This window comes from uncultured Amphritea sp. (assembly GCF_937127095.1).
Taxonomy (GTDB): Bacteria; Pseudomonadota; Gammaproteobacteria; order Pseudomonadales; family Balneatricaceae; genus Amphritea.
The window spans coordinates 1-40,390 of sequence record NZ_CAKZLP010000081.1 but is presented as its reverse complement, the minus strand read 5'-3'; the positions used below and the strand labels follow the sequence as shown (position 1 = coordinate 40,390).

The 40,390-nt window shown below is 50.8% G+C and carries 36 protein-coding genes and 1 tRNA gene; 19 read left to right on the top strand and 18 right to left on the bottom strand.

Going from position 1 to position 40,390, the window contains the following annotated elements:
• Together Q0499_RS21445 and Q0499_RS21440 are read left to right on the top strand one after the other, a co-directional pair.
• Positions 1-495, top strand: a 495-nt coding sequence (locus Q0499_RS21445; RefSeq protein ID WP_299204267.1) for a GTP cyclohydrolase, FolE2/MptA family, incomplete at its 5' end; no start/stop codon positions are given.
• Between the two features lie 3 nt (positions 496-498).
• Positions 499-1,059 (top strand): carbonate dehydratase, encoded by a 561-nt coding sequence (locus Q0499_RS21440; protein ID WP_299204264.1) that lies wholly within the window; start codon positions 499-501, stop codon positions 1,057-1,059.
• Between the two features lie 307 nt (positions 1,060-1,366).
• Here Q0499_RS21440 and Q0499_RS21435 read toward each other — a convergent pair.
• The 6 genes from Q0499_RS21435 to Q0499_RS21410 form a co-directional block, all read right to left on the bottom strand.
• A tRNA-Ser gene (locus Q0499_RS21435) sits at positions 1,367-1,454 on the bottom strand.
• A gap of 226 nt (positions 1,455-1,680) precedes the next feature.
• A complete protein-coding gene (gene ftsZ / locus Q0499_RS21430; RefSeq protein WP_299204261.1) occupies positions 1,681-2,886 on the bottom strand; it encodes a cell division protein FtsZ in 1,206 nt (401 codons plus the stop codon).
• 59 nt (positions 2,887-2,945) lie between these two features.
• Positions 2,946-4,184 carry a cell division protein FtsA gene (gene ftsA / locus Q0499_RS21425; protein WP_299204259.1) on the bottom strand — a complete coding sequence of 413 codons (1,239 nt, stop codon included), beginning with the start codon at positions 4,182-4,184 and terminating at the stop codon, positions 2,946-2,948.
• A gap of 767 nt (positions 4,185-4,951) precedes the next feature.
• Positions 4,952-5,635: a gamma-glutamylcyclotransferase gene (locus tag Q0499_RS21420; protein ID WP_299204256.1), complete on the bottom strand. Its 684-nt coding sequence runs from the start codon at positions 5,633-5,635 to the stop codon at positions 4,952-4,954.
• Entirely contained in the window at positions 5,635-7,158 is a 1,524-nt protein-coding gene (rmuC, locus tag Q0499_RS21415; protein WP_299204253.1) for a DNA recombination protein RmuC, read from the bottom strand. The genes Q0499_RS21420 and rmuC overlap by 1 nt, the downstream gene beginning before the upstream one ends.
• 30 nt (positions 7,159-7,188) lie before the next feature.
• Positions 7,189-7,563, bottom strand: coding sequence for a hypothetical protein (locus Q0499_RS21410; RefSeq protein ID WP_299204250.1), 375 nt, complete (start codon positions 7,561-7,563; stop codon positions 7,189-7,191).
• A 217-nt stretch (positions 7,564-7,780) separates the two neighbouring features.
• Between Q0499_RS21410 and Q0499_RS21405 the strand changes: the two genes are divergently transcribed.
• From Q0499_RS21405 to Q0499_RS21370, 8 genes are all read left to right on the top strand, one after another.
• Positions 7,781-8,422 (top strand): class I SAM-dependent methyltransferase, encoded by a 642-nt coding sequence (locus Q0499_RS21405; protein WP_299204247.1) that lies wholly within the window; start codon positions 7,781-7,783, stop codon positions 8,420-8,422.
• Positions 8,423-8,446: 24 nt separating this feature from the next.
• Positions 8,447-8,857: a hypothetical protein gene (locus Q0499_RS21400; protein WP_299204244.1), complete on the top strand. Its 411-nt coding sequence runs from the start codon at positions 8,447-8,449 to the stop codon at positions 8,855-8,857.
• Between the two features lie 33 nt (positions 8,858-8,890).
• Positions 8,891-11,254: a YdbH domain-containing protein gene (locus tag Q0499_RS21395; RefSeq protein WP_299204241.1), complete on the top strand. Its 2,364-nt coding sequence runs from the start codon at positions 8,891-8,893 to the stop codon at positions 11,252-11,254.
• Between the two features lie 70 nt (positions 11,255-11,324).
• Positions 11,325-11,525, top strand: a complete 201-nt coding sequence (locus Q0499_RS21390) for a YnbE family lipoprotein (protein ID WP_363317847.1) — start codon at positions 11,325-11,327, stop codon at positions 11,523-11,525.
• Positions 11,526-11,536: 11 nt separating this feature from the next.
• The gene (locus Q0499_RS21385; protein ID WP_299204238.1) at positions 11,537-11,872 is read left to right on the top strand and encodes a YdbL family protein; all 336 of its coding nucleotides are present in this window, start codon (positions 11,537-11,539) and stop codon (positions 11,870-11,872) included.
• Positions 11,873-11,895: 23 nt separating this feature from the next.
• Positions 11,896-12,417, top strand: coding sequence for a disulfide bond formation protein B (locus tag Q0499_RS21380; RefSeq protein WP_299204235.1), 522 nt, complete (start codon positions 11,896-11,898; stop codon positions 12,415-12,417).
• A complete protein-coding gene (locus Q0499_RS21375) occupies positions 12,417-13,550 on the top strand; it encodes a lipid A deacylase LpxR family protein (protein WP_299204232.1) in 1,134 nt (377 codons plus the stop codon). Before Q0499_RS21380 ends, Q0499_RS21375 begins: the two co-directional genes overlap by 1 nt.
• Positions 13,551-13,747: 197 nt before the next feature.
• Complete coding sequence (locus Q0499_RS21370) at positions 13,748-15,628, top strand: autotransporter domain-containing protein (RefSeq protein WP_299204229.1); 1,881 nt, start codon at positions 13,748-13,750, stop codon at positions 15,626-15,628.
• A gap of 105 nt (positions 15,629-15,733) precedes the next feature.
• On the opposite strand, the gene Q0499_RS21365 is transcribed toward Q0499_RS21370, so the two are convergent.
• Positions 15,734-15,862 carry a hypothetical protein gene (locus Q0499_RS21365; RefSeq protein ID WP_299204226.1) on the bottom strand — a complete coding sequence of 43 codons (129 nt, stop codon included), beginning with the start codon at positions 15,860-15,862 and terminating at the stop codon, positions 15,734-15,736.
• 78 nt (positions 15,863-15,940) lie between these two features.
• Between Q0499_RS21365 and Q0499_RS21360 the strand changes: the two genes are divergently transcribed.
• A complete protein-coding gene (locus tag Q0499_RS21360) occupies positions 15,941-16,546 on the top strand; it encodes an alpha/beta fold hydrolase (protein WP_299204223.1) in 606 nt (201 codons plus the stop codon).
• 242 nt (positions 16,547-16,788) lie between these two features.
• On the opposite strand, the gene Q0499_RS21355 is transcribed toward Q0499_RS21360, so the two are convergent.
• Positions 16,789-18,822 (bottom strand): TonB-dependent copper receptor, encoded by a 2,034-nt coding sequence (locus Q0499_RS21355; RefSeq protein WP_299204220.1) that lies wholly within the window; start codon positions 18,820-18,822, stop codon positions 16,789-16,791.
• 388 nt (positions 18,823-19,210) lie between these two features.
• Here Q0499_RS21355 and gcvP point away from each other — a divergent pair, with 388 nt between their 5' ends.
• Positions 19,211-22,117, top strand: coding sequence for an aminomethyl-transferring glycine dehydrogenase (gcvP, locus tag Q0499_RS21350; protein ID WP_299204217.1), 2,907 nt, complete (start codon positions 19,211-19,213; stop codon positions 22,115-22,117).
• A gap of 80 nt (positions 22,118-22,197) precedes the next feature.
• Here gcvP and Q0499_RS21345 read toward each other — a convergent pair whose 3' ends face one another.
• Positions 22,198-23,109, bottom strand: coding sequence for an EamA family transporter (locus Q0499_RS21345; RefSeq protein WP_299204214.1), 912 nt, complete (start codon positions 23,107-23,109; stop codon positions 22,198-22,200).
• Positions 23,109-23,264 (bottom strand): hypothetical protein, encoded by a 156-nt coding sequence (locus Q0499_RS21340; RefSeq protein WP_299204211.1) that lies wholly within the window; start codon positions 23,262-23,264, stop codon positions 23,109-23,111. The genes Q0499_RS21345 and Q0499_RS21340 overlap by 1 nt, the downstream gene beginning before the upstream one ends.
• A 122-nt stretch (positions 23,265-23,386) precedes the next feature.
• Between Q0499_RS21340 and Q0499_RS21335 the strand changes: the two genes are divergently transcribed.
• Positions 23,387-24,325 carry a LysR family transcriptional regulator gene (locus Q0499_RS21335; protein WP_299204208.1) on the top strand — a complete coding sequence of 313 codons (939 nt, stop codon included), beginning with the start codon at positions 23,387-23,389 and terminating at the stop codon, positions 24,323-24,325.
• A 180-nt stretch (positions 24,326-24,505) separates the two neighbouring features.
• Here Q0499_RS21335 and Q0499_RS21330 read toward each other — a convergent pair whose 3' ends face one another.
• From Q0499_RS21330 to Q0499_RS21320, 3 genes are all read right to left on the bottom strand, one after another.
• Positions 24,506-25,852, bottom strand: a complete 1,347-nt coding sequence (locus Q0499_RS21330) for a DUF945 family protein (RefSeq protein ID WP_299204205.1) — start codon at positions 25,850-25,852, stop codon at positions 24,506-24,508.
• A 663-nt stretch (positions 25,853-26,515) separates the two neighbouring features.
• Positions 26,516-27,832: a type II toxin-antitoxin system HipA family toxin gene (locus Q0499_RS21325; protein ID WP_299204202.1), complete on the bottom strand. Its 1,317-nt coding sequence runs from the start codon at positions 27,830-27,832 to the stop codon at positions 26,516-26,518.
• Positions 27,826-28,152: a helix-turn-helix domain-containing protein gene (locus tag Q0499_RS21320; protein WP_299204199.1), complete on the bottom strand. Its 327-nt coding sequence runs from the start codon at positions 28,150-28,152 to the stop codon at positions 27,826-27,828. The genes Q0499_RS21325 and Q0499_RS21320 overlap by 7 nt, the downstream gene beginning before the upstream one ends.
• Before the next feature lie 392 nt (positions 28,153-28,544).
• Between Q0499_RS21320 and Q0499_RS23715 the strand changes: the two genes are divergently transcribed.
• A complete protein-coding gene (locus Q0499_RS23715; protein ID WP_363317846.1) occupies positions 28,545-28,895 on the top strand; it encodes a DUF6500 family protein in 351 nt (116 codons plus the stop codon).
• A 95-nt stretch (positions 28,896-28,990) separates the two neighbouring features.
• Entirely contained in the window at positions 28,991-29,194 is a 204-nt protein-coding gene (locus Q0499_RS21310; RefSeq protein ID WP_299204196.1) for a hypothetical protein, read from the top strand.
• A gap of 71 nt (positions 29,195-29,265) precedes the next feature.
• Here Q0499_RS21310 and Q0499_RS21305 read toward each other — a convergent pair whose 3' ends face one another.
• From Q0499_RS21305 to sbcD, 3 genes are all read right to left on the bottom strand, one after another.
• Entirely contained in the window at positions 29,266-29,412 is a 147-nt protein-coding gene (locus tag Q0499_RS21305) for a hypothetical protein (protein ID WP_299204193.1), read from the bottom strand.
• 171 nt (positions 29,413-29,583) lie between these two features.
• Positions 29,584-33,258 carry an AAA family ATPase gene (locus Q0499_RS21300; protein WP_299204190.1) on the bottom strand — a complete coding sequence of 1,225 codons (3,675 nt, stop codon included), beginning with the start codon at positions 33,256-33,258 and terminating at the stop codon, positions 29,584-29,586.
• On the bottom strand, positions 33,255-34,520 hold the full coding sequence (sbcD, locus tag Q0499_RS21295; protein ID WP_299204187.1) for an exonuclease subunit SbcD: 1,266 nt from the start codon (positions 34,518-34,520) through the stop codon (positions 33,255-33,257). Before sbcD ends, Q0499_RS21300 begins: the two co-directional genes overlap by 4 nt.
• A 149-nt stretch (positions 34,521-34,669) precedes the next feature.
• Here sbcD and Q0499_RS21290 point away from each other — a divergent pair, with 149 nt between their 5' ends.
• The gene (locus tag Q0499_RS21290; RefSeq protein ID WP_299204184.1) at positions 34,670-35,296 is read left to right on the top strand and encodes a trimeric intracellular cation channel family protein; all 627 of its coding nucleotides are present in this window, start codon (positions 34,670-34,672) and stop codon (positions 35,294-35,296) included.
• A 72-nt stretch (positions 35,297-35,368) separates the two neighbouring features.
• Here Q0499_RS21290 and Q0499_RS21285 read toward each other — a convergent pair whose 3' ends face one another.
• Positions 35,369-36,190: a 2OG-Fe dioxygenase family protein gene (locus Q0499_RS21285; RefSeq protein ID WP_299204181.1), complete on the bottom strand. Its 822-nt coding sequence runs from the start codon at positions 36,188-36,190 to the stop codon at positions 35,369-35,371.
• Positions 36,191-36,337: 147 nt separating this feature from the next.
• Here Q0499_RS21285 and Q0499_RS21280 point away from each other — a divergent pair, with 147 nt between their 5' ends.
• From Q0499_RS21280 to hpaD, 3 genes are all read left to right on the top strand, one after another.
• Positions 36,338-36,844, top strand: coding sequence for a GNAT family N-acetyltransferase (locus tag Q0499_RS21280; protein ID WP_299204179.1), 507 nt, complete (start codon positions 36,338-36,340; stop codon positions 36,842-36,844).
• A 112-nt stretch (positions 36,845-36,956) separates the two neighbouring features.
• On the top strand, positions 36,957-38,018 hold the full coding sequence (locus tag Q0499_RS21275) for an AraC family transcriptional regulator (protein WP_299204176.1): 1,062 nt from the start codon (positions 36,957-36,959) through the stop codon (positions 38,016-38,018).
• Between the two features lie 297 nt (positions 38,019-38,315).
• A complete protein-coding gene (gene hpaD, locus Q0499_RS21270; protein ID WP_299204173.1) occupies positions 38,316-39,164 on the top strand; it encodes a 3,4-dihydroxyphenylacetate 2,3-dioxygenase in 849 nt (282 codons plus the stop codon).
• Between the two features lie 47 nt (positions 39,165-39,211).
• On the opposite strand, the gene pqqE is transcribed toward hpaD, so the two are convergent.
• Positions 39,212-40,390, bottom strand: a 1,179-nt coding sequence (gene pqqE / locus Q0499_RS21265; protein ID WP_299204169.1) for a pyrroloquinoline quinone biosynthesis protein PqqE, incomplete at its 5' end; no start/stop codon positions are given.

Below are 40,390 nucleotides of genomic sequence, written 5' to 3'. Positions count from 1 at the left end.
CGCCTTAGCATCCAGTTGGAGATGACTATCCCCTACTCCAGCACCTGTCCGTGCTCTGCTTCATTATCAAGACAGTTATACAGCGAAGCGATCGATCGGAAGTTTGGCGGTACGGCCATCGAGAAGCTGGCTCTGCTGCAGTGGCTCCAGTCTGATGCCGGTTCCATCGCCACGCCTCATAGTCAACGCTCCTATGCCTATCTGAAAGTACAACTGGATGACCGTTCCTTTCCTCAGTTATTCGAGCTTATCGATCGCTTCGAAGCCGCCCTGGGCACCCCGGTGCAAACGGCGGTGAAACGCAGAGATGAGCAGGAGTTCGCCCGCCTGAATGCTAAAAACCTGATGTTCTGTGAAGATGCTGCACGGCGGATAAAACGATCACTGGAAGCGATGGATGAGATAACCGATTACTGGTTTAAAATCGAGCACCAGGAGAGTCTGCATGCCCATAATGCTGTAGTCATCGACCAGAAAACAACTACGGGTAACTGAGCTATGCTACGAAAAAACCCTTCAGGTCTCAGCCCCCAGGTGTCTGCCAAAGCCTTTATCGACCCTACGGCCATTATCTGTGGCCATGTCATTATTGAAGACAATGTTTTTGTCGGCCCTTACGCGGTAATCCGTGCCGATGAGGTGGACGCCGACGGTAATATGGAGCCGATTATTATTCACCGTGACTCCAATATTCAGGATGGCGTGGTGATCCACTCCAAATCCGGAGCTGCGGTCACTATCGGTCAGCGTACCTCAATCGCCCACCGCTCAATTATCCATGGTCCCTGTGAAGTGGGTGATGATGTCTTCATCGGCTTTAACAGCGTGGTATTCCGATCCCATATTAATGCTGGCTGCGTTATTCGCCATAACTGTGTAATTGACGGCCTGGACCTGCCAGCCCAGATGCATGTTCCGCCGATGACCAATATCGGTCCGGGCTTTGATCTAAAGCAGATCAGGCAGGTAGCCCCGGACTACTCCTCTTTTTCTGAATCAGTGGTGGCTGCCAACCACTGGCTGGTAGAAGGGTATAAGAGGATTTCTAACGAACTATAAAGCAAAGAGCTCAACGGATCACAAAGAAGAAAGAGAACAGGCTTCTTCGTTTTGAATCAGAGGGCGGTGAGGGAGGATTACTCGTCGTTTCACTCCTCGCCCTTCGGGTCGTCGTCGCAAGCTCCAACGTTATCTCGCTATGCTCGGTGCCCTCGTCGTTTCACTCCTCGCCCTTCGGGCTATCGTCGCAGGCTCCGATGTGGTCTCGCTTCGCTCGGCTCGAACCCACGAGGGAACTCACCCTCCCCTCATATTTCAGACACAAAAAAACCCGGTGGTTAGACCAGGCTCTTTTGTTTTAAATAAATGGCGGTGAGGGAGGGATTCGAACCCTCGATACCTTGCGGTATACACACTTTCCAGGCGTGCTCCTTCGGCCACTCGGACACCTCACCAAATCTCCAAGACTGATCTCAGAGGCCGCGTACTTTAATAGAATTCAGGCTTTAAATCAAACATCTGTGAGGCTTTTTAACGACTTTTTTCGGATTCGTTAAAAACGCTAACTGAGCGGGGATTTTGGAGGCTAAAGAAGAGAACCCCGCCCGGGATCGCTCCGCAGACGGGGTAAGTTTGGCTTTAAAAAGGTAAGGGATGGGACATATCCCTACGGGCAACCTTTTAGTCAGCCTGACGACGCAGGAATGCTGGAATATCCAGAAACTCCATGTCATCGGTACCGGTTTTACGCGATTCGGTAGCCGGTTCAGGTTCAACAACAGGGTTATCCTGTGCACGTACTGAATCGTTACGGTTACGCATCACGGTTGGCAGTTCCAGCTGGCTGTAATCGCTCACAGCACTGGCGGCACGGCGGGAGCCTGTTGCTGAAGATGCGCCATTGCTGACGACACGGATATCCTGCTTTTCAGCGCCACCCAGTCCGGTTGCTACAACGGTAACTTTAATCTCGTCTTTCATCTCCGGGTCGATAACGGTACCCACGACGACGGTAGCCGTGTCAGAGGCGAACTCTTCGATCACCTGACCGACATCGCTGAACTCACCCAGTCCCAGATCCAGACCGGCAGTGATATTCACCAGAATACCGCGGGCACCCATCAGATCGACATCTTCCAGCAGTGGGCTGCGGACAGCGGCTTCGGCAGCTTCAATCGCACGATTGTCGCCACGGGCTGAACCGGTTCCCATCATCGATGTGCCCATCTCGGACATCACCGTACGTACGTCAGCAAAGTCGACGTTGATCATGCCGGGACGGATAATCAGGTCAGAGATACCCTGTACCGCACCTTTGAGGACATCATTAGCTTCATCGAACGCTTTCATCAGGGTGCAGTTTTTACCCAGCACCTGCAGCAGCTTTTCGTTGGGCACGATAATCAGCGAGTCGACATGTTCAGACAGCTCTTTGATACCCTGTTCGGCGATCAGCATGCGCTTCTTACCTTCAAACGGGAACGGCTTGGTGACGACCGCGACGGTCAGAATACCCAGCTCTTTCGCCACTTGAGCAACAATCGGCGCAGCGCCGGTGCCGGTACCGCCGCCCATTCCGGCAGTGATAAACACCATATCTGCACCGCTGAGCATCTCAATGATGTGCTCGCGATCTTCCAGTGCAGCCTGACGGCCGATATCCGGATTCGCGCCAGCCCCCAGCCCCTTGGTGATCTCGCCACCCAGTTGCAGGACGTTGCGAGACCCCATATTGTTGAGCGCCTGCGCATCGGTATTGGCACAGATAAATTCAACCCCATCGACATCCGATGAGACCATGTGCTGTACGGCGTTACCACCGCCACCACCGACGCCAATCACCTTAATGACCGCGTTCTGCGCTATGTTATTAACTAATTCAAACATGTCCCTTATCCTCCAGGTTCAGTGCCCAACCCGCACCTGTTGTATTGCTTATTTTACGTTCAAAAATTTCCCTGAAACCAGGCTTTCATCCGGTCCAGTACATTTGGTCGTTCTGCCACGTCTTCACTCACCGGGACTGCGTCACCCTGATGATGGCTATCCAGCTTAGCGTATTGCAACAGGCCGATACCGGTGGCATAGATAGGGCTGTTGAGAATATCCCCCATGCCCCGCACACCTTTTGGCAACGCCAGGCGCACCGGCATATGGAAGATCTCTTCCGCCAGCTCAACCGCCCCTTCCATCTTTGCAGTGCCACCGGTCAGTACGATGCCGGCCGCGACTAAATCTTCAAACCCACTACGACGTAACTCCGCCTGTATCAACGTAAACAACTCGTCATAGCGGGGTTCAACCACCTCAGCCAGTGCCTGCCGGGACAGGTCGCGTGCCGGACGATCACCGACACTGGGCACTTTGATGGTATCGTCAGCACTGGCCAGTTGCGCCAGTGCACACGCATATTTAATTTTGATCTCTTCCGCATGGGGCGTTGGTGTCCGCAGCGCCATAGCGATATCGTTGGTGACCTGATCACCGGCAATCGGAATCACCGCCGTATGACGGATGGCACCGCCGGTGAATATAGCGATATCGGTGGTCCCGCCACCCATATCCACCATGCACACACCAAGCTCTTTCTCGTCCTCGGTTAACACCGCATAACTAGACGCCAGCTGTTCAAGCACGGCGTTATCCACCGCTAAACCACAACGCTTGACGCATTTTTCGATATTCTGTACGGCGTTCACTGCGCCTGTTACCAGATGTACTTTGGCTTCCAGACGGACGCCGGACATGCCCAGAGGTTCGCGAATACCTTCCTGGTTGTCGATCACGTACTCCTGCGGCAGTATATGCAGGATTTTCTGGTCAGCGGGAATCGCCACCGCCCGGGCCGCATCAATCACCCGTTCCAGATCGTGTTCCATCACCTCACCGTCACGCACCGCAACGATGCCGTGGGAGTTCATACTATTGATGTGACTACCGGCAACACCCACCGTTACTGAATGAATTTTACAGCCCGCCATCAGTTCAGCTTCTTCCACTGCCCGCTGAATGGAGTGCACGGTGGATTCGATATTCACCACCACGCCCCGCTTCAGGCCACGCGACTCATGGGAGCCAATGCCAACGATATCGATTGTGCCGTCAAGGCCAATCTCGCCCACCAGACACACCACTTTCGAGGTGCCAATATCCAGTGCCACGATCATATTGCTTGTCATTGCCATATCAAGTCACATTTTATCTATCCGTCTCTCCAGAGAGAAAACGGTAATTTACAAGCTGATTTTATTTCAGCCCTGAGTGTTATCGGGCCAATTCCGGATGTTTTTCACCCGGTAAAACCAATATTTTCACCCTGAGCCGTATTATTTACAACTACAGCAAAAAATAAACCAAATAATTGCTAAAAATGAGTATTTCTTAAAACACAACATACTTAGCCATTAAATAATTAGAAACGTTTTGAGCTTTTTATCTATATCGGCAATTTTTTGCCATCTTTAGCGGCAAATACCCTATCACCGCTGCTTTTGCGGCAAATATAGCACTTCTTTGATTACCCCTCTATTTTTATCACATATTGATGATTTTTTGTACAAAAAATATACAAAAATCAAAATTAAGTATTGATTATAAATATACAAATCAATATTTAATTTTGATGATTTTAAGAATTTTCAATATTTAATATTGATGATTTATAGAAATTTCAAAAGTTATTTTTGATTATTCGCAAAAAATCAAAACGTTATTTTGATAAAATATATCGATAAAAAGGATGACAAAAATATCCACTGATATTTTTACTAATCACGAAGATAATCATGACATTGAGATTAAGCTGAGGGGTTAATCTGAATAGTTAATCTAAGAAGGCTAAGCAGTCGAAGTAAGACTCCGGCAACTCAGCACCCCCACTATCGCGGGACAGCTGAAGAGTTCAGAAGAATAAGCCAGCAGATCGGTGAATCAGAAACGCTAATCAGACGGGCTAGTCAGCCCGGTAACGATAACCCGTATCAAACGTACGCCAGTTACGCAGCTCCGGGGTTTGCGCCAGGTAGGTTCTGATGGTTGTCTTACCGTCCGCCAGAAAACTACTATCGAGGAAGTTATCCAGCACAACACTCCCCTGCGAGGCCACAGCCTGCAGGCAGAAAGCCAGATAACGGGGAAAAGGCAGAATATCATCACGCCAGATAGGGCCAGAATAGTAACGCCCCACCCTCAGTTCGTATTCCTGCGGTGTTACGCATTTATTAAGACGATACTCTATATCATCGTAACCAGTACACATTCGTCCCAGGGAGGGAGTGTCAGGCGACGTGTCAGAGGGCTTGTTAGAGTTAGAGAGCTGGGCCCCGTCCAGAGGAGTCGTCTCCACTTCGATCCAGCGAAACCGGTGCTCGCGCTCATAGAGTTCGACAAACTCCTCCGGGGAGCACTCAAACTGGCTGCAGATAATCTCACACCCGGCCATAGCCTGGGTCGAGCAGGAAGCCAGCTGCAGACTGTCAGGGTCCGCACCGTGACGGCTAAGAAAGACGATGCCGACTTTATTAAAGATGCGCCGATAACCGGGTACCCGCACCAGACGAAAGTTTTCTAAGCCCGGCACGGTTTGCCGTGCCGAGCTTTCTGAAAGCAATGAGCCATACCCCACAACAGAGATCATCAGTCGAGAATCTCCAGCTGTTCAGCATCCGGATCGGACTCTGACGCACTATCCGCCAGTTTCTTATCCAGCTCTTTCTTGTTCTTCACTCCCAGCTTATGCAGTGAAGCCGCCTGATTCACCAGATTCCCTTTACCGCTGCTGAGCCGCTTGTGCGCGGTATCAAAGGCGACCTGGGTACGACCCAGATGACGCCCCACATCATCCAGTGACTCAACAAAGCCAACAAACTTATCGTGCAGCTCACCGCCGCGGCGGGCGATCTCCTGGGCGAAGCGGTTCTGCCGCTCATAGCGCCAGATATTATTGATGGTCCGCAGGGTCACCAGCAGCGTTGAGGGGCTTACCAGAATAATGTTGCGTTCATAGGCAAAGCTGAACAGCTCTTTATCCTGCTGCAGCGCTAACAGAAAGGCACCCTCCACCGGAATAAACATCAGCACGAAATCCAGGGAACGCACCCCTTCCAGGCTCTGATAGGCTTTATCACTCAAGCCCCGGATATGGTTGCGTATCGATTGCAGATGTTCGGCTAAGGCCCGCTCCTGCTGTGACGGTTCATCAACAGAGCAGTATTTTTCATAGGCGGTCAGCGAGACTTTCGCGTCAACGATAACATCCTTATCGTCCGGCAGACGGATGATCACATCCGGCATATAACGCTGCCCCGCTTCGTTCAGAGAAACCTGGGTTTCGTATTCATAGCCCTTACGCAGACCCGATTGTTCCAGCACCCGCTCTAGAATCACCTCGCCCCAGTTGCCCTGAGTCTTGCTCTCGCCTTTAAGCGCGTTGGTGAGGTTAACGGCATCAACACTCATCTGCTGATTCAGCTCTTTCAGCTGGGTGATCTGCTCATACAGGGAACGGCGGTCTTTTGCCTCTTTATCGTAGACATCTTCAACCCGGCGTTTAAACTCGCCCAACTGATCGCGCAGCGGTGTCAGCAGTGATCCCAGCGACTCTTTATTCGTGCTGGTGAATTTAGCGGACTTCTCTTCAAATATTTTGTTCGCCAGATTCTGAAACTCGCCTTTCAACTGATCCCGCGCTTCGGTAAGCAGTTGCAGTTTTTCAGACTGAGACTCACGTTCGCTTTCCAGTCGGCTTTCCAGTTCAGCAATCCGCGCCTGACGCTGACTCAGCAAGCGTTGCAGATTGTCCATTTGCTCCTGCTGCTCTGCCAGCTGTTCATCCAGCGCATGTTTTTGCACCTCGATCTGCTGCAATCGCACCTGATCCAGCTCTAACTCGCGGATCCGGGCGCTGTTCTGTTGTAGCACCTGCTCCAGATATTCGGTTTTATCGCGGGCAATTGTCTGATCGACCTGAAAACGATCAAGCTGCTCCTGCTGTTTCTGCTGTTCAATCTCAGATTGCTGCAGCTGACTATTATGACGGGCATTGAGCTTCTGCTTCACCAACAGCATCAGCATCAGCCCAAACAATACGCCCAGCACGACACCAACCATGGCGGTTACCAGAGGGTTATTGAACAGTTCAGTCAGCGACGCAGTGAGCATTAGTGTTCCTTACCAGTGAGTGTCGTTTACTTACCAGAAATGATACAGCAGACCGATAGACACCAGCGTCAGCGGCAGCATGATAAACAGGTTAATTTTGTCACCGAACAGTCGCTGAGTGATACCCAGGGAGATCACCGGAAAGGAGATGAATATGCTGCTCAGGGGGATCCACCAATCCAGCAAGCGGAAACCATACGCCAACGCGCCGATCAGTGTCAGCGCACCCAGATTGCCCGCCATAATCACCATCACCAAACCATTACGACTCTGCATAAACGCAGGCTTATCGGCATCAGCCAGTTTATTCAGCTGCCCGGCGCTGAGTGCCGCAGACATCGATACTAAACCGGTAAAGAGAAACAGAATCAGGGGTTCCAAGGTGTACTCCACTATATCAGTCATTTATGAAACGTCATTGTAAGGGATTTTTCCGCCTCAACCTATGCCGCAAAGGGGATGTGCACTAAAAAATAACCCTGCCGACGTTATTCTGTAAGCAACACACGATTATCCTATCGCGCCCCGAAAGTGATATTATCCTCAACCCATTTCGCCCGCAGCCCGATGGTGCTGACGCTTTAAGGGGGCGGGCCATTAAAGTGATGTTGAGAGAGACAGAATGACCCAGTATCTGGTTGATGAATCCATTGAAGATTATGCTTTTATCCATACCGGTGCAGAGCCGCCTCTGCTGCAAGAGCTGATCGACAAAACCAACGAGAATATGGGCTGGCCACAGAAACTGTCCGGACGTTTAGTCGGTCGCACACTGAAACTGCTGAGCGCCATCCACCAGCCCAAAGTTGCGCTGGAGATCGGCATGTTTACGGGTTATTCCGCCCTCTCTATCGCTGAAGGTATGCCCGATGATGGACGCCTGATCTGCTGTGAAACCAACCCCCGGGCGATTGAGTTTGCCCAGACCTTCTATGACCGCAGTGAACATGGCCATAAAATCGAAGTTATCTTTGGCCGGGCACTGGAAACAATCGAACAGTTGGATCTTGCACTGGACTTCACCTTTATTGACGCCGACAAGCGCAACTACCTCAACTACTACAAGCGGGTAAAAGAGATGACCCGCCCCGGCGGCCTGATCGTTCTGGACAATGTGCTCTGGTCGGGCAAGGTGGTGCAGCCGGAATCTGAGATCGATGATATTCTGGTGGAAACCAACCGCCTTATCGCGCAGGACCCGGATGTAGAAAATGTATTTCTCACCGTGCGCGACGGCCTTAACATCGTCAGAAAGCTCAGATAACAAGAACTGATAGGGCCTGTTGCTATGCGTTTTATCATTCGCGCCAACGACGCTGAGTTCAGCATTGACAACGGTGACCGCGAGACACCCCCACAGGTCGGTGCTGAAAACTATCTCATAGCGGATGCCGATACCCTGCTGAGACTCTATGTGGCAACCGATCGGGATGACCCGCTGTTTGCCATGTTGCAACAGCTACGGGCCCATTTTCTCAATGACCTGGATAATATTGAAACCCAGGCGGAGATCTATGGTCTGATACACTGGTTACTGGATGATAATGCGATTCGTGCAGATGGCGCCTCGCTGGAGGAAACAGCAGACCGGCTCAGTGAGATTGATATTGCAGCCGATAGTGACCAGTATACAAAGATCATCTTTCATCTTAGGGATGCGATCGACCGGCTTTACGAAATGGAGCTGGACGATTTCTAAATCAGGTCGTCATTAACCAACAGGGAGGACTGCATGCGCAAGCTACTGATAGCAACGGTTCTCCTCACCCTTCTGATTGTCAGCCTCTATATTGCCCTGCCAGCCATTGCTGAATACAGTGTGCGACAAGCGCTGGCAGAGCAGCAGATCAGCGCCAGCTTCAACCTGAAACGGCCTGGCCTGAATCGCATTGAGGTCAGCCAGCTTAAACTGGAAAAAACCACATCTGAAGAATCGTTTAGCATTACCGCTGACGCCATCAGCCTGCGCTTTAACCCCTGGCAGTTATTTAACACCCATCGGGTTGAAAGCCTGGATATTGAAGCACTGCGGCTGGATCTGCAGATCACCGCGACCAATCAGAACGCCACAGCGACAGCACCTCTGCCATTACCGCCACTACCCTCCTATCTGCTTAGTCAGATACCGGCCGACAGGGTAAGCCTGTCAGATTACACCATAGCCATTACCCGCGACGCTGATTTGCCCCCTTTAGTATTCTCGGGCAGCATGACCGTCAACAACGAACAACTGAGTATCAGTGTCGATCAGATTGAGAATGCAGCGGATATCAGGTTAAAGCTGATTATTAACAGTCAGGACAAAGGCGAACTGACACTGTTGACTAAAGAGGTCGCCGCCGTTGAAACTCACTTTTCGCTGGCCTACCTCGATAATCAGTTCAACCTGCAAAACGAAACTACCCTCCACCCGGAACAGCTGCACATTTTGCTGCAACAACCCCTGCTAGCAATGCTGAGTGGTCTGTCCGAACTGGCCACAGTGCCGCCAATATCGGGCACAGTCACGTTTACCGGCAACAGTGAGATTCCGCTGGAGAACGGTTTCAACGCAGCGGTTCATCATTATCAGCTAAGCAGTCAGGTATCACTCCAGCCGCCACTGCCCGAATCGACTCAATTGAGCCTTGCGCAACTAAATCTTCAGCAGAACTCAGAGCTGACACTGGATAAAGACCAGCTGACGCTGACGATTAACCGTTTATCCGCCAACGGCAAACAGCTGGAAATAAACGCCAATCAGAGCGACGCCGTTAACATCAGCACGGCAGCGGTTCGGGTTGACCTGTTAAAACCACTGCAACTGAAAAGCTCACTGCAACAACTACGTCAGGCAGGCATTAATGCTTTCAAGCTCCCCACCGCTGAACTCGGTATTAAATTCGACCCGGTCTCAATCAAAATAGCCGGACAACCGGACATGTTGATAACACCTGCCCTGTCTAATCTGACCCTGTCAGAGATCAACCTCAATAAGCAGTCGCTGACAGCTGATCTGGCCACTGACAATATCGTCACCTTGTACGGCGAACAAAGTTTACCGCAGCTGCAACTGCACAGTCGCATCAGTATCACCCCGGACAATCTAACCAACCGTTTCACCCTCGGGTTAAAAGATCGACTGCTAGCCCATGATGTCGAGGTTAGCGGATCAAGCGCCACCGACCTTAAAGCCAACCGCACCACCGGCAGCTGGAAAACCGCAGTGCCGCTCAAAGGGATCGAAAAACTGCTGCGCCGCTTTAGTACCGTAATCCCCCCGGAGCTGGTCTTCACCGCAGGCACCCTGCAACAGCAGGGCTGGCTGGACCTGAATACCAACGGCATCGCGCTACGGATGTTAAACCAGACAGAGAAAGCCAGTTTTAGCTACGATCAGACCCATCTGTACGAAATAAACTGGAATTCAGAAACGGTTAAGAACCATCGGGGTAAAGTAGACGATACCGGCCGATTAAAGATCGCGTTTATCGACGTGGGCGTACCACTGCAAAACTTTTCTGGCAGCTACCACTTTGAACAAAGCACGACGGGCAAACAAACCGTGAAATTGAACAGTAGCACTGTCGACCTTCTCGGTGGTACGGTGACCACCCTGCCTGTCACAATCGCGCTGGATAATCCGGATTTTGCTACCGCCATAGCGGTAACCGGAATCGACCTGGAAAAGCTGATTGCACTGGAGCAACAAGAGGGTCTCAGCGGCAGCGGTACACTCAACGGCCAGATGCCGGTGCAGTTCTCCCGGGGCGAATTGACCATCATCGGGGGGCAGATTATTAGCACCCCGGAAGGCGGTTGGATAAGGTTTGAAGCGCCCGCTGAACTTATGGCACTGACAGAAACGAATCAGGCACTGGGAATCGCCTTTGATGCGCTGCGTAATATGCGCTACGAGCAGCTGGGGATTGAACTGGACTACCAGCCGGATGGTGAAGCCCTGTTAAAAACTCACCTGAAAGGGCACAACCCGACCTGGAACAAAGGACAGCCGGTAGACTTTACAATCAACATTGAGGAAAACATTCCAAAATTGTTACAAGCCCTTCAATTTACAGACAAATTGACGAAAACCCTGGAAAAGCGCTACCGTTGACAGATTGCAACCTGGCAGGCCTGCCACAACGGCATCACAAACGTGCTTTACTATTGACGGAGAACAGCATATGTCTATGCCAAAAACACTACAATCGCTGACACTGTGCAGCTTGATGCTTATGTTGGCCGCCTGTACGCCAACCGTGCAGGTCGCTGTTCCGAATGAGCCGATCACCATCAATCTCAATGTGAAAATTAAACATGAGATACTGATTAAGGTCGATAAAGAGATTGATAACCTGTTAGAAGAAAACAGCCAGCTTTTCTAAGGAGCAGCACAATGAAACAGATAAAAAACATCCTGACATTCACGACACTGCTACTCAGTCTGGTTATAACCCCTGCTGCCTGGGCCATCAGCCTGGATGATGCCAAGAGTCAGGGGCTGGTGGGTGAGCAGATGAACGGTTATCTCGGTGAAGTTGTCATCTCCCCCGAGGTCAAAGCGCTGGTCAAATCAATCAACAGTAAGCGCCGGGAAGCCTATGCAGAAACCGCTCGTAACGCCGGCGTTGATATTAACATTATTGAGCTGCGAATCGGTGAGCGTCTGATTCAACGGGCACCTGCGGGACAGTATATTCAGGCACCTAATGGACAATGGTCTAAAAAATAACTTAAAACGATCAGGACAATAATGTGAGCACCTTTGGAGTATCAGGTAAGCCCTCATATCGTTCAAATAACATACTCGGCTTTTTAATCTGTGTCACCAGCCTTACGGTAACAGAGATCTATATCGAGCCATTAATCGCACAGAGTAACTGCGCCCTGTGTTCGGTCGTGCGTATCATATTGTTACTGATGACCGGGCTTTTTTTGCTGGGCTTTCTGCTGAACCGGAGTGTCTATTTACAGCGATTCCTGGCGACCCTGCACCTGCTGCTGATTACCGGGGGACTAGTCACCGTGGTCCGCAGCTTGTTTGCCGATACCAGCAACATGGCGGACAGTTGTGAGCTGAGCACATCCGTGCTGCTAGAAAAAGGAACAGCTAATGCCCTGCTGATCACGCTGGACAATGCTGGTAGTTGTCCTTTTCCCGACTGGCAGTTTTATCAACTCAATGTCGTCCACCTGTCACTCATTATCCTGCTGATTCTGCTGGTAGTCGTGTGGAAGATTATGATTAAGAAACCCCAGAGAAACCTGTTCTTCTAATGAAAACAACTGCCGTAACACTGCTTACCTGGCTGACGCTGTCAGCCCCTATACTGGCTGCAACCACAGCCACCGAACCGCTGCTGAGTCAGCCTCTGTTAGCTGAGAAAAAAGCCCTGCTCGGCAGTGAGAACAATCCAGGCACGATAACTTTCTATCTGGAAAATGACCTGTTCGCCGATACCGACCAGCAGTACACCAACGGCGTCCGTTTTTCCTGGACCTCACCCGACCTGACCAGCTATCTGGACGATGAAAACCTGCCAGTCTGGGCGCGGCAATATAACCGTTACATTACCGCCCCCCTGGGCGTGTTTGACGACACTCCACCGAAACAGGATGAGATCGTCCGTAACCTGGTCATCACCCTGGGGCAACAGATGTTTACCCCGAAAGACAGTAAGCGCACCACCATTGATCCCGATGACAGGCCCTATGCTGGCTGGCTCTACCTCGGCATGGGCTATCACCTGAAACATAAGCAGCGGATGGACTCCGCGATTATGAATATCGGTCTTATTGGCCCGGCATCACTGGCAAAAGAAGCACAGGACCTTATTCATGATGTGCGCGGCATTGACAAGTTTGACGGCTGGGATAACCAGCTGAATAATGAACTGGGGCTGCAACTGGTCTATGAGCGTAAATACCGCACCCCGGTGCAACGCATCAAAGGCGCCTTCGAATACGATGTCATCTGGCATGGTGGCGCCAGCCTCGGTAACGTTGCCACCTACCTTAATGCTGGCGCAGAAATGCGCTTCGGCTGGTTCCTGCCGGATGATTTTGGCACCTCATCCCTGCGACCCGGTGGTGATAACAGTGCACCGGGCAAAAACGATCCGCGCACCCAGAAGACGACCGGATATAGCCGCGATCAGAACTTCGGCCTGCACGGCTTTATGGCCCTCGATGGCCGCTGGGTGCTGCGGGATATCTTCCTCGACGGTAACACCTTCAGCAACAGCCACTCGGTGGATAAAAAGAACCTGGTGGGCGACTTCAGCATCGGCGCCAGTATGCTGATAGATGACTGGAAACTCTCCTACGCCCGGGTATTCCGTAGCAAGGAGTTTGATACCCAGAAAGAAACCCACAGCTTTGGATCGTTCTCGGCGTCTTATAGTTTTTAGTTTTTAAAACGCTTTTGAAGATAACAGCAACCACGCGCGACGCACCCTCCCTTGATAACCTGTCTTATATCAAGGCTTTTTCTGGTGTGTATGTATTTTGCACCAGAACTCAATTATCATACTCAACGCAGCATCGTCTATAGGATAGTGCCCAGTTTAGGTACTATAAAAAGAAAGATAGGAAAAGGAGAATTCTCATGAGATTTAATCGAGTGTTGACCACTGCTATATCAACCTCTTTACTCTCTATCGCCATAGCCACAGCTAACCAGGCTCAAGCGGCTGCAGACGTCAACCTGGTTTTTGTGGTCGATGAGTCCGGCTCAATGTCGGGCGAACATGCCTGGCTGCCCGGCTTCACTTCACAGTTGGAAACCGATCTGCAGAACATCGTCGGACTCAGTTCCAGTTATGGACTGATTGGCTATGGCAACAGCGCAATCGTACCGCGCCCATTCACCGTAGGTAGTGGACAGTTTGGCGACGCCAGCGAATTTGCTACCGCAGCATCGGGTCTGGTGGTAAACGGGGGTACTGAAGATGGTTATGCGGGTATTCAATATGCTCTGGATAATCTGACGTTTGATCCCGGTGCCCGGGTTGCCATTGTCTTGGTGACCGATGAAGATCGGGATATTTATAACAAAAGTCTGGACTACAGCTCAATTCTGACCGCTCTGCAGAATAAAGGCGCGACTCTCACCGGTATTCTCAACCAGCCAATGAGTTCCGGCAACAAGGACACGGCCATAGGGACTGACGGCACTAACACCTATATCGCCGACGGCAGTGGCGGCTTTACCACAGCAACAGGAGTAACCTTCCCGCCGGCATCTATATATGACACCACTGAAGCGGATTACACCAACCTCTCGATCGCTGCCCAGGGCTGCGTCGCGGATCTCAATCTGCTTCGCAATGGCGGTACGGATGCTCAGTCATTCTCTGGCGCATTCCTTAACTGTCTGTCCAATGTCATTCAGGCACAACCGGGCAACGGCGGTACGCAGCAGCTACTACTCTCTTCCCGTACACTGCCACGGATTATCAGCTATAACCGCCAGACCGGTATCTTCCAGCTGCAAAACATCAATCAGCGTTTGAATTCACGCCGTTCAGGTACCGTTGTGCAGGTTGACCTGGATAAGCTGAAAATTGAGCATAATGGTCAAATGGTCTCTTACCGCGAGATTCTCGAAGAACAGGGCATCACTAATATTAGCGGTGCAGCCGCAGGTGAAGGACAGGCATCCGCGCTGGCCCGTGGTCTGTTTATCGAAGGCCGGATGGACAAGGGTTCTTTCGATGCCAGTACCAGTTCAGTCGGTAGTGATTTTGATACCAACGGTTTAACCGTCGGTTTTGACTATCGTTTTAAACCTGAACTGCTTGCCGGTGTTGCCTTAGGTTACACAAACAACAACACCGAACAGGATGGTAATCAGGGTGAAACAGACACCGAGGCCACTTCGCTGTTTGCCTACGGCACCTTCTATCCAACAGACAACATCTTTATTGATGGGCTGGTCGGTTATAGCTGGACAAGCCATGATATCAGCCGCAACTTTGGCGGTAATACCATGAAAGCTAAAACCGACTCAACCACACAACACCTGATGGTTAAAGGCGGTTATAACTTTATCGCCTCAGATAGTCTGATGCTAACGCCTTCACTGGCAGCTAACTACGAAAAAGTTAATGTTGATGGTTATACTGAAACAGGCGTAGCGCCGCTGACCGTTGGTGATGATCAGGCGGAATCTGTACGTTTAACCCTGGGTGGTGAGCTGGTTAAATATCTTCAGGTCAAACAAAAAGATGTTGAGCTGAATGCCAGCCTGGCGTTTGTACATGAGTTTGCCGACGACTCCCGCAGTGTTGCGGTCAACTTTGTCGGCGGCACATCTGTACTGAATATGGATATCAGCGAACTGGATCAGGAATATATGACCCTGGGGCTGGGGACTTCCGTTATGCTGTCAGAGTCATCTAAACTATCCCTGCGATACAGCACCTATCTGGATAACAGCGATGTTGAAAGTCACAGTCTGGCAGCCCAGTTCAGATACGAGTTTTGATCAAAGCTCTTAAAAAAGCTCTTAAATAAGCTCTTAAATAAGCAGAGAGATATTCTGAAACGATTTGCTCTACTAAAAGCAAAGTGCAACCACAGGGAGATACTGTTAAAAGGTATCTCCCTGTTTGCGTTTATACTCTGCGGCTGCCAGCAACAACCGGTAAAACCAGATCCAGCCCTTAACCCACCTCAGGGCTTTCACTTTCAACAGGTCAGCTCCACCCACTTCGAACACTGGCTTGCGGTACCGGAGAACAGCACCTCAAACCGGCGCTGTTTAACAGTCTATCTGGAGGGTGACGGCATTCCGTTTGTGGACCAAGGCTCGCGTATTGCTGCCAACCCCACCGGTATTAAAAACCCCCTGTTACAACTGGCCCGACAGGACAAAAATAATGCTGTGTGGCTGGGACGACCCTGCTACTTTGGCCTGCAAAACGGCCGCAACTGCTCGCCCCATCAATGGACCTTTGGACGCTACTCTGACACCGTCGCTGACAGTCTTAAAGAGATCATAGATTCATTAGCCGGTGACAAACAGGTGATTCTGGTTGGCCATAGCGGCGGCGGTGTGTTGGCAACAATCATCGCCCAGCGTTCATCACTGGTCACCGGACTGATCACGCTGGCGGCACCACTGGATACCGATAGCTGGACATCCGCTCATGGTTACTCTCCCCTGTACGACTCGGTCAACCCAGCACACTTACCCAACAGCCAGCACAGTCTGAAGCAACTACATATCACAGGCGATAGAGATAGCGAGGTGACAATACAGCATCAGACCGACTACCTCAGACAGTACCCAGCAGCTCGTCAAGTATCGCTTACCGGTGTAAATCATCAGTTGAAAGGGCTCTCCACACAAGACTGGCTTACACTGATTACCCGCGAAAGGCAGGCCCTTGGCTGCTATTGAACGGTTTCTCATTCATTCACACGTCTAACACCTTCACACACTCACCATCGAGAACACAGAGTAAAAACCACTCTGACAAAAACTTTACTCAGCGCTCTCTGTGTCCTTAGTATGCCCTTTGTGCACTGTGGTAAACACGCTTGCTCTTAATCTCAGGTGAAACAGCTCCTAATCTCATATCCAGGATATAAAAAAGCCGGGTCAAAAGACCCGGCAATACTTAAGGGAAAAATTCAAAGCGATCAGAACGACTGCGTTACCCGGATCCAGGCGCTGCGGCCTGGCTCAGTCACCTGATAGCTGGTGCCGGTGGTCACATCTCCCCGGCTTTCATGCACGGTATAGGCTTTATCCATCAGATTATCCACACCGGCGATCAGGCTTAAACCACTCTCAAACTCATACTGAGCATGCATATTAACAATGCCATAGCCCGGGGTTTTGCGCACATCCTGACCACCGCAGTTGGCAGCACCACTGAGACAGATATCTTTCTGGCTGGAGACCAGTTGCCACTCTACCCCCATTTGCAGACGCTCTTTCTGATAGTCCAGCGAGCTGTTCAGCTCAAGTGGCGCGATACGAGACAGTGGCGTGTCATCATCCAGATTATTACCCACCGTCCAGGCAAGTGAGCTGCCCAGTTGCCAGTTGGCATTCAGCGGGTATGCGGCTTCCAGTTCAGCACCGTAAAGTTCCGCTTCAACATTGCGATAGATGTCACGATTTTTCATTCCCGCAGTCACTGTCTGACGCAGAATGTAATCGTTTACCCGGTTATACCAGCCGGTTGCTGACCAGTTTACAGACTCCAGATTGCCCTGCAGACTCACCTCCAGCTGATGATGTTTCTCGGGGGCCAGTTCCGGATTACCGATCCAGTCACCGGTCATGGTAAAGCGCGCCATATAACGCTCAGTGGCATCCGCCGTACGCACGCTGCGTGACAGCGTACTTTCGACACTGTACTGATCATTCAGACGGTGGGTCCAACTGGCAAAACCACCCACATTGTGCTCGGTACGCTCCTCCCCTGCGCCCGCCGGTGCTCCCGCCATTTGCCAGATATCATCCGAGCTATAGACTGGCATGCCCGCCGTTTCATCTCTGCGGGTGGCTTGTGCTTTGATCAAATCATAACGCAGGCCACCTTTGACAATATCATCGGCCCCCAGCACTTTTTCACCCTCAGCAAACACGCCGGTCTGCTTAATCTCCGCACCTGGCCACATAATCCGCTGCACAACACCCGCCGCATTCTGCAACTCGGCATTACGCTCGTTATTTTGCATATCCGCGCCGAAGGTCCAGTCGATATCAGCGGCTCGGGCATCAAATATCAGTCGTAGCCCCTCGGTGTCAGAGGTGGATGGTGCCTGCATCTTCATCATTCCTGACGGACGCAGGCTGTAGTTATCCATGTTGTGCTTAACATCTGACTTATACAGTTCCAGCTGCATCTGTTGCAATGCACCCTGCTCAAACTCATGGGTCAGTTTCAACCGGGTGGTGTCGGCATCCGCATAGGGAGAGTCCATCCCCGCCCCGGCAAACAGGACATCATCCTCTTCCTGCTTTTCATAGCTGGCTTCAAGAGTGGTCGTGTCAGTTAGCCGATAACCCACCAAGAGTGATTTAGACAGGCTTTCAAAAGATGAGCGCACCTCATTACCGTCACCGTCTTCATAGTTATCGGCTTCAGTTTTGTGGCCAATTACGCGGATATAGCCCTTATCAGACCCTGCAGCGACATCGGCCCCCAGTTCATAGCGGTCACTGTTGCCCTGATAGCTGGCACTCAGTTCGCCGCTATAACCTTTCTCATCAAACTGCGGCCAGTCCCGTTCAAACAACACCGTACCACCGGAACCGCCCCCACCATAAACAACGGTGCGATTGCCCTTGATCACAGTGACACTGTCATAGCTATCGACATTACTGTACGAGGTTGGCGGGTCCATCCGGTTGGGACAGCCACCATGAACGTACGCCCCATCCAACAGAATATTGAGCTGGGTCTGGCTCTGACCACGGATTACCGGATCGATCGACCGCCCCCCCATACGGATACCCGAAACACCACTGAGGCTCTGCAACAACTCACCACCATCGGTGGTCGGAGAAGCCTGTACTGCAGAAGTTTCACTCTTCAGGGTATTCTCTACCTGCGGCAGACCTGAAGTGATCTCAATCACCAGTGTTTTATCATCATGACCGGCATACACCGGAGCAGAAATAATCGTGGCAATTGCCAGCGACAGAGTTGTTTTAATCATACGGCGTTCCTTAGCAGAGACAGATATAAGCAGGTCATGTAAACAGGGCATAAAAATTAAGCTCCATTGTAAATTCACCGACCATCTCTGGGGTGTGACAGGATGTCGCATCAGGGCGCGGCATATTGCCGCACTTATGTTGCCGTTCTGACGTAGTAACAGACCCGACACTATAAGCACATCTGTTTCCAATAATGGAATATCGACTATTTTTTAATACATCAACGCACTAAAAAGCAGTATGATACGCGACCCAATCAGAGGGGCGGTTAAGCCAAATAAAAAGCTCAGTTAGCTAAATAAAAGCTCTGCCAGAAGCCTCCATGCACGTTTTGAACTTTTTACTTACATACCCACTTTCAATTTTGATCTTCGCAGGACACACACCATGAGCGCAGATAACATCCAATCCCTGGCACAGCTGGAACAGACTGATGCATTTATCGGTCGTCATATCGGCCCAAACCCCACAGAACAACTGTCGATGCTGGCGGAACTGGGACTGGAATCCCTCGATCAGCTGATAGAACAGACCGTACCCGGCAGCATTCAACTGCCGCAGCCGATCAACCTGGACACCTGCCGTACCGAAGAAGATGTTCTGGCGGAGCTAAAACAGATCGCCTCGAAGAACTTGATCAACCGCTCCATGATCGGTATGGGCTACACCGACACCATCGTGCCCAATGTTATCCTGCGCAATGTTCTGGAAAACCCCGGCTGGTATACCGCCTACACCCCATATCAACCTGAAGTGGCTCAGGGCCGCCTGGAATCCCTGCTGAACTACCAGCAGATGGTGCTTGATCTCACTGGTCTGGATCTGGCCAACGCCTCCCTGCTGGATGAAGCTACTGCGGCGGCAGAAGCGATGACCCTGTGTAAGCGGATGTCCAAGGCGCGTAAAGCCAACATCTTTCTGGTCGATGAAAACCTGCATCCGCAAAATATCAGCGTTATCCAAACCCGTGCGGAGCCGTTGGGCTATGAAGTGATCGTTGGGGATCTGGATAGCCTGATCGATCAGCATGAACCGTTCGGTGTGATCGCGCAGTACCCGGGCACCTACGGCCATGTGAAAGACCCGTCTGAACTAATAGAAAAGGCTCACGCAAAGAATGCGCTGTTCTGTGCCGCGGCCGATATTATGAGTCTGGTGATGCTCAAGTCACCGGGGGAACTGGGGGCTGATGTTGTATTCGGTTCCGCCCAGCGTTTTGGTGTGCCGATGGGCTTTGGTGGCCCACACGCGGCCTACTTTGCCACCCGTGATGAATATAAACGCTCGGTCCCTGGGCGCATTATCGGTGTCTCTATCGACAGCCGTGGCAATCAGGCGCTACGGATGGCGATGCAAACCCGCGAGCAACATATCCGCCGCGAGAAAGCCACCTCTAACATCTGTACTGCTCAGGTACTTCTAGCCAATATGGCGGGCTTCTATGCCACCTATCACGGCCCGGAAGGTCTGAAAACCATCGCGAGTCGCATCCACCGGATGGCCGATATTCTGGCCACCGGCCTGCAGGCTAAAGGCATTCAGCTGGTGAACAGTCACTGGTTCGATACCATCACCCTGAATCTGGGTGATCAGCGTGACACTGCCTATGAAGCGGCGCTGACACTGGGTATTAACCTGCGTAAAGTCGGTAACGATCAGCTGGGTATCACCTGTGACGAAAAAACTGACCGTAAAGATATTCTCGACCTGTGGCTGGCGGTTCTCGGTGCTGAACACGGTCTGGAGATAGAAGCCATTGATGCACAACTGGTGGCAAACGGTTCAGCATCGATCCCGGCGGAACTGGTGCGCACCTCTGCAATTCTGACCCATCCGGTCTTCAACACTCACCACAGTGAGACCGAGATGCTGCGCTACCTGAAGCGTCTGGAAAACAAAGATATCTCCCTCACCCATGCGATGATCGCGCTGGGCTCCTGCACCATGAAGCTGAACGCCACGGCCGAGATGATTCCGGTCAGCTGGCCTGAGTTTGCTAACCTGCACCCGTTCGCACCGATTGATCAGGCCGCTGGTTACAGCGAGATGATCAACTCCCTGGAAAAGATGCTGATAGCGATCACCGGTTTCGACGCGATCTGCATGCAGCCCAACTCCGGCGCTCAGGGTGAATATGCGGGTCTGCTGGCGATCCGCAACTTCCATATCGCCAACGGCGATGATCATCGCAATATCTGCCTGATCCCAAGCTCGGCGCACGGGACTAACCCGGCCTCTGCGGCACTGGCCGATATGAAAGTGGTGATCGTCAGCTGTGATGATAAAGGCAACGTTGATATGAGCGATATGCGGGCCAAAGCAGCACTGCATGCCGACAACCTCGCCTGCCTGATGATCACCTACCCATCGACCCACGGCGTCTATGAAGAGAGCATCCGCGAGATCTGCGAAATCATCCACCAGCATGGCGGTCAGGTGTATATGGATGGTGCCAACATGAACGCACAGGTGGCAATCAGCCAGCCGGGCGAAATAGGCGCGGACGTGTCCCACCTTAACCTGCATAAAACCTTCTGCATCCCTCACGGTGGCGGCGGCCCGGGTATGGGTCCTATCGGTGTTAAAGCGCACCTGGCACCGTTTGTGGCCAACCACCCGGTACAGAAAATTGATGGCCCGAACGCAGACAACGGTGCCGTATCTGCTGCTCCCTGGGGTAGCGCCAGCATCCTGCCGATCACCTGGGTCTATATCGCCCTGATGGGTCAGCCGGGTCTGCGTAAAGCCACGGAAGTCGCGATTCTGAACGCCAACTACATGGCGAAGAAACTGGGTGAACACTACCCGGTGCTCTACACCGGTCGTAACGATAAAGTGGCCCACGAATGCATCATCGACCTGCGCCCGCTAAAAGAGCGCACCGGTATCTCGGAAGAGGATGTTGCCAAGCGTCTGATGGATTATGGTTTCCACGCACCGACCATGTCCTTCCCGGTGGCAGGCACCCTGATGATCGAGCCAACCGAGTCCGAGCCGCTGGCCGAACTCGACCGTTTCATCGAAGCGATGGCCACCATCCGCCAGGAGATCGCCGATGTTGAAGCCGGTATTCTCGATGCAGAAAAGAACCCGCTGAAAGGCGCGCCACACACTCTGGAAGACCTGATCGATCCCAACTGGGATCGCCCCTACTCTCCGGTACTGGGTGCCTTCCCACTGGCATCTGTTAAAGCCAACAAGTTCTGGCCAACCGTCAACCGTATCGACAACGTCTACGGCGACCGGAACCTGTTCTGCGCCTGCCCATCGATTGAGAGCTATTCGCAAGAGTAGTTTGATATTAGGCTAAGCTAAAAACGTAAAAGGCCGCTCAGTAATGAGCGGCCTTTTTGCTGTACTCAATTTAAAAGCGGTCAAGCTGACCTTATAGAGGCAAGGTAGACACTACACAATATCGCTATAGCTCCAGTGAATTGTATGAGATTCATCGCTTCATCGAGCCACAGATATGCGAACAATGCTCCAAATACCGGCTCACTCCCCATCAACAATGACACTTTTGTTGGGGAAATTTTACGAACAGCATAGTTTTGTACAAAGAAAGCAAACAGTGTACAGAATGCCACCAGATATATAGTCATCCACCAAAAAGAGATGTCTGTAGGAATATCAGACACTTTAAAGTCAGTCTGTGTGATAAGTAATAATATTGCTCCCAAGCCGACTACCATTGACTGGAGAGAAGTCAGACTCAGTGTTGTAATCTGTTTACTTAGTGTAAGTTGTTTTGTCATTGTAACCATCAGCGCTCGAAGTAGTGCCGCCGCCAGAATTAGCCAGTCCCCCTGATTCAGTGCCAGGGTTAGCTGACCACTATATGTGAGCAGATAAACACCCATTACACTGAAAACAGAGAGCAGCAGATAGTACCTGTCCAGTCGTTTTCTATTAACCACGACCTCCATGAATGCTGTGAGAATCACCGACAAGCTAATTAAGAAAGCTGCATTTGTCGCCGTCGTTTTAGATATACCTACGATCTCACAACAAAATATCGCAAACAGAATAACCCCAGAAGGAATGGCAACTTTCCAATCTGCGTTTCGGTTAGCACGAAAATCCCTCACCATAGGAAAAATCAAAAGAGCAAAGGTCAGCAAAAACCGGATTGCCATAAACATAAAGACACTGGAAAACACCAGCGCACTTTTAGTGATGCCGTAGCTGGAGCCCCAGAAGATGGCTACCAACAACAGCAGCATCTCGGTGAGCGGGAAACTCAGTTTTCCTCTGAACCAAGTAAGTGATCGAGTGCTTGAAGTCATCACTCAGCATCCATTTCAGTGAAAGCGATGACCAATAATACATCTCGGATATCACCTCTTCCTGAGTCCATTTGATCTATTGCACTTACGTCATGCAAAGTAAGCACATAGGCGGTGATAATCGAAACATCTTCAATACTGCGAATTTTCTTCATGTTTTCTTCCTTAAAAACCTGATCCTTAAAAATATATAAGGTGAGCGCTATGTTGACACCAAGCATAATAGCTACTTATATTTCTGGTACAATACATCGTAGAAGCAAAGGATAATTGCACTTTGAACAACAATGAACTAATTCCTCTGCTAACGGAAATGGCTATTTTTGTTGCAGTGGCAGAGGAACAAAACTTTACCAAAGCAGCGAAAAAACTGGCAATGGCAACTTCTTCAGTCAGCCGTTCAATACACAGACTGGAACAAAGTCTGAACATAAAACTACTCGAGCGAACGACCAGACAAGTTCGCCTGAGCATGGCAGGACAAGACGTCTATCAACAATGTAAACACATGCTGGAATCTGCCAAAGCAGCCATACAGGCCGCAGAAAGCACACAGGATGTCACCACTGGCATACTATCGATTGCTGCACCGAAGGCCTTCGCAAAGCAGATTTTGTCACCGCTAATATTCGATTTTTGCGAGTTATATCCCGGAATTAAGATAAAACTAAACGTCACAGACCGTTTTATTCACCCAATCAGTGAAGACGTCGATGTGATTTTTCGACTGACTCAACAGCCATTAGAAGGGCTAATATCGAAAACGTTAACCCATTCAGCATTAGTCATGTGCGCCAGCCCTGCCTACCTGGAAAATGCAGGAACACCCACCCACCCGCATGATTTAGTTCATCATCAGTGCATTACATTAGGTGAAGAAGCCTGTGATGATGACTGGACTTTCACCAAAGCTCACCAGAAAGTCACCATCAAAACCAATCAGAGGTTCGCTGCAAATCACAGCGAAATTCGAAAAGCCGCTGCACTTCGCAGTATGGGCATCACTATTTTTCCAGACTTTGCCGCGCAACAAGAGATGCAATCGGGGGCATTGATTCAGGTTTTACCCGACTGGCATGTCTCAGGAAACTATCAGGGACAGGTCATTCTGCAATATGCACAATCCCGATTCATCCCGAACCAGATTCGGGCTTTTGTCGATTATATGGTGACCGAGTTTAGCCACCATAATCACCCTGAGAAGCGAAGCAAATAGCTATTCTGAATAGACAAGCTTGCTGCCGAGCCAAGATAAAAAAACTACAACCGAAAAGGCCGCTCAGTGATGAGCGGCCTTTTTGTTATACCTTTCAGACATTGATTCACCCATCGATCTCAGACACTACAACCGTCTTAGTACCTGCAACGCCTGTGGCGTGATCAGTGGTGAATCACCTTAGTTACGCATCAGGGCTTCAATCGAAGTGGGTTCACCATTGAGGGTGATGGCACCCTCTTTAAGCATCAGCGCTGCCGTTAATCCTGAGGCATCCGCCACAAACTTGTTGCTCATCGCGGCCATCATGGCCACTTCCGGAGAGAGCTCGGTGACGCTATTAGGAATGGCGACTAAGATATCCAGATCAACCTGCTGCAATAGTTTTAGTGCAGCTAACGCGCCACCGGTTTCCAGTTCAGAGATGAATTCCTCAGTGATATCTTTGGTTAACACAGTGTTCACGTGAGATTTCAGTGCCCCATCATTCACTTCTGAATTCACCCAGAGGTTGATCGCCAGGTCTTTCTTCAATAGCGCTAACACTTGTTCTCTGAGAAACTGTTCATCCATCCCAACCATACCCGGATCAACCGCCCCTGATTCTGACATCTGCTCTGCCAGCTTCTGAGTGTAATCCGTCAACTTCGCTATCGGTGCAAATGGGGTATCAGCAAAGCTGGTGCCTATGGTCACATTCTTGACCAGAACATCTTTGTTTGTTCTGTTATTGAGTGACGCAGGCAGCGTAAATTCAGCGACATTCAAGCTGCCTTTACCGTTGTACAGACCATCGTTAACATCGCTATTAGACACCATGGAGACGCCTTTAACCGAAAGAGGCGCTTCCAGCATTGGGGCAACAACTGTTATGTCATCAACGTTAAACACGCTGTCACCCATAAAAAATTTCTTTTCATACATCGAGCCATCCAGTGTAAAAGTGGACTCGCTGATGCGAACCTCCACCCCGGAAGCCGCCAGCACGGTGATAGGTGAGAACGTGCCAACACCGCTAATCTCTGACAATGAAGCATTGGCAGTGGAATTCATGCGGCCACCGTCTGATGTAATTCTGGCACCTTGCTCAGTGATTATTTCGAGAGGATTAATGGTCACCTGAGAGGTTTCGTCACCTGTCAGGCCAATAGTACCTTCAATCGTGATGGGGGCTTTCCCTTTAAAGGCTGCCCGGATCTGCTCTTCCTGAAGCCCCATATTTTTCAGAATGCATGAATAGTCGTAACTGAGCATGTTGTGCACACCGTCACAGCTAATCACTATCTCACCGATGGGGAGCTCTTGTTCCAGCTCGGGATTGGTGACCCATTTATATTCAGCATAAGTCGCATTATAGCCACGCTCATATTTTACAATTTCAATCTGTCCGTAGCGTGACTGTGATTGTAAGTTCAGGTCAGCAATCGACTGCTTAGCTTGTGACTCTGCAACATACCCTGTGACATAAGGCAGCCCACCGGCTACCGCGGCAACGGCTACCAGACCAACAATAATACGTTTCTTCATTTTTCATCCAGATTAAAATTTTAAGGAATAAGCTTTAGTAAATATCCATATAAACAAGCAGCATGGAGACAGGCATTGTTGTATGAAATCGGTAAAAACTATCGTGTTTGGAGCAACATCAATGTTATCCATCGTTTACTCCGAAACAGGTCTTGCGTGCGTACGGCTATGCACAGAAAACAGATCTGAGTAAAAAAGTCTAACTATCTGAGTTAAAAGCACTTTTGAAAAAATCCCTTTCATGAGGCTCCGTGTATAGCGACTGTCCACAGCATTCCTGAGCCACAATATCAATGACCACTGAGAGCCACAAGTAACATATTGATTTTCAGACAGTAGTTGGAAAACTATCCAATCATAATGCGCCAGCGCAGGGCTATTTTACGGGTAAACCGTGGCAAATAGAAACCGGATTTACAATAAATTTTGCTGGTATGTAAATGGGGTGATGCCTGGGTGTAGGAGTCGTTTTTATCTCTGTGCTCTTAGCATGCCCTTTGGGTACCTCGCGGCGATTGATTATGCCTTTTGCCTGCTGATAGCTTCATCGCGACGAGGGCGTCGCTCCCACAAAGAACCTGGCTAACAGCGTTCGGACAAATGAAATGATCGGGCTTTGATCTAGCCCTACTCCACAGTCTGTTACCTGGCCACTTGCAGCGGTTACAGATTAAGTCGCAAATTCGAGCTTATTTCCGTGATGAGCGACTGAGGTACACTCCACTCACGGGCTAAGGCTGGCCAGTTGGACAGATGCTCGATTGTTTCATCCATAATAGTGTCGATCTTACGCCTGTTGAACAGAGGGCTTAACGTCTCCAGACTGTAAAAGTCAGCACGGGTGAAGTTATCTCGTTTACCGTTCAGACTCATCCAATGGCTGCTAACCCATTTACTGCCAGGCTTATAGCTATAAGCTAAATCGTATGCCGGTGCGAGTGACCACTTTTCATTCTGCAAAATAAACGCAAAGTTTTTGGCATGATCATCATGGTTGCGGGCAATGATATTAAAGACCATACGCCTGAGTATCTGTTCAGCCTCTGTGGCTGGAAGTTTTAGTTGCCGGGCGATACCGAATATTTCGGCATAGGAAAATGAGCCTGGTTTTTTGTAATCAACATGTGCCAGGCCGTTGAGTGTCTGAACATGGATTTTCTGGTTGCCCATCCGGTCAAAGCGCTGAGTAATAAAATGCCTTCTGTCACCCTCCTGAAGTAACCGGCAGGGCATCATCTCAATACCACAGCTTTTGGCCATCAGATGATAAACAAACTCCATCGCGCCATAGCCCAGAGGATCACCAAAGGTTTCCTGATGGGTATTGTGCTCACTGACGCCGTCGAACTTCATCAGATAATGCGTATAACCTTCAGGAATCGTCGCCTGCCCCGAGCGAACCTGGGAAAAATCATCATTGAATGCCAGTACCGCTTTAGGTCTTGCTCCGCCTGCACTGGTGCCAACGGAAAGTAAAGCGAGCATCGCTTCACGATCTTCCTGCTGATCCTGATTGAGTTCGATGGTGAAGCGGCCACGGGAGTCCAGAATATCCTGGGCGATAGCGACAAGAGACTGAATCTCGACCTGTTGCGAGGCATTGAGACTACGCAACTTTGTTGCTGGTGCATACTCAAGCGCCCCCATCCCTCTTTTTCCCGTATATTGAAGCCGCTGCAGGGGAGTAATCTCACTCGGCGACTTACCCTGGGCAGCGACCCATGCGTTCAGTACTGTATTACCGAAATCATCGGGCAAAGAGTCGGCGATTAATCCGGGCAAGCCTTTGAAGGTGTTGAAATCCAGTTCCGGAAAACTAAATATTCGTGTTGATAAAGGCATCTTTACAGGGGAAAGCTCAATCCCTTTTTTTATAAAGCCAGGGTCGTATTCAAAAGCACCAACCCCTGTATCACTATCAAAGCTAACGGCGCCGACATCATGCTCCTGATAGCGGATATTGAGTACTTCCATTACCATTCAGCCTTATCCTCTTCACGTTCCCGACGCCGGCCTGATGCTCTTTGCCGTTTTTTACCCTGCAGTTTGACCAGCTGCAGGGGGGATATTTCCTGCTTTGGCAGAAACAGATTCAGCTGCTCCGTCAGATCCAGCGCGATCATGATAGCGATAAATATTTCCAGCTGAGCTTTACCTTTTTCGGCATTTAAGACGGTTTTACGGGCAACACCGGCTAAGGCAGCCACTTCAGACTGAGTCAGATCCCGATTTAATCGGGCTTGCTTTAAACGCTCCCCCAGCTCTTCAGCCAGTGCAAAGGCAGACTTACCATTCACCATACAAAGCACCTTATCAGTTACATTAACTGTTATCAGAAAGACTTATGTATAGAATTTAGGACATTAACCTCCATCCGTCAACAAACCATAAAACAGAGTCCGAATTTGGTCACATTAACTCTATTTAGTGCATACAAAGTAACTATTATGGTACTTTATAAGAAAACAGATAGTTTAGAGTTGTTTGAAAAAAGCAGCCTTTCCTATGACCACAGTTGCTTCTCAACTAAAGAGGGCACATAGCTAAAAGGATCAAAGCGCTTTGTCGCTGAACGTCGGTTTGGCACTGGAATAACCTTTAGATGTGGTGCATGATCAGTCAGATAGGAAGTATGACAGGCGACAAAGCGCGCCATTAACAACAGCAAACCGTGCTAGCGTTTTTTCAGGGGATGAACAATAGCGTGCTTCATAATTTCTTTTTTACTTCAGATAGATACAACTCTCTCATCCTCAGTCTTGCGGCGTCAAAACGCGCATGGGCAGAATTAAAATGTTATGGATCAACCCAAAGGAATATTGCTTTGCGGAAAGAGCTTAGAGAAACAATTATTGAAGTATGCGAGCGAAAAATCGATCAGAAAGGATCAGGAGTAGGGTTATCGTTTTACGCATTTTTCAAAAACAAAAACGATCAGCCCGAAGTTCTCATGGAAGCGGCACGGTGGTGGATTGAAACTCACCAACTGGATCATTTCGAGAAAGCAGTAAAAATCAGAGATATGGTTAAATCCGGTGCTTAGTCTTTCCATCAAGTCACATAACAAACGGCTGTTGTCGCCCCTTCGGGGCTTGCGCGGCTACAAGTCAGCCCCTAAGCCGGGCGTTATGTTTTACTATGAATAAACAAATAAACACTGAGCAAGAATTTGATAAATGTGTGGAAAAAATAGGCGGCATTATTAAACGCTGGCGGTTCTTTAAACAGCCGGCTAATTTTTGTGCCGCCTATTTAGTTGAAAAATACAATGTCGTCGCTGAACTGAAGTGTCTAACAGATGATAAATCAATAGACAAATCACCCAAACAAAAAGTCAAATAAAGCCGTATGCAGGTAGAGATTCTAGATTGGAGAGTTTTTCCATCTGTCCATACGCTATCTCCCGTCCCGCTTTATGACCTTCCCAGACGATAGCTGGATTTTTTTTCTTCGCTAAACCGCTTCGCGATAAAAATGAAAGGTGCATCCCAGCTCCAGGCATCAGTTCCAACAACCCGCACCCCCTGTTCCAGTAAAAACAGGGGTGCTTCCCGTCCCATGCCAACCCCAGCGACTAAAGGGGTCCGACTAAAGGGGTTCAAGCCCTTACCGCTCATAATTTCTCTGTGCTCTCGGTGTCCTTAGCATGCCCTTTGGGTACTGTGGTGAATCATCTTCAGGGTAGTGTAAATTCCAACGACATTAACCATTGGATTCAATAGATGCAGCTCCTACTCCACCCGATACTCACTCCCCAGCTCACTGACCCCTAACCCACTCTTTTTGATCACTCGAAGCTGTGCGGGAATACGCTCTTTCAGCGCTTCGATATGGCTGATGACACCGATCATCTTGCCGGAGGCGTTGAGGTTGTCCAGCGCGTCGAGGGCGATATCTAGGGTTTCGCTGTCCAGGGTGCCGAAACCTTCATCGAGGAACAGGGAGTCGATGCTGGTTTTGTGACTGACCAGATCGGACAGCGCCAGTGCCAGCGCCAGACTCACCAGAAAGCTTTCGCCGCCGGAGAGGGTTTTGGTATCCCGTTCGATATCCCCCTGCCAGGTGTCCAGTACGCTGAGCTCTAACCCGGCATCCTGTTTGCGTTTCAGCAGATAGCGGCCATGCAGTCGTTCCAGCTGCTGGTTAGCCAGGTGCACCAGATTATCCAGCGTCAGGCCCTGAGCGAATTTACGGAACTTGTCCCCTTTCTGCGAGCCGATCAGTGAGTGCAGGTATTGAATATCGTCGTAGTGTTCGGTGTAGGTGGTGATCTTGTCGAACAGCGCCTGCTGATCTTTGCGCCGGGTCTGGTCTGAGGCTAACTCATTACCGATCTCACCATCCCGTTTCGCCAACTGTTCAAGGGTATGATTGAGTTCACTGATCTGCACCTCAAGATCCGCTTTCGGGGTTTTCTGGTATTGAGTGGCCTGAGGGTCTTCCTGTATCGCTTGCAGCGCTTGCGTGGCGTGATCCAGTAACGCAGTGGCACGCTCCAGCTCTTTATCCAGTTGCTGTTTCTTTTCAAGCAGTGCTTTGCGTTCCGGCTCAGACAGCAGCGCCTGCTGGAAGTCGGCTTCGGTGCTAAATGGGCTTGCGGACAAGGCGGTTAACCAATCGGCCTGAAGCTGTTCCAGACGGGCTTGTAATCCATTAAGTGCTTGCTGCAGGCTGTTCAGTTCGGCCTGTAGGGCGTTATGTTCACTGGATAACTGGTGACGGGTTTCCTGCGCGGCTTTGTAGCTGTTCTCGGCTGACTGCAGCTGAAGCTGACGCTCTCTGCGCGCCTCGCTCACCACCCTGTCGCCAAACAGATCACGGCGCTGGGTTTGCAGTTGTTGTAACGACTGGCTCAGTTGATCCCGTTGCTGCTGCAACTCTGTCAGCTGTTTTTCAAGATCGTTCAGCTGCTGCTGGCCGTGTGTCTGCTCAATGCTGAGTCGATTCAACTGGTTGCTGAGCTGCTCTTTCCGGGTGCTAAACTCATCCCACTGCCGGGCATCCAGCCGCTTAGCCTCCAGCCACTGCTGCAGGGCTTGCGCTTCTGGTAGCTGGTAGCCCTGTTCGGTTAACTGTGCGATAAAGGACTCACGCTGAGCGGTGAGTTGCTCTGATCCTGTGTTTTTATCCTGTTGAATATCAAGCAGGCTCTTAGACAGATTCGCTATCGCCTGTTCACTCAACTGCAGTTTATTGCTCAGTTTTTCCGTAGCGCGCTGGGCGTTATCCCACTGCTGGCGGGCATCATCGCGCTGTTTGTTGAGGTTTTTCAGCTGCTGGATCGCATCTGCAAGCTGTTGCCGTTTGACCTGTTCAGCCGCCTGATACTGTTGCAGACTCTCACTATCGGTAATCGGAAAATCAAGCGCCAGAGGGGTGGCGGTTTGCTGCCATTGCTGTACCAGCGCAGACTGTTCTGTCTGGATCTCATTTAACCGCTGGGCTAACTCCTGCAGATGACGCTCAACTGAGGCCAGTGCCGTCGCGGTCTCCTGACCCTGATCTGTTATCGCCGTCAGCTCTTGTATCGCGTCATCCCGGTCTTTAACGGCCTGAGACAGATCAGTTAGTTGACCATCAAGTTTTGGATGTTCCAGTGCACCACATAACGGACAGGCATCACCCGATTTCAAGTCTTTGCGGAACTGGGCCAACTGTTCATCCTGAGTGACCAGTTTGCTCAACGCGCTTACCAGTTGCTTCTGTTTTGTATATTGCGCCAGAAGCTGTTCACGGGTCTGTATTAACTTTGTTTGACCGGCCTGTTCACTCTTTTCGCTTACCTGTTTTTCCTGTTGTTCTTTTTCCAGCTGCTGCCAACGGAGGCTTAGCTGTTGCAGCTCGAGTAACAGAGTGTAGTCGGTATTGAGCCGTTCCCGTTGCTGCTCTAAGGTATCAATATCGCCCTGCCCGCTGGCGGCAACCGAAGCGTTATTGGCCTGCTGCCACACCTGTTCCAGCTTAGCCGTATCCGCCAGCGCAGTCTGATACTGTGTCTCGTCTGCGGCATGGGTGTTCTGTAGTTTAGTCAGCTGTTGCTGTACGCCGATCTGTTTTTCGATCAGCTGAGTGACAACACCCTCTTGCGCTAAAATCTGTTCCGCCTGCACCTGCCACTGACCCAGATACTGTTTCAGTGACCCGTCGGCTTTGTGTTGTTGCAGATACTGCTCAACCGTTTCAAGTTCCTGAGTCTGGGTGCTGATCTGCCCGTTGACTGAGGTTAGCTGCTGCTGGCCGCTATCCCGCTTTGCAACCGTCTCTTTAATGCCACGCTCTTTCTCGCTGAGCTGAGTTTGTTCGGCGCTGATCTTCTGATCCAGCGGCACCACCTGCTCGTTGATCAGTTGCTCCTGCTGTTCGTGCTGCTGTTTCGCGGTGTTCAGCACAACACTTTGCTGCTCGTAGGTTGCAACAGCGCTCTCCATCCGGGTTTTCAGAGCCTGTTCTGACTGCTGTTTTTCGATGTATGCCTGCTGACTGTTTTCCAGTTGTTTGCGGGCATCCTGCAGCAGTATGAAAGGGGTTCGCAACTGTTCTGCCGGTTCACTCTGCTGTAAGCGCAACAGATCGGGCTGTGCCTGATGAAACTGCTCGCTGACGATCTTCTGGCGTTCGGTACTGGTCGTTTGATCCTGCAATGCCCGCTCATACTGCAGCCACCAGTGCAGATGGGCGCTGCTGGTTGCCAGCGTGACTTTCAGTTCACTCTGTTGCTGCTGCAGCCGGGTTAACTCCTGCTGTAGTAACTGCGTCTGTTCCTCCGTCAGCAGCTGCACCCCTTTCGCCTGAGAGTTCAGCTCTGCCAGCGTCTGCTTCGCCCCGGCAAAATGCAGATGCACCCGCTCAGAGATCTGTCCATAGATCTCGGTGCCGGTCAGCTCCTCTAACAGTTCGGCCCGCTCCGCTTCTCTGGCATTGAGAAAGGCGGCGAACTCCCCCTGGGAGAGCAGCATCGATTTGGTAAAACGGGAAAAATCCAGACCGGTGATCTGTTCAATGGTCTCGCTTTTCTGCTTTATCTGGGTCGCCAGCACGGTGCCCGTTGCCACCTCAGCCAGTTCGACATCCGCCTGTTGCAGGTTGCCATCGGCCTTGCCCCGGGAACGGCGCATACTCCAGTGCGCACGATAAGCTTTACCTTTGACCTCAAACTGTACTTCAGCCGAGCACTCGGCGGTGCCCCGGGTCATAATCTCATTGGTGGAGGTGGTGATCTGGCCTAAACGGGGGGTCTGGTGGTAGAGCGCCAGACAGATCGCATCCAGCAGAGTGGTTTTGCCCGCGCCGGTTGGCCCGGTAATGGCAAACAGGCCGTTATCGACAAAGGGGGACCGGGTGAAGTCGATCTTCCACTCCCCTTTCAGCGAGTTCAGATTTTTGAACTGCAGACTGAGAATCTTCATGGGTTCAGCTCCCGGTTCTGTTCAGGGTTTTCAACCTCGGAGACGATCTGACGAAACTGCTGCTTGATTCTGCCTAAGCGAGCCTGTTCGGCGTCACTGTCAAAGTTCTCCAGTTCCAGCCGTTTGGCAAAAACATCCTCGGGGGTTAACTCCGCCAGGGTTTCACGTGCGATCTGGTTGAGTGTTTGCCGTGCGGTATTGCGTGAACGGCGCAGCTGCAACACTTCGACGGGAAGCTCTTCGGTCATCGCCTGAATCCGTTGCGGCAGATCCGAGAGATAATCCTGAGTCTCAACCTCTATGCAGAGCCATACCGGCTGAGGGGCCATGGCTAATGTTTCCAACTGTGTCTGAATACTGCTCAGATCCCCTTTAATCACCGCCATGGTCTGAAACAGCGGCACCTCAAGCGGGGTGATCGCTGCCGTTTCAGCGCCATTGAATGACACCATTACCACCTGTTTAGCCGTTTTCAATTCATCAAAACTCAGCGGAATAGGCGAGCCGCTATAACGGATATGCTCGGATTTAGCGACGATCTGCGGGCGATGGATATGCCCCAGGGCGATATAGTCCGCCGGAGGAAAACCGTCGGCGGCAAAGCCATCCAGGGTGCCGATATAGATATCCCGCACCGAGTCCGACTGACTGACACCCAACGCGGTCAGATGACCGGTGGCGATAATGGGTAGATCCAGCTGTTTCTCCTCCCGGAGCGCCAGCGCGGCCCGGTACAGCTGATGATAGTGCTGTTTAATCGCCTCACCCAGGGCCTGGCGTTTTTCCAGACCAGACTCCCCGGCACGACTCTGAATCACATCACGGGGGCGGATAAAGGGGATGGCACAGAGAATCGCACCGGTTGTGCCGGCACTGTTTTTTAGCTCAATAATCTGCTTGTCGAACGACGCATCATCGCCGCTATCGTCCGTGGCTGTCACATTAGCCACCACATAGGTATTCAGGCAGGCCACCAGCTGTTTCGATTCATTCAGAGTCGAGACGGAATCATGATTACCGCCTAACACCACCAGAGTGCAGTTCAGTTGACTGATCGCCACGATAAAGCGGTTATACATCTCCCGCGCATAGCTCGGCGGCGTGCCGGTATCGAAGATATCCCCGGCAACAATCACCGCATCAATCTCATGAGCGGTAATCTGTTCCAGCAACCAACTGAGAAAAGCCTGATGTTCCGCTTTGCGGCTTTTGGTAAAAAAACTCTGACCCAGATGCCAGTCAGAGGTGTGCAGGAGCTTCATGCAGATCGTCCTTAACCATCAAAATAGAGCCATAGATTATCACACTGGTCGCGCTCACCAGATCGATTTCTTTAATAAAAACACCCCGCTGTTAAATGATACAATCAGCTTTATTGATAGAATAAGAAACAGACTCAGGAAACAGATTAATGCCATTCGATATTACCGCTGTCGTCAACATCATGGGGCTGTCAGCTGGCGCTGTGTTTGCCGTATCCGGCGCGCTGGATGCCGCCCGCCAAAAGATGGACATTCTCGGTTTTATGCTGATCGGCACGGCAACGGGGCTGGGCGGCGGCACTCTTCGCGACCTGGTGCTGGGCAATCTGCCGGTGCTGTGGATTCGCGAGCCGATCTGGATCATCGTCTGTCTGGTGGCTTCCGCTATCACCTACTTTATCGCACCTAAACTGGCGTCACTGTCGCGGGCATTGATCTGGATGGATGCGATTGGGATTGCACTGTTTGCGGTGGTGGGCACCAAGATCGGCCTCGATTTCGGCACCTCGCCGCTGATAGCGGTGTGTATGGGGGTGATGACCGCCAGCTTTGGCGGTATCGCACGAGATCTGCTCTGTGGCAGCAACCTGACCCTGATGAATGAAGAACTGTATATCACCACCATGCTGGCCGGGTCCGTCACCTATCTCACCCTAAATTCGTTAAGCCTGCCCTACAGCTACGATCTGGTGGGCGGTTTTATGGTGGCTTTTGTGCTGCGGGCGCTGGCGATTCAGTTTAATCTTAAACTGCCGAATATCTATCGCAACAGCTGAGTAGCTCAGCATAACCCTAACTAAAAAGGCGAACCCACCGTTCGCCTTTTTACGGCCTTTCAGCTCAACCTTTTACCACTCATTCAGCACTGCCCCGGAGATGTACTCTCTGAGGATGCGGTTCTGAAACTGATCATTAAAACGGCAGTTAATAATGATAATAAACCGTTCAAACGGCAGACGGGCATCAAGGGATTTAACACCACTGACACTGTGGTAGATCTGATCATCACGGATATGCAGAATTTCTCCCGGTGCCAAATCACCGGAGATAATCGACTGCTGACCCAGTTTATCAAAAGAGAGCAGGCTGGTTCCGCCGCTGACATTTTCCCGGTTGATCACCATGACACTCAAAAACTGACTGCCATCCTTGTGAATCCCCTGGCCCTGCAGTGGGTCTGTTAAGGCGTTCCCCCGCACACCGTTTATCTGCATCAGAATCGGCTCACCGGGCTGAATATCCCAGAGCCCTGCCCAGCCTTTGATAAACTCAGAGACATCTGTTCGCTGGATAAAGGCATCTTCCAGGGGGGCGTAATGGCGCACTTTATCTGCCATGGTGGCCGCATCATTAAACTCACCAGCCTGTGCCATTGGACAATCCGGCACCACCACCGGCTCACCTGCCTGATTCAGATAGAACCAGGACATCCGCTTCCACCGACTATCCACATAAGGGTCCCGGGGTAGCTGCTTCAGGTAGGGCAACCAGCCTTGCAGATCAATCCGGTTATGCACATCCGTTCTGCTCCAGGTGCCCGCACTAATCTCTTCATATACCCGATCATCCCAATACCTCCCCGGAGAGGGTATTGTTTGATGACCAGGCTGCGGTGCAATATAAGGTTGAGGAAAAACCCTGACAGGGTTATTTGAGACCGACGTTTCCATAGTATAAGTACTCCTGTGGGATAAAAAGCAGCTGCACAATGCAGCACAAAAAACAAAAGGCCCGGCACATGCCGAACCTTCAGTGTCTATTTGTAGCAACTTAAACGGATGTTTAAAAACAACGTTCTTATATTTGTGGAAAACTCTATGGATATTATTCAAACCCGGAACTCCCAATTTACCCTCAGACGCGGAACTGCCGATGACGCCGCACTGGTCGTTGCCTATATGAGAAAACTTGGTGACTACCAGAAGATGCTGGATAAGATCACCGCCACCGAAGCTGACATTCGCCGCTTACTCAGCGAGAAAAAGGGGGAAGTTATCTTCGGGGAATATGCTGGCGCGACGGTTGGTTTTATCTATTTCTATCAAAACTCATCGGCGTTCACCGGCCAGACCGGACTCTACATCGATGGTTTTTTTGTCGATCAACAGGAGCAGTCAAAAGGGCTGGGAAAGATCATGTTGGCCTACATCTCTAAACTGGCACTCGAACGCAGTTGCCAGCGACTTGAATGGGGCTGTCTCGACTGGAACGAACCCGCCATCGACTTCTATCGGAATTTGGGTGCGTACAGCGTCGATGAGATGACAATCTATCGCTTTGGCCCGCAGCAGCTGGAGCAACATGCATCTTTTTTTAGTAATTAACGCCGGATTCTCAGTGCCAGGAGTCAGTTAAACTTAACGGCTCAGTTGAACTTAGCGGTACACTAAAACTCTATTGCTAAGCTTATTTTTGAGTCGCATTAACAGAGTGAAAATGGACAAACCGAACCGACAGCCAGCGATCAATAGCAAGCAGTCATCCACTGTTGTGGGGGGCTGGTCTGTGGCCGTCGGGCGGGCGCTGGATTCTCTGGGCTATAACGGTGATGAACTGCTGCGCGCGGCGGGTGTGGAACTATCCCAAAAAGGTTATACCGATGTGCGCTTCAGCGCTGACCATACCCGTTCTCTCTGGACGCTGGCGTTAGCAGAAACCGGACAGGAGGATATCGGTTTACAGGTTGGCCGCTATGTTTGCCCAACGACGTTTCATGCACTGGGCTTCTCGCTCTGGGCCAGTAACAGTCTGCTCGATGCACTCAAACGAATGGTGCGCTTCGAGGTATTGCTCAATGATGGCTGCAACCTCTCACTGGATAAAACCGATCCGCTAAGCTTCCACTTTACGATGAAGGTCCTCCAGTCAGAAAACCGACCGCTGGTTGCCGCCGAAGGGGTCGACTATTTTCTCAGTGCGGTGGTAAAGATGTTCCGGGATATGTCGGATCAGCGTTTCGCCCCCCTAGCTGTCAGCTTCACCCGTGAGACGCCGGTTAACCCGGCATTATGGGAAACTTATTTCCAGTGTCCTATCTCTTTTGGTGCGTCTGAAAACAGCTTACGGCTGAGTGCTGATGATCTGAATAAAGAGCTGCCAACGGGAAACACCCTGCTGGCAGAGCAGAACGATAAACTGGTTGAAGACTATCTGCAGCGTTTACAGATGGCTGACCTGTGCGGCCGGGTACGCATCGCACTGATCGATCTGATGCCGCTGGGGCTCACCACGCTGGAAGCGGTGGCAACTGAGCTGAACATGGTTCCCAGAACGCTGCAGTATAAACTGAGCCAGTCCGGCGCCACCATCCAGACCTTGCGGGATCAGATTCGCGAAGAGCTGGCGCGTAAATACCTGCGTTACTCCCGGCAGAATATCACTCAGATTGCCTATTCACTGGGTTTCTCCGACCCGGCTCACCTGAACCGTGCCTTCAAACGCTGGACCGGAGAAACCCCAACCGCCTTCCGCACCCGGTATACTCAAAAAGATAGCTAACCACAGAGGACACAGAGACAGACCTTCTTAATCGCTTTTCTCAGTTCTCTTAGCATGCCCTCTGATTCAGGTCGCTTCAATCTTACTAATCGCCGCGAGGGCGCGCCTCCTAATATCGGTAGCTAATTCAACCTTTCCCTCTGTGGTAAAAATACTCGCTACAGATCCACCCTGTCTTAAATGGTAAAAGCTTTGCTTTAAATGGCAAAGACGATTCACTGCTGCCCCCTATACTGGCTCCCATGGAAATAACTTCCGTTGATTAAATCAAATAACAACAGCGTATTGGGGTGAGTTATGGGCGAACTGGTTCTGGCAGCAAAAGTGACACATGTGCCTTCGATGTTTATCTCCGAGAAAGAGGGACCACTGCACGGTATCCGCGAGTCGGCGATTCAGGGGCTGCGCCGCATCGGCGATATGTGCCGCGAACTTAAAGTAGATACCATCGTAATATCGGACACCCACTGGCTGGTCAACGCGGGCTTTCATATTAACGCAAAGCCGGAGATGGCCGGGGTGTTTACCAGTACCGAATTCCCCCACTTTCTCAATAATATGGAATACAGCCACACCGGTGATCCGGAGCTGGGACAGCAGATTGCCGAGATCGCCACTAACAACGGCGTTACCACCCTGTGCCACCATGAAGTTGAAACCCTGCAGCTGCAATACGGTACTCTGGTACCTCTGCGTTATCTGGGCATCGGCAACGATATCAAAGTGGTCTCTATCGCTGGCTGGATGTATGACGCTGACCTGGAAGAGTCAAAACAGGTTGGCGAAGCGATTCTTGAAGCGATCAACAAATCTGATAAGCGGGTGGCATTCCTCGCCAGTGGATCGCTATCTCATCGGATTCCACCCAATAAAGTGGTTGGCGACTACATGTTCAAGATCAGCGAGCCACTAAATCAGGAGATCGACCTGATGGTGATGGATATGTGGAAAACAGGCAAAACCAAAGCGTTTCTCGAGCTTCTGCCGAAATATGCCAAAGACTGCTCCGGTGAGGGCGGTATGCATGATACAGCGATGCTGTTTGGTCTGTTGGGCTGGGACAAATATGAAGGTTGTGCCGAAGTCATGACCGAGTACTTCCCAAGCTCCGGCACCGGACAGTGCAATGTGGTCTTCCCGGTCTGAGCCGTATTAAAGAGTTAAAAACGCCGTTCTCTGAACGGTTTTTTGTTTTAGTCCACAGAGGATTTAACAAGGCTATCAGTAAAGCTATCGGTCGCAATAATCCGCGAATTACGCTCATTTCGGTAGACGAATTCAGCCGGATTATCAGTAACCGTTTCCGCCTTAGCACGGGCGTTCAGAATCAGTTCGTGATGTTCAGACTTACTACACACAGGATCAGCATTGTGCATATCGCCGGTTAGCATATATGCCTGACAATGGCAGCCACCAAAATCATCCTCTTTTTCATCACAGCTGCGACAGGGCTCTTTCATCCAATCAACGCCACGAAAGTAGTTAAACCCAGAACTTTCATCCCAGATCTTTTGCAACGGCATATCGAGAACATTGGGAAACTCGATTGGCAGCATACGTGCGCTGTGACAAGGTAACGCCTTACCATCCGGCGTTACCGTCAGAAACATCTGGCCCCATCCGTTCATGCACTTTTTGGGCCGCTCTTCGTAGTAATCCGGCGTCACGAAAATCAGTTTGATCGGATTGCCCGCCGCTGCCAGTTTTTCGCGGTATTCATTGGTGATTCGTTCAGCCCTTTTCAACTGTTCATGGGTTGGCAGCAACTGTCTGACATTTTCAAAAGCCCAGCCATAGTACTGGCAGGTCGCCAGCTCAACGTAATCCGCTTCAAGTTCGACACAGAGCTCTATAATACGGTCGATCCGATCAATATTATGCCGGTGCGTGACAAAGTTCAGCACCATCGGATAACCCTGTGCCTTGACCTCCCGAGCCATCTTCAGTTTTTGCTGAAACGCTTTCTTTGAACCCGCCAGCATAGTGTTAACCGACTCATCACTGGCCTGAAAACTGACCTGAATATGGTCCAGTCCTGCCTGTTGAAACTCTGCCATTTTTCGCTCATTCAGGCCCACCCCTGAGGTAATCAGGTTAGTGTAATACCCCATCTCACTAGCCCCGCCAATCAGCTGGGTCAGATCCTGCCGCACCAGCGGTTCACCGCCTGAAAAGCCCAGCTGCACCGCCCCTAATTCACGTCCCTGCTGGAAAACGTCAAGCCATTGTTGGGTGGTCAGCTCGGTATCAAAATCGGCAAAGTCGAGGGGGTTAGAGCAGTAAGGACACTGCAGAGGACACTTATAGGTCAGCTCAGCCAGCAACCAGAGTGGCTGGCCGTGGGTTGGAACAGTGTTTAAATGGCTTAAGGA

Bases quoted from the DNA above. Each gene is read 5' to 3' on its own strand.
- Q0499_RS21305 (WP_299204193.1), bottom strand. From the start codon at position 29,412: ATGGGACGGGAAGCACCCCTGTTTTTACTGGAACAGGGGGTGCGGGTT.
- ftsA (WP_299204259.1), bottom strand. From the start codon at position 4,184: ATGGCAATGACAAGCAATATGATCGTGGCACTGGATATTGGCACCTCG.
- Q0499_RS21330 (WP_299204205.1), bottom strand. From the start codon at position 25,852: ATGAAGAAACGTATTATTGTTGGTCTGGTAGCCGTTGCCGCGGTAGCC.
- rmuC (WP_299204253.1), bottom strand. From the start codon at position 7,158: ATGCTCACTGCGTCGCTGACTGAACTGTTCAATAACCCTCTGGTAACC.
- Q0499_RS21385 (WP_299204238.1), top strand. From the start codon at position 11,537: ATGAAACAGATAAAAAACATCCTGACATTCACGACACTGCTACTCAGT.
- Q0499_RS21340 (WP_299204211.1), bottom strand. From the start codon at position 23,264: ATGAAGAAAATTCGCAGTATTGAAGATGTTTCGATTATCACCGCCTAT.
- gcvP (WP_299204217.1), top strand. From the start codon at position 19,211: ATGAGCGCAGATAACATCCAATCCCTGGCACAGCTGGAACAGACTGAT.
- hpaD (WP_299204173.1), top strand. From the start codon at position 38,316: ATGGGCGAACTGGTTCTGGCAGCAAAAGTGACACATGTGCCTTCGATG.
- Q0499_RS21275 (WP_299204176.1), top strand. From the start codon at position 36,957: ATGGACAAACCGAACCGACAGCCAGCGATCAATAGCAAGCAGTCATCC.
- Q0499_RS21410 (WP_299204250.1), bottom strand. From the start codon at position 7,563: ATGACTGATATAGTGGAGTACACCTTGGAACCCCTGATTCTGTTTCTC.
- Q0499_RS21400 (WP_299204244.1), top strand. From the start codon at position 8,447: ATGCGTTTTATCATTCGCGCCAACGACGCTGAGTTCAGCATTGACAAC.
- Q0499_RS21420 (WP_299204256.1), bottom strand. From the start codon at position 5,635: ATGATCTCTGTTGTGGGGTATGGCTCATTGCTTTCAGAAAGCTCGGCA.
- Q0499_RS21280 (WP_299204179.1), top strand. From the start codon at position 36,338: ATGGATATTATTCAAACCCGGAACTCCCAATTTACCCTCAGACGCGGA.
- Q0499_RS21290 (WP_299204184.1), top strand. From the start codon at position 34,670: ATGCCATTCGATATTACCGCTGTCGTCAACATCATGGGGCTGTCAGCT.
- ftsZ (WP_299204261.1), bottom strand. From the start codon at position 2,886: ATGTTTGAATTAGTTAATAACATAGCGCAGAACGCGGTCATTAAGGTG.
- sbcD (WP_299204187.1), bottom strand. From the start codon at position 34,520: ATGAAGCTCCTGCACACCTCTGACTGGCATCTGGGTCAGAGTTTTTTT.
- Q0499_RS21345 (WP_299204214.1), bottom strand. From the start codon at position 23,109: ATGACTTCAAGCACTCGATCACTTACTTGGTTCAGAGGAAAACTGAGT.
- Q0499_RS23715 (WP_363317846.1), top strand. From the start codon at position 28,545: ATGAACAATAGCGTGCTTCATAATTTCTTTTTTACTTCAGATAGATAC.
- Q0499_RS21405 (WP_299204247.1), top strand. From the start codon at position 7,781: ATGACCCAGTATCTGGTTGATGAATCCATTGAAGATTATGCTTTTATC.
- Q0499_RS21320 (WP_299204199.1), bottom strand. From the start codon at position 28,152: ATGGTGAATGGTAAGTCTGCCTTTGCACTGGCTGAAGAGCTGGGGGAG.
- Q0499_RS21355 (WP_299204220.1), bottom strand. From the start codon at position 18,822: ATGATTAAAACAACTCTGTCGCTGGCAATTGCCACGATTATTTCTGCT.
- Q0499_RS21285 (WP_299204181.1), bottom strand. From the start codon at position 36,190: ATGGAAACGTCGGTCTCAAATAACCCTGTCAGGGTTTTTCCTCAACCT.
- Q0499_RS21310 (WP_299204196.1), top strand. From the start codon at position 28,991: ATGAATAAACAAATAAACACTGAGCAAGAATTTGATAAATGTGTGGAA.
- Q0499_RS21440 (WP_299204264.1), top strand. From the start codon at position 499: ATGCTACGAAAAAACCCTTCAGGTCTCAGCCCCCAGGTGTCTGCCAAA.
- Q0499_RS21370 (WP_299204229.1), top strand. From the start codon at position 13,748: ATGAGATTTAATCGAGTGTTGACCACTGCTATATCAACCTCTTTACTC.
- Q0499_RS21390 (WP_363317847.1), top strand. From the start codon at position 11,325: ATGTCTATGCCAAAAACACTACAATCGCTGACACTGTGCAGCTTGATG.
- Q0499_RS21300 (WP_299204190.1), bottom strand. From the start codon at position 33,258: ATGAAGATTCTCAGTCTGCAGTTCAAAAATCTGAACTCGCTGAAAGGG.
- Q0499_RS21395 (WP_299204241.1), top strand. From the start codon at position 8,891: ATGCGCAAGCTACTGATAGCAACGGTTCTCCTCACCCTTCTGATTGTC.
- Q0499_RS21325 (WP_299204202.1), bottom strand. From the start codon at position 27,832: ATGGTAATGGAAGTACTCAATATCCGCTATCAGGAGCATGATGTCGGC.
- Q0499_RS21375 (WP_299204232.1), top strand. From the start codon at position 12,417: ATGAAAACAACTGCCGTAACACTGCTTACCTGGCTGACGCTGTCAGCC.